Annotated in this window: 50 protein-coding genes and 2 pseudogenes; 25 read left to right on the top strand and 27 right to left on the bottom strand. The window is 61.6% G+C overall.

The genetic code is table 11. The annotated features are described in order from the left end of the window. Positions 1-17: 17 nt before the first annotated feature. The 3 genes from BZ163_RS21350 (at position 18) to BZ163_RS21340 (ending at position 3,072) form a co-directional block, all read left to right on the top strand. The gene (locus BZ163_RS21350; protein WP_128872495.1) at positions 18-1,010 is read left to right on the top strand and encodes a GlxA family transcriptional regulator; all 993 of its coding nucleotides are present in this window, start codon (positions 18-20) and stop codon (positions 1,008-1,010) included. A gap of 204 nt (positions 1,011-1,214) precedes the next feature. Further along, positions 1,215-2,324 carry a DUF3182 family protein gene (locus BZ163_RS21345; RefSeq protein WP_128872494.1) on the top strand — a complete coding sequence of 370 codons (1,110 nt, stop codon included), beginning with the start codon at positions 1,215-1,217 and terminating at the stop codon, positions 2,322-2,324. Further along, the gene (locus BZ163_RS21340; RefSeq protein ID WP_128872493.1) at positions 2,314-3,072 is read left to right on the top strand and encodes a S9 family peptidase; all 759 of its coding nucleotides are present in this window, start codon (positions 2,314-2,316) and stop codon (positions 3,070-3,072) included. The genes BZ163_RS21345 and BZ163_RS21340 overlap by 11 nt, the downstream gene beginning before the upstream one ends. A 101-nt stretch (positions 3,073-3,173) precedes the next feature. Here BZ163_RS21340 and BZ163_RS21335 read toward each other — a convergent pair whose 3' ends face one another. From BZ163_RS21335 to BZ163_RS21315, 5 genes and pseudogenes are all read right to left on the bottom strand, one after another. Beyond that, on the bottom strand, positions 3,174-4,160 hold the full coding sequence (locus BZ163_RS21335; RefSeq protein WP_128872492.1) for a lysylphosphatidylglycerol synthase domain-containing protein: 987 nt from the start codon (positions 4,158-4,160) through the stop codon (positions 3,174-3,176). Beyond that, positions 4,160-5,442, bottom strand: a pseudogene (gene clsB, locus BZ163_RS21330) (cardiolipin synthase ClsB). Before clsB ends, BZ163_RS21335 begins: the two are co-directional and overlap by 1 nt. After that, positions 5,439-6,236, bottom strand: a complete 798-nt coding sequence (locus tag BZ163_RS21325) for an endonuclease/exonuclease/phosphatase family protein (protein ID WP_128872491.1) — start codon at positions 6,234-6,236, stop codon at positions 5,439-5,441. Before BZ163_RS21325 ends, clsB begins: the two are co-directional and overlap by 4 nt. Beyond that, positions 6,233-7,159, bottom strand: coding sequence for a DUF72 domain-containing protein (locus tag BZ163_RS21320; RefSeq protein ID WP_128872490.1), 927 nt, complete (start codon positions 7,157-7,159; stop codon positions 6,233-6,235). Before BZ163_RS21320 ends, BZ163_RS21325 begins: the two co-directional genes overlap by 4 nt. A gap of 206 nt (positions 7,160-7,365) precedes the next feature. Next, positions 7,366-8,577, bottom strand: a complete 1,212-nt coding sequence (locus BZ163_RS21315; RefSeq protein ID WP_128872489.1) for an MFS transporter — start codon at positions 8,575-8,577, stop codon at positions 7,366-7,368. A gap of 286 nt (positions 8,578-8,863) precedes the next feature. On the opposite strand from BZ163_RS21315, the gene BZ163_RS21310 reads away from it, so the two are divergent. Next, positions 8,864-10,981 carry a mechanosensitive ion channel family protein gene (locus BZ163_RS21310; RefSeq protein WP_128872488.1) on the top strand — a complete coding sequence of 706 codons (2,118 nt, stop codon included), beginning with the start codon at positions 8,864-8,866 and terminating at the stop codon, positions 10,979-10,981. Between the two features lie 135 nt (positions 10,982-11,116). Here the strand turns inward: BZ163_RS21310 and BZ163_RS21305 are convergent, their stop codons facing one another. Next, positions 11,117-15,433, bottom strand: coding sequence for a DEAD/DEAH box helicase (locus tag BZ163_RS21305; RefSeq protein ID WP_128872487.1), 4,317 nt, complete (start codon positions 15,431-15,433; stop codon positions 11,117-11,119). 215 nt (positions 15,434-15,648) lie between these two features. Here BZ163_RS21305 and BZ163_RS21300 point away from each other — a divergent pair, with 215 nt between their 5' ends. Next, complete coding sequence (locus BZ163_RS21300) at positions 15,649-16,533, top strand: sugar nucleotide-binding protein (RefSeq protein WP_128872486.1); 885 nt, start codon at positions 15,649-15,651, stop codon at positions 16,531-16,533. After that, complete coding sequence (locus BZ163_RS21295) at positions 16,526-17,464, top strand: NAD-dependent epimerase/dehydratase family protein (RefSeq protein WP_128872485.1); 939 nt, start codon at positions 16,526-16,528, stop codon at positions 17,462-17,464. The genes BZ163_RS21300 and BZ163_RS21295 overlap by 8 nt, the downstream gene beginning before the upstream one ends. A 112-nt stretch (positions 17,465-17,576) precedes the next feature. On the opposite strand, the gene BZ163_RS21290 is transcribed toward BZ163_RS21295, so the two are convergent. From BZ163_RS21290 to BZ163_RS21270, 5 genes are all read right to left on the bottom strand, one after another. Continuing rightward, positions 17,577-18,275: an OmpW family protein gene (locus tag BZ163_RS21290; RefSeq protein WP_128872484.1), complete on the bottom strand. Its 699-nt coding sequence runs from the start codon at positions 18,273-18,275 to the stop codon at positions 17,577-17,579. Positions 18,276-18,496: 221 nt separating this feature from the next. After that, positions 18,497-19,015 carry a DUF3299 domain-containing protein gene (locus BZ163_RS21285; RefSeq protein ID WP_128872483.1) on the bottom strand — a complete coding sequence of 173 codons (519 nt, stop codon included), beginning with the start codon at positions 19,013-19,015 and terminating at the stop codon, positions 18,497-18,499. 11 nt (positions 19,016-19,026) lie between these two features. Further along, positions 19,027-20,292 (bottom strand): ABC transporter permease, encoded by a 1,266-nt coding sequence (locus BZ163_RS21280; RefSeq protein WP_128872482.1) that lies wholly within the window; start codon positions 20,290-20,292, stop codon positions 19,027-19,029. 1 nt (position 20,293) lies between these two features. Next, positions 20,294-21,004, bottom strand: coding sequence for an ABC transporter ATP-binding protein (locus tag BZ163_RS21275; RefSeq protein WP_128872481.1), 711 nt, complete (start codon positions 21,002-21,004; stop codon positions 20,294-20,296). Positions 21,005-21,149: 145 nt separating this feature from the next. Then, positions 21,150-21,734 carry a DUF2796 domain-containing protein gene (locus tag BZ163_RS21270; protein ID WP_128872480.1) on the bottom strand — a complete coding sequence of 195 codons (585 nt, stop codon included), beginning with the start codon at positions 21,732-21,734 and terminating at the stop codon, positions 21,150-21,152. Between the two features lie 134 nt (positions 21,735-21,868). Here BZ163_RS21270 and BZ163_RS21265 point away from each other — a divergent pair, with 134 nt between their 5' ends. Next, positions 21,869-22,213 carry a hypothetical protein gene (locus BZ163_RS21265; RefSeq protein WP_128872479.1) on the top strand — a complete coding sequence of 115 codons (345 nt, stop codon included), beginning with the start codon at positions 21,869-21,871 and terminating at the stop codon, positions 22,211-22,213. A 133-nt stretch (positions 22,214-22,346) separates the two neighbouring features. Here BZ163_RS21265 and trxA read toward each other — a convergent pair whose 3' ends face one another. The 3 genes from trxA to BZ163_RS21250 form a co-directional block, all read right to left on the bottom strand. Beyond that, the gene (trxA, locus tag BZ163_RS21260) at positions 22,347-23,219 is read right to left on the bottom strand and encodes a thioredoxin (protein ID WP_128872478.1); all 873 of its coding nucleotides are present in this window, start codon (positions 23,217-23,219) and stop codon (positions 22,347-22,349) included. Positions 23,220-23,404: 185 nt separating this feature from the next. Continuing rightward, a complete protein-coding gene (locus tag BZ163_RS21255) occupies positions 23,405-24,061 on the bottom strand; it encodes a methyltransferase (protein WP_128872477.1) in 657 nt (218 codons plus the stop codon). After that, positions 24,058-24,516 (bottom strand): YbaY family lipoprotein, encoded by a 459-nt coding sequence (locus BZ163_RS21250; RefSeq protein ID WP_128872476.1) that lies wholly within the window; start codon positions 24,514-24,516, stop codon positions 24,058-24,060. Before BZ163_RS21250 ends, BZ163_RS21255 begins: the two co-directional genes overlap by 4 nt. A gap of 128 nt (positions 24,517-24,644) precedes the next feature. Here BZ163_RS21250 and nrdR point away from each other — a divergent pair, with 128 nt between their 5' ends. The 12 genes from nrdR (at position 24,645) to BZ163_RS21190 (ending at position 33,464) form a co-directional block, all read left to right on the top strand. Then, on the top strand, positions 24,645-25,109 hold the full coding sequence (gene nrdR, locus BZ163_RS21245; RefSeq protein WP_003228656.1) for a transcriptional regulator NrdR: 465 nt from the start codon (positions 24,645-24,647) through the stop codon (positions 25,107-25,109). Further along, positions 25,106-26,239: a bifunctional diaminohydroxyphosphoribosylaminopyrimidine deaminase/5-amino-6-(5-phosphoribosylamino)uracil reductase RibD gene (gene ribD / locus BZ163_RS21240; RefSeq protein ID WP_128872475.1), complete on the top strand. Its 1,134-nt coding sequence runs from the start codon at positions 25,106-25,108 to the stop codon at positions 26,237-26,239. The genes nrdR and ribD overlap by 4 nt, the downstream gene beginning before the upstream one ends. A 46-nt stretch (positions 26,240-26,285) precedes the next feature. Continuing rightward, on the top strand, positions 26,286-26,951 hold the full coding sequence (locus BZ163_RS21235; protein WP_128872474.1) for a riboflavin synthase: 666 nt from the start codon (positions 26,286-26,288) through the stop codon (positions 26,949-26,951). 30 nt (positions 26,952-26,981) lie between these two features. After that, positions 26,982-28,073 (top strand): bifunctional 3,4-dihydroxy-2-butanone-4-phosphate synthase/GTP cyclohydrolase II, encoded by a 1,092-nt coding sequence (gene ribBA / locus BZ163_RS21230; RefSeq protein ID WP_064680021.1) that lies wholly within the window; start codon positions 26,982-26,984, stop codon positions 28,071-28,073. Positions 28,074-28,164: 91 nt separating this feature from the next. Then, positions 28,165-28,641 carry a 6,7-dimethyl-8-ribityllumazine synthase gene (gene ribE, locus BZ163_RS21225; RefSeq protein WP_128872473.1) on the top strand — a complete coding sequence of 159 codons (477 nt, stop codon included), beginning with the start codon at positions 28,165-28,167 and terminating at the stop codon, positions 28,639-28,641. Next, positions 28,638-29,138: a transcription antitermination factor NusB gene (nusB, locus tag BZ163_RS21220; RefSeq protein WP_008153530.1), complete on the top strand. Its 501-nt coding sequence runs from the start codon at positions 28,638-28,640 to the stop codon at positions 29,136-29,138. Before ribE ends, nusB begins: the two co-directional genes overlap by 4 nt. A gap of 18 nt (positions 29,139-29,156) precedes the next feature. Beyond that, positions 29,157-30,122 (top strand): thiamine-phosphate kinase, encoded by a 966-nt coding sequence (thiL, locus tag BZ163_RS21215; RefSeq protein WP_128872472.1) that lies wholly within the window; start codon positions 29,157-29,159, stop codon positions 30,120-30,122. Continuing rightward, the gene (locus BZ163_RS21210) at positions 30,119-30,622 is read left to right on the top strand and encodes a phosphatidylglycerophosphatase A (protein WP_128872471.1); all 504 of its coding nucleotides are present in this window, start codon (positions 30,119-30,121) and stop codon (positions 30,620-30,622) included. The genes thiL and BZ163_RS21210 overlap by 4 nt, the downstream gene beginning before the upstream one ends. 22 nt (positions 30,623-30,644) lie before the next feature. Further along, positions 30,645-31,373: an ABC transporter substrate-binding protein gene (locus BZ163_RS21205; protein ID WP_128872470.1), complete on the top strand. Its 729-nt coding sequence runs from the start codon at positions 30,645-30,647 to the stop codon at positions 31,371-31,373. Positions 31,374-31,630: 257 nt separating this feature from the next. Next, a complete protein-coding gene (gene ribA / locus BZ163_RS21200; RefSeq protein ID WP_128872469.1) occupies positions 31,631-32,248 on the top strand; it encodes a GTP cyclohydrolase II in 618 nt (205 codons plus the stop codon). After that, on the top strand, positions 32,245-32,664 hold the full coding sequence (locus BZ163_RS21195) for an MFS transporter (RefSeq protein ID WP_128872468.1): 420 nt from the start codon (positions 32,245-32,247) through the stop codon (positions 32,662-32,664). Before ribA ends, BZ163_RS21195 begins: the two co-directional genes overlap by 4 nt. Then, positions 32,664-33,464 carry a cobalamin-binding protein gene (locus tag BZ163_RS21190; RefSeq protein WP_128872467.1) on the top strand — a complete coding sequence of 267 codons (801 nt, stop codon included), beginning with the start codon at positions 32,664-32,666 and terminating at the stop codon, positions 33,462-33,464. Before BZ163_RS21195 ends, BZ163_RS21190 begins: the two co-directional genes overlap by 1 nt. A gap of 39 nt (positions 33,465-33,503) precedes the next feature. Here BZ163_RS21190 and BZ163_RS21185 read toward each other — a convergent pair whose 3' ends face one another. The 4 genes from BZ163_RS21185 to BZ163_RS21170 all read right to left on the bottom strand — a co-directional run bounded on the left by BZ163_RS21185 (position 33,504) and on the right by BZ163_RS21170 (position 38,627). After that, positions 33,504-35,387, bottom strand: coding sequence for a TonB-dependent receptor domain-containing protein (locus BZ163_RS21185; protein WP_128872466.1), 1,884 nt, complete (start codon positions 35,385-35,387; stop codon positions 33,504-33,506). Between the two features lie 122 nt (positions 35,388-35,509). Beyond that, a complete protein-coding gene (dxs, locus tag BZ163_RS21180; RefSeq protein WP_128872465.1) occupies positions 35,510-37,408 on the bottom strand; it encodes a 1-deoxy-D-xylulose-5-phosphate synthase in 1,899 nt (632 codons plus the stop codon). 92 nt (positions 37,409-37,500) lie between these two features. Then, a complete protein-coding gene (gene ispA / locus BZ163_RS21175) occupies positions 37,501-38,388 on the bottom strand; it encodes a (2E,6E)-farnesyl diphosphate synthase (RefSeq protein ID WP_128872464.1) in 888 nt (295 codons plus the stop codon). Continuing rightward, entirely contained in the window at positions 38,385-38,627 is a 243-nt protein-coding gene (locus BZ163_RS21170) for an exodeoxyribonuclease VII small subunit (RefSeq protein WP_064680011.1), read from the bottom strand. Before BZ163_RS21170 ends, ispA begins: the two co-directional genes overlap by 4 nt. Before the next feature lie 353 nt (positions 38,628-38,980). Here BZ163_RS21170 and BZ163_RS21165 point away from each other — a divergent pair, with 353 nt between their 5' ends. From BZ163_RS21165 to BZ163_RS21140, 6 genes and pseudogenes are all read left to right on the top strand, one after another. After that, positions 38,981-39,772 carry a YfaP family protein gene (locus BZ163_RS21165; protein WP_128872463.1) on the top strand — a complete coding sequence of 264 codons (792 nt, stop codon included), beginning with the start codon at positions 38,981-38,983 and terminating at the stop codon, positions 39,770-39,772. A 35-nt stretch (positions 39,773-39,807) separates the two neighbouring features. Then, positions 39,808-41,520 (top strand): DUF2138 domain-containing protein, encoded by a 1,713-nt coding sequence (locus BZ163_RS21160; protein ID WP_128872462.1) that lies wholly within the window; start codon positions 39,808-39,810, stop codon positions 41,518-41,520. Further along, on the top strand, positions 41,490-42,155 hold the full coding sequence (locus BZ163_RS21155) for a DUF1175 domain-containing protein (RefSeq protein WP_371916826.1): 666 nt from the start codon (positions 41,490-41,492) through the stop codon (positions 42,153-42,155). The genes BZ163_RS21160 and BZ163_RS21155 overlap by 31 nt, the downstream gene beginning before the upstream one ends. Further along, entirely contained in the window at positions 42,152-46,717 is a 4,566-nt protein-coding gene (locus tag BZ163_RS21150) for an alpha-2-macroglobulin (protein ID WP_128872460.1), read from the top strand. The genes BZ163_RS21155 and BZ163_RS21150 overlap by 4 nt, the downstream gene beginning before the upstream one ends. A 1-nt stretch (position 46,718) precedes the next feature. Further along, positions 46,719-48,337: pseudogene (locus BZ163_RS21145) on the top strand (DUF2300 domain-containing protein). A 3-nt stretch (positions 48,338-48,340) separates the two neighbouring features. Further along, a complete protein-coding gene (locus BZ163_RS21140; RefSeq protein ID WP_128872459.1) occupies positions 48,341-49,156 on the top strand; it encodes a YfaP family protein in 816 nt (271 codons plus the stop codon). A gap of 632 nt (positions 49,157-49,788) precedes the next feature. Here BZ163_RS21140 and BZ163_RS21135 read toward each other — a convergent pair. The 9 genes from BZ163_RS21135 to BZ163_RS21095 all read right to left on the bottom strand — a co-directional run. Then, entirely contained in the window at positions 49,789-50,535 is a 747-nt protein-coding gene (locus BZ163_RS21135; protein WP_128872458.1) for a S24 family peptidase, read from the bottom strand. Positions 50,536-50,763: 228 nt separating this feature from the next. Continuing rightward, on the bottom strand, positions 50,764-51,291 hold the full coding sequence (gene ppa, locus BZ163_RS21130) for an inorganic diphosphatase (protein WP_028620880.1): 528 nt from the start codon (positions 51,289-51,291) through the stop codon (positions 50,764-50,766). A gap of 113 nt (positions 51,292-51,404) precedes the next feature. Further along, positions 51,405-52,217: a zinc-dependent peptidase gene (locus BZ163_RS21125; protein ID WP_128872457.1), complete on the bottom strand. Its 813-nt coding sequence runs from the start codon at positions 52,215-52,217 to the stop codon at positions 51,405-51,407. Positions 52,218-52,223: 6 nt separating this feature from the next. Then, a complete protein-coding gene (locus BZ163_RS21120) occupies positions 52,224-52,880 on the bottom strand; it encodes a DedA family protein (protein WP_128872456.1) in 657 nt (218 codons plus the stop codon). A gap of 293 nt (positions 52,881-53,173) precedes the next feature. Then, positions 53,174-53,635, bottom strand: coding sequence for an N-acetyltransferase (locus tag BZ163_RS21115; protein WP_128872455.1), 462 nt, complete (start codon positions 53,633-53,635; stop codon positions 53,174-53,176). 112 nt (positions 53,636-53,747) lie between these two features. After that, the gene (eutC, locus tag BZ163_RS21110) at positions 53,748-54,584 is read right to left on the bottom strand and encodes an ethanolamine ammonia-lyase subunit EutC (protein WP_128872454.1); all 837 of its coding nucleotides are present in this window, start codon (positions 54,582-54,584) and stop codon (positions 53,748-53,750) included. Continuing rightward, positions 54,581-55,975 (bottom strand): ethanolamine ammonia-lyase subunit EutB, encoded by a 1,395-nt coding sequence (locus BZ163_RS21105; protein WP_128872453.1) that lies wholly within the window; start codon positions 55,973-55,975, stop codon positions 54,581-54,583. The genes eutC and BZ163_RS21105 overlap by 4 nt, the downstream gene beginning before the upstream one ends. A gap of 98 nt (positions 55,976-56,073) precedes the next feature. Further along, complete coding sequence (gene eutH, locus BZ163_RS21100) at positions 56,074-57,354, bottom strand: ethanolamine utilization protein EutH (RefSeq protein WP_128872452.1); 1,281 nt, start codon at positions 57,352-57,354, stop codon at positions 56,074-56,076. A gap of 188 nt (positions 57,355-57,542) precedes the next feature. Further along, positions 57,543-57,671 (bottom strand): aldehyde dehydrogenase family protein (locus tag BZ163_RS21095; protein ID WP_073664670.1); only part of this gene is annotated, 129 nt, incomplete at its 5' end.

The following is a 57,671-nucleotide window of genomic DNA, read 5'->3' as shown; positions in this document are numbered from 1 at the left end:
CAGGGGGAAAACTGACAATGGACGCAGAAAGGGCAATCGTCGAACTGGCGGTGCTGATCTATCCCGGCGCGCAGATGGCCGCGGTGCACGGGCTGACGGACTTGTTCGCCGTGGCGAACCGGATTGCCGCCGAGCACCAGAGCGCGCAGTTGCCGCAGTTGCGGGTCAGCCATTGGCAGGTCGATGGCGAGCAGGTCCCCGAGCGGGTCTATGACAGCCATCCCGTCCTCGACAGCGCATTGGTTGCGGTGTTGATACCGCCGTCGATCGCCGGTTTTTCCGAAGGCCAGGCACCCCGGGCGTTGATCCGCTGGCTTCGTCAGCAACATGCCAATGGCGCGATCCTGGGCGGCGTTTGCGTGGGCTCGATCCTGTTGGCCGAAAGCGGCCTGCTCGACGGTCGTAGCGCCACCACCCACTGGACCTCGGCCAAGACGTTCGCCGAGCGTTATCCGGCGATCAGACTCAAGGCCGATACGCCCATCGTCGATGACGGCGACTTGATTACGACCGCCGGCTTGATGGCCTGGTCCGAGCTGGGCTTGCGTCTTGTGAACCGCCTGCTCGGGCCGAGCATCGCCACCAGTACCGCGCGGTTCCTGGTGGTGGAACACAGCGACGCCGCGAGCGAATGCGGCAGCAATTTTTCACCAATTCTCAGCCATGGCGATGCGTCGATACTCAAGGTTCAGCATTGGCTGCAAAGCACTGGCGCGACCGATGTGTCGCTGACGGCGATGGCCGAGCGGGCAGGGTTGGAAGAGCGCACGTTCCTGCGCCGATTCCGCGCGGCGACGGGTTTGAAACCTACCGAGTACTGCCAGCATCTGCGGGTCGGCAAGGCCCGGGAAATGCTTGAGTTCACCAACGGCACTATCGATCATATCGCCTGGACCGTCGGGTATCAGGATCCTGGGGCGTTTCGGGCGATGTTCAAAAAAATTACCGGGCTGGCGCCGAGTGATTATCGGGCGCGGTTTGGGGTGACATCCAGTGCCGCAACCCGATAGACGCTTCACCCTGAATACTCTGTGGAAGCGTCAGTCGTGCAAAATGCAGGAGTCTTGAAAGGTTTCGTGCAGATTAAAACAGGCTTAGTGCCATCACTTTTCCCACAACTGGCTGATTTAAAAAACGTTCCGTGCCAGCCACCCTTGGCCTGATCTCTGCACCCCTGACACTACATTCATCACGTGCCGATCGAAGGGGGATGCATGACCCCAGCAAACCGCAAGAAACTGGTGGTCGCCCATTCGGTGCACCCCGACGCTCCACTGCACGAAGTCGAAACCAATCGCGCGCTGGCCCGTTGGCTGGCGCACATCCTCGGGCTCAAATTCGGTGGCAGTTACGAACTTGGATCACACCGCGGCCATGACCTTTACCTGTTGCCGACCCAGACCCTGGTCGGCGCCGCGGCCGCCCTGGCGTTGGGCGTGAAAGGGCCGGATGATTTGTGGGGAGGGTATGTCGACCATGACTTCATCTGCACTAAAGCCATCAGCCACGGATTGCGCAGTAAAAATGCCCACGCCCCGCAAGGGTGGTCGTCGCTGTTTTCCGAGCGCGTGCGCAGCGTTGTGCTGGATGGTCTCAGTGTGTTTTCTCTGGACGATGCGCGTCCCGCGGCAGAACACCTGCTCTACACCGGTCCCATTCGCCTCAAGCCCATCCATGCCTGCGCCGGACGCGGTCAGGAAGTGATCAAAAGCCTCGACCAGTTTGATGCGATTCTGGCCCGGCCCGATGCCAGAACGCTGTTCACCGATGGCGTGGTGCTCGAGCAGGATCTGGACAAAGTCATCACCCACAGCGTCGGCCAGAGTTTTATCGGCGGCAAAGTGTTGAGTTATTGCGGTGATCAATACTTGACCGAAGACGGTCAAGGCGAGCAGGTTTATGGAGGCTCCAATCTGCTCGTGGTGCAGGGTTATTACGAGGACTTGCTCGAGTTGGCGCTGCCCGACGATGTGCGTCTGGCGATCCGGCAAGCGCAGGTCTTCGACAGCGCCGCGGATGAATCTTATCCAGGCTTCTACGCCTCAAGGCGCAACTACGACATTGCCCAGGGGCTGGACAGTAACGGCAAGCCGCGCAGCGGTGTGCTGGAGCAATCCTGGCGCATGGGCGGTGCCAGCAGTGCCGAATTGGCGGCGTTGCAGAGCTTCGTCAACGATCCGGGGATGCGTGCGATTCGCGTGTCTTCGGTGGAAACCTACATCGATCAGCCCCTGCCCGCGGACGCCATCGAGGTCTACCGCGGGCCGGCGCAGGACAGTGATTTTCTACTCAAGTACGTAACGGTTAAATCCTATGACGGCTAGAAGCGAAACCATTCAGATCGACATCGATGATGAACAGATGACCGGGACCTTCCTCAGCCCCAAGTCAAAAGTCCCGGGCGTGTTGTTCGTGCATGGGTGGGGCGGCAGCCAGGAGCGCGACCTGGAACGGGCGAAAGGTATCGCCGGTTTGGGATGTGTGTGCCTGACGTTCGACTTGCGCGGGCACACCGGGGGCACCGGCATTCCACTGACACGGGTGACGCGTGAAGACAACCTGCGCGACCTGCTGGCGGCTTATGACCGGTTGCTGGCCCATCCGGCGCTCGACACCTCGGCGATTGCCGTCGTCGGCACCAGTTATGGGGGTTATCTGGCATCGATCCTGACGTCGTTGCGCCCTGTTCGCTGGTTGGCGCTGCGAGTGCCGGCGCTGTATCGCGACGATCAATGGAATACACCCAAGCGTGACCTGGACAAGCCCGACCTGCGTGACTACCGCAGCACGCTGGTTCGCGCCGACACTAATCGCGCGCTGCATGCCTGTTCGCAATTTACCGGGGATGTGCTGCTGGTCGAATCCGAGACCGATGACTATGTGCCGCACGCCACCATCATGAGTTACCGGGCGGCCTGTCAGCAGACGCATTCCCTGACGCACCGGATTATCGATGGGTCGGACCACGCCTTGAGCGACCCGGTTTCGCAACAGGCATACACCTCGATCCTGGTGGACTGGATCACGGAGATGGTGGTGGGTGAGCGGTTGAGCATCATTCAATCGACTTGAGATCGGCGGTGGGTTCTTCGCGGGCAAGCCTCGCTCCTACAAAGACCCAAATCCGTAGGAGAGAGGCTTGCCCGCGAAGGTGCCATGACAGACCCTGGCGATCACTTGGGTTTCTTCGCAATCCGCAATGACTTGGCCTTGGCCTCGACAACCAGATACATCACCACCGTAATCAACAGCGGCAAGATGAAATAGATCGCCCGATACGCCAGCAGCCCCGCCACCAGGCTCCCCCGTGAAGCCTCATGTTGCAGCAGCGCCACGAATACCGCTTCCAACACCCCAAGCCCGGCAGGAATATGCGTGATCACTCCAGCGATCGCGCTGATCAACAGCACCCCAAGCACCAGCGGATAGTCCAGTTTGCTCGGCAACAGGGTGAAGATCACGGCAGCCATCAGCGACCAGTTCAGCGCGCCCAGAGCCAATTGCAGGATCGCCATGCGCAGGGACGGCAGATTGATTTCCACCCCGCGGATCGACCATTCCCGGCGCCGGGAAAACTGACAGGCCACCAGGTATCCCGCGCTCACCAATAGCAACAACACGCCCACACCTTGCAACGCGCCGGTGCTCAGCTTCCAGCCTGGCGGCATCCGTACCAGCCCGCTGGTGAACACTGCGCCAGCAATGACCATGTAGCCGAACCAGTTGGTCGCCAGGCTCAGGCCGAGGATCTTCGCGATGTTGCCTTTACTCACCCCTAGACGCGAGTACAGGCGATACCGCATGGCAACGCCACCGACCCAGGCGCTCAGGTTGAGGTTGAAGGCGTAGCTGATGATCCCCACCGGCAGGATTTGCTTCCAGGTCAGGTCCTGGCGAATGTAGGTACGGCCGATCAGGTCGAAGCAGGCGTAAACCAGAAAGCTCACCACGGTCAGCCCGGACGCGATGATCAGCGTGCGGACCTTGAAATCGGCGAGGTTGTTGAACACTTCATCCCATTCGATGCGCTGGGCGAGCATCGTGAACAGTACGATCAGCGCCAGGAAAAACAGCATCGTCAGCGGTTTTTTCCAGCGGCTCCAGCGCGACTTGTGCGGGTGGTCGGCGTGGGTGGCCGGTTGTGTTTCAGAGTGGCTCATCAGGTGTCACTCCGGGCGGTGTGGGAAAAAGGTTTCAGGCGCGGCTTGTGCGCCGGCAGCCAACCGGCCCAGGCCGGGAAGTGGCGCAGGAAGTGGAACACCAGGAAGCCGACGGTCATGTGCCAGACCCGTCCGCGGGGTGATTTGTCCACGGACATGGCCTTGCAGTGATTGTCACTCAGGTCCTCGAGGCGTTCGGACAATATCCGGTTGAAGGCGCGATCGCGGATCAACACGTTGGCTTCAAGGTTCATGGACAGGCTCAACGGGTCCAGGTTGCTCGAACCCACCGTGCTCCAGTCCTCATCCACCAGCGCGACTTTGCCGTGCAGCGGGCGTTCGCAGTATTCATAAATCTGCACGCCGGATTTGAGCAGGTAGTCATAGGTCATGCGCGCGGCGAGTTTGGCCACCATCATGTCGGGCTGGCCTTGGAGGATCAGGCGCACATCGACGCCACGCCGGGCCGCGTTGCGGATTTCGCGCAGCAGGCGATAACCGGGAAAGAAGTAGGCGTTGGCGATCACCACGCGCCGTTGGGCACTGCGCAGCACCTGGCGGTATACCTCTTCGATATCGGTCGTGTGTTCGCCATTGTCGCGATAGACAAGTCGCACCTGGCCGTCGTGATCGGTGAAGGCCAGTTCCTGGCGCCGCTGGCGGCGACGTTGCCACCAGTATTTGGCCCGGGCCGCCGGCCGCTTTGCAGCAGTGCGAAGTGATGGATGTCGGCCACTGCCGGGCCTTGTACTTCCACCGAATAATCCTGTTTGGCCTCGGGACCGAAGTCGGCCAGGTGGTCGGCGGAAAAATTGATCCCGCCAATGAACGCAATCGTGCCATCTACGACCACTATCTTGCGGTGCAGGCGACGGAACCAGTTGGTACGAATGCCGAAGTGCTTGGGAGCGGGATCGAATATCTGGATACGCACGCCGGCCTCGCTCAGCGCCGCGAGAAAGGCGGTGCTCAGTTCGCCGCAGCCAAAACCGTCGAGACTGGCGGTGACCCGCACGCCGCGTTTGGCGGCATCGATCAGCACCTGTTGCAGTTCATTGCCCACCTTGTCCTCGAACACGATGAAGGTTTCCAGCAGGATCTCACTCTTGGCCTGGCGCATGACCTCGAACACTCGAGGGAAATACGCTTCGCCGTTTTCCAGCAGCTCCACCAGATTGTTGCCCTGCCAGCCGTACTCGACGTCGACCGTGCCAGGTGCATGGACAGGCGGGGTGGTGGATAAGTGTTCCACACTGGTCTTTTCCATCGACGGGCTACTCATAGCTCGATCTCCACCGACAACGGTGCGTGATCGGAAAGGTGGGACCAGGGGCGCGACGCCAACACTTGCGGACGGCTGGCCTTGAGGTTGCGCACGTAGATGCGGTCCAGGCGCAATGCAGGCAGGCGTGCAGGGAAACTGCGCGCCGGTTTGCCGTGGAGTTCGGCGAACACTTCTCGCAGACCGCAGGGCTTGAGCAGCGCGTCGGCGCGCTGGCGCCAGTCATTGAAGTCGCCGGCGACAATGACCGGGGCTTCTGCCGGCAACTCCGCAAGGCGGCTGGCCAATAGCTTCAGCTGTGCATTACGGTGGCTCTCGCGCAGGCCCAGGTGGACGCAAATGGCGTGCACTTCCTGGCCGTCGCCGGGCAAGCGCAGCACGCAATGCAGGATGCCGCGGTTCTCATGGCCGCTGATGGACACGTCGAGATTGTCATGGCGAATGATCTGGAATTTCGACAGCAGCGCATTGCCGTGATCCCCCGCCGGGTAGACCGCGTTGCGCCCATAGGCGAACTGCGGCCACAGGGTGTCGGCGAGGAATTCATACTGCGGCATCTGCGGCCAGTTGCTGTAACGCGCCGGATGGTGCTCGTGGGTGCCGTGAACCTCCTGCAAAAACACCACGTCGGCCGACACGCTACGCACCGCTTCGCGCAATTCGGGCAGGATGAAGCGCCGGTTCAAGGCGGTGAATCCCTTGTGGGTGTTGACCGTCAGGACGGTGAAACGGCGTACCGCGGCAATGGTGTGTGGCTGATCATCCGATACGCTGAGCTGCTCGGAACTATTCATGGCAGCACTCCTTCGGCAGCGGGCTCGCCGGGGGCAGTGGCGAGATTTGTGTCGAGATGCAAGCGCTGCAGAAGGCTGCGTGCATCGAAGGGCGCGCGGACTTTGATGTCATTGTCGAAATAGCAGAACACCTCGCGGGATTTGCGCACCTTGGGTTTTTGCTGCGGCGCGATCAACTGGGGGTCGCTCGGTTGCTTGCCCTGGTGCCAGGCCTCGATGCGGTCGCCCCAGCGTTTCAGCGCTTGTGGCGTATAGCCGCTGGCGTAAAGTTGCTCGGCACCGTGCAGGCGCAGATAGACGAAGTCGCTGGTGATGTCTTCGCGATATGGCCATTTACCCGCAGTATCGGCGATGACCAAGGCGGTGTTGTAGTGTTTGAGCAGACGGACGAAGGCGGGTTCGATAAAGCTTTCGTGGCGAATTTCCACGGCATGACGCACCGGCTTTTTCTTGTAAGCCTTCAGGCTGGCGTTGCCGTTCAGGTGCGAATCATGCTGCCGGGCGAGGGCGGCGGCCTGTTCGGTATCGTGGGGCAGTTGCTGCAAAAAGGTTTCGAACAGCTCGGCATTGAATCTGAAGTTGGGCGGGAACTGCCAGAGGATCGGACCGAGTTTGTCCTTGAGTTCCAGCACCCCGGAGGCGAAAAAATTGGCCAGGGGGGTGTGAATGTCACGCAGGCGCCTGATGTGGGTGATGAAGCGTGGCGCTTTGACACTGAACACGAAGCCCGTCGGCGTTTCGGCGTACCACTGGGCGTAACGTTCGGGCCGTTGCAGGGCGTAAAACGATCCATTGATTTCGATGCTGTTGACGGCCCGCGACGCGAATTGCAATTCGCGCTTCTGGGTCAGCCCCTTCGGGTAGAAATCCCCCCGCCAGGGCGTGTACCGCCAACCTGAAATGCCAATGTGAATCGCCGCCATATCGCCTCCCGTCTAATGGTCCTCGGACTGCCGCTATCTTTTGCTGACTGCGGGGCGAGGGATAAAGTTTCGACGGAACTACGGACGGTACAGACTGTGAAGAACACCAAAGCGCTAATGTGGCAGCTTGCTCGCGATAGCGGTCCATCAGTCACATCCCTGTTGAATGTGCCGCCATCATCGCGAGCAAGCTCCCACAGGGGCTGTCAGTGGCCAGCGATGACGCGGGCCGAGCCTTCAGCCGGTTCGGCATACACCGGACCCAACCGATCGAGACGACCACTCCAGGCAGTCAGCGCCAACGCCACCAGCACCACCAGGCCGCCAATCCACGCGGTATGGATCAAGCCCAGATGAGCGACGATCAATCCACCGCCCCAGGCGCCACCGGCAATGCCGAGGTTGAAGGCGGCGATGTTCAGGCCGGAAGCCACATCCACTGCATTTGGGGTGTAGTGTTCGGCCTGGCGCACTACATAAACCTGCAGGCCCGGTACGTTACCGAACGCGACTGCTCCCCAGACCAGCACGGTCGCCAGGGCCAGCCATGGGTTGCCCGCGGTAAAGGTCAGCACGAACAGGACTGCGGCGAGCAGGGCGAAAATGACTTTCAAGGCTTTGATCGGGCCATGTTTGTCTGCCAGTTTGCCGCCCCAGATATTACCGACCGCCACCGAGATCCCGTAAACCAGCAACACCAGGCTGACAGTGCTGGCGCTGAAGCCTGAAACGTCCTGGAGAATCGGTGCCAGGAAGGTAAACGCGGTGAATGAGCCGCCGTAGCCGACTGCGGTCATCGCATACACCAGCAACAAGCGGGGTTGCTTGAGTACCTGCAATTGTTCCAGCAGCGAGGCAGGTTTGCTGTGGGTGATGTTCTTCGGTACATAGAGCAGGCTGCCGATAAAGGCGATGACACCCAGCGTGGACACGGCGAGGAAGGTTTCACGCCAGCCGAAATGCTGACCGATGAAGGTCCCCAGCGGCACGCCAGTGACCAGCGCCACGGTCAGGCCGGTGAACATGATGGCGATCGCGCTGGCCGCTTTTTCCTTTGGCACCAGACTGGTGGCGATGGTCGAACCGATCGAGAAAAACACCCCGTGGGCCAGACCGGTGACGATCCGCGCAATGATCAGCGATTCGTAGCTCGGTGCTTGCCACGCCAGCAGGTTGCCGAGGGTGAACAGCACCATCAGCGACAACAGCAGCAATTTGCGCGGGACTTTACCGGTGAGGGCGGTCAAGACCGGGGCACCGATGGCGACACCCAGGGCATAGAGGCTGACCAGCAGCCCTGCAGATGGCAGGCTAACACCGAGGTCGGCGCCTATAGTGGGTAACAAGCCTACGATGACGAACTCTGTCGTCCCGATGGCGAAGGCGCTGAGGGTCAGCGCGAGCAAGGCAATGGGCATGGCTGCAACTCCGGTGGATTTGATTGATGGAGCGCAGTGTCGGGATTTCGGTTGTGCGGAAAAATAGAGGGATAGGCATTTGATATTTGAGCGCTGCGCAAAGATCCCCCCATCGGCATCACCCGGTCCCTTGTAGGAGCTGGCTTGCCAGCGAAGGCGGTCTCAACAACACCGCACCACTCAAGGGCCCCTTCGCCAGCAAGCCGGCTCCTACAAGGCGGTGTGTGAACTTGACCGTCATTTTTCAATCAGTTCCTAACAGACCCTTTTCAAGGAGCTCCGCGTTTTGCTCAAATTCAAGACCGCGATACTGCTGGGGGCGTTGCTGTTCTTAGGCAGCAACGAGCTGGAAGCCGCCACACTGCCGGGTGTTCCTGACGCCACGGAGGAAGCCGCAAAGCCCGAGCCACTGGTGCAGGGCGGTTTGCTCGGGGCCATCAGCTCCAGCATTGACGACGTTCAGGACAAGCTCGATCTCAACGAAAACCTGGTCGACGCCTGGCGCTTGCGGGCGGATCGGGCGGTGGATGAAGTGGACAAGCTGGTCAATCGGCCCTCGAGTCGTTCAGGCTGGAGCGAGGCGGGTGATTTTCTGATGTTGTCCGGGGTCTGGCTCGGTGTCTTTGCCTTGCTCACCGTACTCGGTGGCATTCTCGCCAAACGCCTGAACCAGGGGCACTGGCTGCGGACCCGCCAACGCAGCCAGGGTTTGCTCACCTACTTGCTGCCTTACACCTTGCCGGCCGTGATCTGCCTGCCCTTGACGCTCTATGTCAGCCACTTCCTGCCAGCCTCGGTGGGTCGCGCCCTGGCATTGTGCTTCGCCTACGCCACCAGCAGCGGCATTTTCTCCACCTCGATGCTGCTCTGCGTGATTGTCATGTTCAACACCGGACACAAGCGCACGGCGGTGCAGCTCATCCGCGATTACTGCCCCAGACCGCTGTTTCTGATCGGCTTCCTCGCAGCGCTCAGCGACGCCTTGACCAGCCCGCAAATCGCCCGGCAACTGGGCGCCAATATCACCAGCGGCATTGCGGTGTTTACCGGACTGTTCGCCTCGATCATCTTCGGTTTGCTGGTGATCCATCTGCGTCGTCCGGTGGCGCACCTGATTCGCAATCGACCGCTGGCCCAACGCCTCAAACAGCCTTCGTTGCAGGAATCGCTGCGAATTTTTTCCTGGCTCTGGTATTGGCCGATTCTGCTGATGGTCATGGTCTCGGTGATCAACCTGATCGGCGTCGGCGAGGACAATCAAAAGGCGCTGCGCTGTGCGCTGTTCACCACCATTTTGCTGATTGCCACGGTATTTCTCAGCACGATCTTCCAGCATATGTTCAAGTCGAGCCAGGCCGAAGCGCTCAAGCGCAGCAGCGCTTACAAGGAGCGGTTTCTCAGCCTGCTGCACGCCTTGTCGCGGATCGTCATGGCGGTGGCTTTCATTGAAGTCCTCGGGCGGATCTGGGGTGTGTCGCTATTCGAGTTTGCCGAGCGCAACTCGGTGGGCCGGGCCATCAGCGATTCGTTGAGCAGCATCGGGCTTATCTTTCTGGTCACCTGGCTGCTCTGGGTAGTGCTCGATACGGCGATCCAGGAAGCACTGAAACCGCCGGTCAACAAACGCGCGGCGCAACCCAGTACACGCGTCAAAACCATCCTGCCGCTGCTGCGCAACGCGATCAAAATCATCCTGGTGGTGATCTGTGCGATCACCACCATGGCCAACCTGGGCATCAACGTCGCACCGCTGCTGGCCGGCGCCGGGGTGGTCGGCCTGGCCATCGGTTTCGGCTCGCAGCAACTGGTGCAGGACGTCATCACCGGGCTGTTCATCATCATCGAAGACACCTTGTCGATCGGCGACTGGGTGGTGCTCGATTCCGGTCACGCCGGTACGGTCGAAGGCCTGACCATCCGCACGTTGCGCCTGCGTGACGGCAAGGGGTTCGTGCACTCGGTGCCGTTCGGGCAGATCAAGGCGGTGACCAACCAATCGCGACAATTCGCTTATGCGTTTTTCTCGGTGCAGTTCACCTATGACACTGACGTGGACAAGGCCATCGAACTGATCCGCGAGGCGGGTGATTCGATCCGTGACGATGCGTTCCTCAAGTACAACCTGCAAGGGCCGCTGGATGTGTTTGGCGTCGACAAGATGGACCTCAACGGCGTGGTGCTGACGGCGCAGTTTCGCACTGTGTCGGGCGGGCAATATGCGGTGAGCCGGGCGTTCAATCAGCGCTTGAAAAAGCTTGTGGATAACAGCCCGTGGGTGCATTTCGCGCAGACTTATCCACAGCAGGTGTTGATGCCTGGGCGCCGGGTGGAGGAGCCGGAAGAGGAGCAGGCGATGGTGGAGCATTCGTCGGTGTTGTTGCCGGATCAGCCGCGGACCCAGTAGCTTGTGTTGATGCTGATGGCCTCTTCGCGAGCAAGCCCGCTCCCACATTCGATCTGTGTTGGACCATGATTTTGTGATCGACACAAATCCCCTGTGGGAGCGGGCTTGCCCGCGAAGAGGCCAGGCCAGACAACATCAATGCCGGATCAGCTTGCTACGCACCTCAGCACTGGCTTGTTGATCCAGCTCCAGCCAGAAAACCTGCTTGCCGGCAATCTCCGCCGCCGCCGGCAATCCATCGCGATACACCAACCGATTACTCGCCAGCGCCGGCACTTTCGCGCCGGGCAACAGCGTACCCGCGAGGTTCAGCGGATCAACCCCGCACACGGCTACCAGACTCCCGTCATGGGGCCGGCGCCGAACTTCGCGCAGCAACGGAATCGCTTCAGGCAATGCGAACTGCTCGCCCGCCAGACCACTGACAAACCGCCCGCCGCGAATCTCACCCCGCGCCTCCAGCCGATGGAAGGTGCGCAGCAATTCCCGCCAACTTGGCAGCCAGTCCGCCTCGCGTTCCAGCAGACGCCAGAACACCACGCCATAGCGGCGCAGCAAGGTCATGGCGATATGTTCAAGGGTATCGCCCGGCGTCGGCGCCGGACGTTTGTTATCCACCACCGGCGCGGCAGCTGCGCGGCGCAGCAAGGCCCAGCGCCCGGCATCGTCCATCCCGCCGACAAACGCCCCGCGCCCGCGTCGGCTGCTGCGGGCCTGGCGTTTACTGGCGGGGGTGATCAGCGCTCGCAGGCCGGCGAAGCTGTCGGCGTTCACCAGTCCGGCGCCTACCAGCTCCTGCAAGGCGATTTCCAGCTCCGAGCGCAGCAGGTGCGCTTCGTGCATCAGCTCATCGAAAAACAGTGCGCCGTGTTGACTGAGGGCTTGGTGAACCTTTTGCGTTTTCGGCGACAGTTCGTCGACCGGGGTTTGCTCGGTCAGGCTGCTCCACAACCCGACCTGACTGCGCGGCAGCAGCAGAATCGGCGTGCTGCGCAACGCCATGCTGGCGCTCTTGTTGCGCGCAGTCAGGCGGGTCCAGACCAGCTTGCCGCTGCGACACAGATCATCCAGCCAGCTCGCCGAATACCCTTTGATCCGCGCCGGCAGAATGTCGCTGTCCCAGGCCGAAGCCGCGGCAGGGTAGCCTTCGAACTGAGCGACAATCGCCGGCAACACCGCGCTGCCCTGGCCTTGGGTCGCCGCGGACAGATGCTGCCAGTCAAACAGAAAGCGCATGAAGTCCTGCAGCGCTACCGGCTCGATTTCCCGCCGTAGACGCTTGACCGTATAGCGATGAATACGCGCCAGCAGATGCCGTTCGCACCACTCTTCCTGCGGGGCTCCGGGCGTGAACTGGCCGCGCAGCACATAGCCTTCGCGCTCCAGTTGGGCCAGCGCCTGGGTGACCTGAATCGTCGGTAGTCCCAAGGGGGCGGCAATCGCGTGCAGCGGCAACGGACCAAAGGCGCTGAGCCGCGCGCGAACCACCTCAAGTGCCGCAGCGTCCGTGTTCCAGACTTCATCGAAACCCGGCAACGCCTCCAGCGGCGGCGACAATGTGGCGTGTGGATAAATCGCCTGCACACAGGTCAGCCGCTCCAGCGCCAGCCACAGTGATTGCGCCGGGTTGATCTGCAAGCGACTGGCGCGGCCGCTGTCGGCCAAGGCGTTCAGCCATTCGCGCCAATGAGGGTTGGCCTGTGCCTCGGCATCGGTGATGCACGCCAGGCTCATCAACGTCTCATGCATTTCATCGATGCCCGTGGGCGCGGGCCAGGCTTCGTCGCGCACGGCTTGAATGGCCTCGGCATCCAGCGCCCCGAGGTCGTCGGTGGATTGCGGGTCGGTCCAGCGACGATTGAGCACGGCTTGCGTGCGACGCTCTTCCAGCGGCGCATCGTCGAGAAAGGTGTAGGGCCGGGCGCTGAGGATTTCTGCCGCCAGCGGCGAGGGGGCAGGCAGGTCGCGGCTGATCAGGCGCACGTCGCCACGCTCCATGCGGCGCAACAAGGCCAGCCAGCCTTCACAGTCCATGGCGTCGTGGAGGCAATCGTCCAGGGTTTGTTCCACCAGGGGATGCTCGGGAATCTCCCGTTCGCCGGCGAGGTTTTCCACGCAGGCAATCTGATCGGGAAACACGCTGGCGATCAGGTCTTCGCTTTTCATCCGCTGGATCTGCGGTGCGACTTTGCGTCCACCGGTATAACGCGGCAGCGCCAGCGCCACCCCGGCATTCCAGCGCCAGCGTACGCCGAACAGCGGCGCTTCGAGCACCGCTTGAGTCAGGATGTGCTCGGCGCGGTGGCTGTGCAGATACCGCCAGACCTCATCCAGCTCAAAGCTGTGGCTGCTGGACAGCGACAGCACAATGGCGTCCTCGCTGGCGGCCGCCTGCAGTTCAAAGTTGAAGGTGCGGCAGAAGCGCTTGCGCAGGGCCAGCCCCCAGGCGCGGTTGATACGGCTGCCAAACGGGGTGTGGATGATCAGTTGGGTGCCGCCGGACTCGTCGAAAAACCGCTCCATCACCAGCGTGTCTTGCGAGGGCAGGGCGCCGAGGGTCAGCCGTGCACGGGCCAGGTAATCCAGCAGTTGCTCGGCACTGGCCAGATTGAGGCCCAGGGTGTCGGTCAACCAGTCGAGCGCGGTCTGCAAGTCACCGGGCGTGGCGCCCAGCAGGTCATCGAGTTGCCCTTGCAGGCGTGCCACGGCAAACGACAGTTCATCGCTGCGACCGGGTGCTTCACCAAGCCAGAACGGGATGGTCGGCGGCTGACCCTGAGCGTCTTCGACCCGGACCTTGCCGGTTTCCACCCGCAGGATTCGATAAGAAGTGTTGCCTAGCTGGAAGACATCGCCAGCGATGCTTTCCACCGCGAAGTCTTCGTTGACGCTGCCGATGTTCAGCCCTTGAGGCTCCAGCAATACGCTGTAGTCGGCGTTGTCCGGGATGGTCCCGCCACTGGTCACGGCGGTCAGTTTGCTGCCCCGACGACCGCGCAACGTGCGGGTCACGGCGTCGCGGTGCAGGTAAGCGCTGCGGATGCCCTGACGCCCGTTGTAGCCGTCGGCGAGCATGTGCAGCAGCGCCTGATAATGCTGTTCGTCGAGTTCGGCATAAGGCGAGGCCCGGCGGAACAGCTCCAGCAGTGCCTGCTCCTGCCATTCCTGACAGCTGACTTCAGCGATGATCTGTTGCGCGAGTACGTCCAGCGGTGCCCGGGGAATCTGCAAGGTGTCGAGTTCGCCGCGACGCACGCAGTCGAGCAGGGCGATGCATTCGATCAAGTCATCGCGGGTGGTGGCAAACAACCGCCCCTTGGGCGTGCCGCCGACCTGGTGCCCGGAGCGGCCGACCCGTTGCAGAAACCCGGCAATCGAGCGCGGCGAGGCGATCTGGCAGACCAGGTCGACGTCGCCGATGTCGATCCCCAACTCCAGCGAGGCGGTCGCGATCAGCACTTGCAGGTCGCCGCGCTTGAGCCGTTGCTCGGCGTCGAGGCGAAACTCCTTGGCCAGGCTGCCGTGGTGGGCGGCGACCGCGTCCTTGCCCAGACGCTCGCTCAAGTGCCGACTCAGGCGTTCGGCCAGGCGCCGGGTGTTGACGAAGATCAGCGTGGTCCGGTGCTCGCGGGCGAGGGCGGCGAGGCGGTCATACACCAGTTCCCAGACATCGTTGGCCATCACCGCCGATAACGGCACGGGCGGCACTTCGATGTCCAGGTCGCGCGGCCGGGCGTGGCCGATATCGATGATGTCGCACGGACGGTCGCGACCGACCAGAAAACGCGAGACCGCGTCGATCGGCTTTTGCGTGGCAGACAGGCCGATGCGCATCAAGGGATGCGTGCACAGTGCCTGCAAGCGTTCCAGGCTCAGGGCCAGGTGGCTGCCGCGTTTGCTGGCGGCAACGGCGTGGATTTCGTCGACGATGACCGTGCGCGTGGTCTTGAGCATTTGCCGACCCGAGTCGGAGCCAAGCAGCACGTACAGCGATTCCGGCGTGGTCACCAGAATGTGCGGTGCTGTCCTGCGCATGGCCGAGCGGTCTTTTTGCGGCGTATCGCCGGTGCGCACGGCGGTCGTGATCTGCAGTTCGGGCAGGCCCATCAGGCGCAATTGCTCGGTAATGCCGGCCAAGGGGTTTTGCAGGTTGATCTGGATGTCGTTGGACAAGGCTTTCAGCGGCGAGACGTAGACCACCAGGGTTTCGTCGGGCAGGCCACCGGCGGTTTCCAGGCCGCGGTGGACCAGGTCATCGATCACCGCGAGAAACGCGGTGAGGGTCTTGCCGGACCCGGTGGGGGCGGCGATCAATGTTGAACGGTGCTGGCGAATCAACGGCCACGCCCGGGCCTGGGCGGCGGTGACCGTCGGGAACGTGTTGCCGAACCAGGCGCTGACGGCAGGGTGGAAGCCTGTCAGGGCGCTGTCTGCGGGGATGGGCAGGTTCATGGGGTAATTTATGCGGGTGGGGGTGTGAAGTTGCAAGTACCGCTCAAGCTCTCTATTGGCCAGTGGCAGCACCACAATTGCGGGAGATGTACACTTTACGGATGACGGTTGCGCTCTAAACCCGCAAAATGCAACGATTCCGGCACTATCGACGACATTGCCCGCGCGCAATGTCGATTAGCCATTGTTCCAATCAGACTGGGCCTGCTGACTCTATGCGAATGCGCCTTATGTTACTGGGCGGCGGAAATGCCCTTGGGCAGGCGCTGATTCGCCTCGGTGCGGAGGAAGACATCGGCTTCCTCGCCCCCCGCCCACCGCAAGACGGCTGGGATGCCGCGAGCCTGACGCAACTGCTCGACGACACCCGCCCGGACGCGCTGATCAACCTCGCCTACTACTTCGACTGGTTCCAGGCGGAGGTGGTCAGCGAGGAGCGTCTGGCCGGGCAGGAACGGGCGATCGAGCGTCTGGCCGAGCTGTGCCAGCATCACAACATCGTTCTGCTGCAACCGTCGAGCTATCGCGTGTTCGATGGCTCCCGGGCCACGGCCTACAGCGAAAAAGACGAGCCTGTGCCCCTGGGGCTGCGCGGTCAGGCCTTGTGGCGGATCGAGAAAAGTGTGCGCGCCACTTGTCCGCAACATGTGCTGCTGCGTTTCGGCTGGTTGCTCGATGACAGTCCCGACGGCAGCCTCGGGCGTTTTCTCGCTCGGGCAGAAACGCCTGAAGAACTGCTGATGGCCGACGACCGTCGAGGCAATCCGACGCCCGTGGATGACGCCGCACGGGTGATCATTTCGGTACTCAAGCAACTCGATTGTGCCGCGCCGCTGTGGGGCACCTATCATTACGCCGGGCATGAGGCGACCACGCCGCTGGCGCTGGGGCAGGCGATCCTGACCGAAGCCCGTGCCTTGCACCCGCTGGCCATCGAAGCACCGACCGCCCAGGCTCACGCCGCGCGTCCGGATGCCGCCGAAGAGCCGCAACACGCGGTGCTGGCCTGCAAGAAAATTCTGCACACGTTCGGCATCAAGCCCCGCGCCTGGCGCGCGGCACTCCCGGGCTTACTGGATAGGTTTTATCGCCATGGCTGACGGCCCTGTTTTCATCACCGGCGGTGCCGGTTTCATCGGTTCGCACTTGACGGATGCCTTGCTCGCCAAGGGCCATTCGGTGCGGATTCTCGATGACCTGTCCACCGGCAAACGCAGTAATCTGCCGTTGGATAACCCCAAGGTCGAACTGATTTTGGGCGATGTTGCCGACTCGGCACTGGTGGCGCGGGCGATGGTCGGCTGCAGCGCGGTCGCGCACCTGGCGGCGGTGGCTTCGGTGCAGGCGTCGGTGGACGATCCGGTGAAGACTCACCAGAGCAACTTCATCGGCTCGCTGAATGTCTGCGAAGCCATGCGCCAGGCCGGCGTCAAGCGGGTGCTGTTTGCATCCAGCGCAGCGGTCTACGGCAATAACGGCGAAGGTGAGTCGATCGATGAAGAGACGCCCAAGGCCCCGTTGACGCCGTACGCATCGGACAAATTGGCCAGCGAGCATTATTTCGATTTCTACCGTCGCCAACATGCTCTGGAACCGGTGATCTTCCGCTTCTTCAATATCTTCGGCCCGCGACAGGATCCGTCCTCGCCGTATTCCGGGGTCATCAGCATTTTCAGCGAGCGGGCGCAGAAAGGCCTGCCGATCACCGTGTTCGGTGATGGCGAGCAGACGCGCGATTTTGTCTACGTCGAAGACCTGGTCGACTTGCTGGTGCAAGCCATCGAGCAACCACAGGTCGAGGTTGGTGCAGTCAATGTTGGCTGGAACCAGGCCACCACCCTCAAGCAAATGCTTGAAGCGCTGGAGGCGGTGGTCGGTCAGTTGCCGCCCGTGAGCTACGGCCCGGCGCGCTCGGGTGACATTCGCCATTCACGGGCGAACAACCGGCGATTGCTGGAGCGCTTTACCTATCCGCAGCAAACCCCGCTGCGCGTTGGTCTGGCGCGGTTGCTGGGACTCCACTCATTGTAGGAGCGAGCTTGCTCGCGATGGACGTCAACGATAACGCGTTCTTTCTGAATAAAGGCGTCGTTCTTGAGACCATCGCTGGCAAGCCAGCTCCCACAGAGAGCTGGTGGCGGGCTTAGAATTTGTAACCAAGCCCAACCATGTAGATGAACGGATCCACGTCGACATCGACCTTGGCGCGGGTGCCCTGCGCCACGGCGTTATTCTCCACAGTCGCAGTGGTATCGATGTCGATGTAGCGCACCTGGGCGTTGATCATCACGTTGTCGGTCAGCATGTAGTCAGCGCCCACCTGAAACGCCATGCCCCAGGAGTTCTCCGCCTTGAAGTTGCTGAAACCGTTGGCGCTGGCTTCACTGCCGACGTGCTCGTCATAGATCCAGGTGTAGTTGATACCGGCACCGACATACGGCTGGAACACGGACTTCGCGTCCAGTGGGTAGTACACGACGCTCAAGGTTGGCGGCAGGTGTTTCAGGCTGCCGAGTTTACCGTTGGCCGCCCCCAGGGCGGTGCCCTTGAGCTTCACGTCATGTTCGAACGGCGAGGCCGCGAGCAGCTCGATCCCCCAATGGCTGTCGAGCATGTACGCGAAGTTCAGGCCCAGTTGCGTGTCGCTGCTCATGGTGGCCTTGCCGCCCAGGTCGGCACCCGCCAGCGGGCCTTGATCGACCTTGACGCTGGAGCTGTCGGCTTCCGGGTTGACGGTGATCGCACCGGCACGAACGATGATGTCGCCGGCGTCATGGGCATGGGCGAGCGGGGCTGCGAGCGCGAGGGCGAACAGCGAAGCGCTGAGCAAGGACTTGTGCATGGAGGCTCCAGAGGACGTTAAAAATGTTCGATGTCCAATGGTACGCAAGCGTCTGGTCCGGTCTTTTGATTCAGCTCAATGAAACAGTGATGGCCTTGGTTTTTGTAATGTTCTTGAGGGCCTCTTCGCGGGCAAGCCTCGCTCCTACGGGATTGGTGGTGTCCTTGTAGGAGCGAGGCTTGCCCGCGAAGGGGCCTTCCTTGAACACAAAATGGTCGGATTCACTCCGGCAGTTCATACGCGTAAATCTTGTCCGCCTCCATCTGATACCCCGCATCAGCCAACTCACTGCTCGATGCCTTGACCTGCAGCGCCCCCTCGATCCAGTACGGCTGATACAACTCATCGAGTTTCACACCGACTGCGCTTTTCACGTGCACGATCTGGTTCGATGGCGGTGGCGGCACATGAATGCAGGCGCCGAAATAAGGCACCAGCAAAAACTCCGTCGTGCGACCTTCTTCACTGACTTCCAGCGGCACGATGTAGCCAGGCAAGCGAATGTTCTGGCCATCGAGAGCTTTCACCACTGGCGCATCCGGCATGTCCTGCCTGGCCGCGGGCGCCGATTCAGCAGCCAGCGCGTCGCCCATTTGCGACAGGTCGTGCAGTGGCGTCATGTTCGGCACTTCCGGTGCGGCGTCAGGCGGGATCATTTCCGACCAGGTCAGGTCTTTCGGCGCGGCCGCCCACAGCGGCAGGGCGACCAGCATCAACAGCGCAAGCACAGCGCGGGGCATCTTCAGCGTCCTCATAGTCGGATCGACAGGCCATCAGCCAGGGATTGGCGATACGCGCGCCAGGCCGGCACGCTGCCCATCAGCAAGGCGGCGCACAGGATGCCACCGAGCAGCGTCCATTCATATTCGCTTGGCCAGGCAAGGGGCAGATACAAGCCGTAATTGGCCTGGACATAACCCTGGGCGGCGGCGATGCCCACATAGAGCAGCGCCACGCCGGCTATCACCCCCGACAGCGCCAACGCAAACGCTTCCAGCACCAGCAAGGTCGCAATGTGCCAAGGCCGGGCGCCCACCGAGCGCAGAATCGCCATCTCGCGCCGCCGTTCGTTGAGGCTGGTGAGAATGGCGGTGAGCATGCCGATCAACCCGGTCAACACCACGAACAGCGACACCACGAACAAGGCCTTTTCCGCCGTACTCATCAAACTCCACAGTTCTTGCAGCGCCACCCCCGGCAGGATCGCCAGCATCGGTTCGCCCCGGAACTCATTGATCTCGCGCTGCAGGGCAAAGGTCGAAATCTTGCTGTTGAGACCGAGCATGAACGCGGTGATCGCCTGCGGCGTCAGGTCCATGTTGCGGGCCTGATCGGCGCTGATCCGACCGTTGCCGCGGGCCGGCACGCCGTTGTGCCAATCGACATGGATCGCCTCCATGCCGCCGAGGCTGATGTGCAACGTGCGGTCTACCGGGGTGCCGGTGCGCTTGAGAATGCCGACCACGGTGAACGGTTTGTCGTCGTGCTTGACCAGGCTGATCACGGCCACGCCGTGGGCCAGCACCAGTTTTTCGCCCAACTTGTAGTGCAATGCGTCGGCGACTTCGGCGCCGAGCACCACTTCGAACGGGTCTGTGGCGAAGGCACGACCGGCGGCCAGCGCCAGGTGTTGTTGGCGGCCGTACTGGTAATGCGCGAAGTACGCCTCGGTGGTGCCCATCACCCGATATCCGCGATGGGAGTCACCGAGGGACATCGGGATCGCCCACTTCACTTTCGGGTTGTTGGCGAAGTGTTCGAAGCTGTCCCAGCGGATGTTGTTGGTGGCGTTGCCGATGCGGAACACCGAGTACAACAGCAAGTTCACCGAGCCGGAACGGGCGCCGACAATCAGGTCGGTGCCGCTGATGGTGCTGGCGAAACTGGCCTTGGCCTCGGTACGCACCCGTTCCACCGCCAGCAGCAGGCAGACCGACAGGGCGATGGCGAACGCGGTGAGGATCGCGGTAAAGCGGCGGTTAGCCAGGCTGGCCATGGCTAGACGGAACAAATACATCTCAGACCTCGAACGGGGTGGCGGCGCGATTGAGATCGGCCAGCGACAGATTGCGATCGAACAACGGCGCCAGGCTCTGGTCGTGACTGACGAACAACAGGCTCGATCCGGCTTCGCGGCATTCGGCGAACAGCAAGCGGATGAAATTCTCCCGGGCGTCGTAATCCAGGGCCGAAGTCGGTTCATCGGCGATCACCAGTTCCGGCTGGCCGATCAACGCCCGTGCGGCGGCGACCCGTTGCTGTTGGCCGATGGACAACGAATCGGCGCGACGGCCGAGCATGCTTTGATCCTTCAGGCCCAAATGCGCGAGCAAGGTGGCGGCGGCCTGATCGACACTGCCGTGGCGCTGGATCGCCCGTTCGGCGCGCAGTCTGGAGAAGTGGCAGGGCAACTCGACGTTCTCGCGCACCGAGAGAAACGGCAGCAGGTTGAATTGCTGAAAGATGTAGCCGGTGTGATCGACACGAAAACGATCACGCGCGCCCGCGCCGAGTTCGGTCAGTTCCTGGCCGAGCAGGCGGATGCTGCCGCGATCGGGTTTCTGCACCCCACCGAGCAGGCCGAGCAGGGTGGTCTTGCCGCTGCCGCTGGGGCCTTTGAGGAACAAGGTTTCACCCGGCTCCAGGCGAAACGCCGGGATATCCAGCAGTGGCGGGTGACCGGGCCAGCTGAAGCCCAGGTCGGTGAGTTCGATGAGTGCTTGGGTCATTTAACCGGCTTCATAGATGTTGATGACCCGTAGGAGCGAGCTTGCTCGCGATCAACCTGAGAGCGCCGCGGGGTGTCAGGCTTTCAGCGTTATCGTTGCCTACCATCGCGAGCAAGCTCGCTCCTACAGGGGATCGACGGTGAATTTAGAATTTCAGGGCAGCCGCCGTGGCCGTCACTTCGACCCCTTGCTGCCCGCTCGGGCCGATCAGTTGTACCTGAATCTTCCGGGTCGCCGGGAAGGTATTGAATATGTTCGCCAGGTCCAGGGTCTTCAGCGCGCCGGGGGCCGAGCAACTGAATTGGTAATGCGCGTGGATGTCGCTGTGGTCGTGGTGATGCTCGTCCTTGGCGTCATGGTCGTGATCATCGTCGGCATCCGGCTTGTCGCCAAACAACGGGCTTTCCAGTTCCTGGGTCGCCACCACGCAGCCGGCGGCTGTTGGCAGATTGAACAGCGCCAATGGTTTTTCCAGCTGCGCTCGGACGACGGCGACCTTGGCCTTGTCGGCGTCGGTGGTGGCGGCGTGTTCGAAACCCACCAGGTTCATCGCCGGGCTTTCCAGTTCCAGTTCCAGGGTCTGGCCGTCCAGCGCTGCATTCAAGCGACCGACCCCGTGTTCGTGGGCGCCAAGGCTGCCGTGCTCATGGTCATGGTCATGTTCGTCGCCAGCATGGGCGACGGCCAGCGGCAGCAAGGCAAACGGCAGAGCGAGAAGCAGACGGCGCATGACGAGTCTCCGGAAGTAAAATGAATATTTTGTTATGTGATCTTATAACATAAGTGAGCAGAGTTTGACCGCCCGCTTGGCGTTGCACAAGTCCCATGGGAGCATGTGAGTCAGAAATGTGCAGGAGCAGACTTATGTTGCGTATACGCGGAAGCATCGGTGACTGGCCGGTGGATTTGACGCTGGAGCTCGATGACGCCGACTGGGCACGGCTGGGTGCGCAGTTGCAGGTGAGCAAACCCGAGGCCGAGGCCGTTGTCGCCGCGGCCAAACCGGTGAATCAGGATGATGCCCTGTGGCAGATTGCCAAGGACCTGCTGCGCAAGGCCGGGCAATTGAGCGGGCCGGATCTGCTGGAGCAGCTTGAAGGGCTGACGGGCAGTGCGGCGTCGGGCAAGCGGCTGCTGGTGCGACTGCGGCATTGCCCGGACGTGAAGGTAGAGAGCGGCGGGGATACACCGCTGTACCGCTGGCTGTAGGCGCCGGCTTGCTGGCGAAAGCGGCGTGTCAGACAACATTAATGCTGGATGTGACGGCCTCTTCGCTGGCAAGCCAGCTCCTACCGGGCGCCGGCTTGCTGGCGATGAACGATGACGCGGTTTGCAGTGACCCTCAATACAGCGCAGCAAACAACTTGCGGCGATAGGTGGTCACCAGCGGGTGATCGTTGCCCAGCAGTTCGAACACCTGCAGCAACGTCTTGTGCGGCAAGCCTTCGCTGTAGCTGCGATTGCGGATGAACAGCTTGAGCAAGGCATCCAGCGCTGCGTCGTACTGCTGGCGGGCCAGCTGCTGGATCGCCAGCTGGTACACCGCTTCATCGTCCTGCGGGTTTTTCGCCAGGCGCGCTTTCAGGTCCGCCGCATCCGGCAGGTCCCTGGCCTGGCCGAGAAACTGGATCTGTGCCTTGGCACCGGCCAGGGCCGCCTTGTGTTCATCGCTCTTGACCGCGTCGAGCACGGTTTGCGCTTCGCCCAACTCGCCTCGTTCGGTGAGGCAGCGGGCGTAAAGAATCAGCGCCCCGGCGTTGGTGTTGTCTTCGCCCAGCAGCACTGTGAGGGCGGCTTCGGCGTCGGCAAAGCGGTTGTCATCGAACAGTGCCTGAGCCTGTTCGAATGGATCGGCCGCCGCGGGCGGCGGCATCTGCACATGGGGTTCAAGCATTGTGCGCACGGCGGATTCCGGTTGCGCACCGGCAAAACCGTCCACCGGCTGACCGTCCTTGAACAGCACGACCGTCGGCAGGCTGCGAATGCCGAAGCGCGAGACGATGTCCGGCTCGACGTCGCAATTGACCTTGGCCAGCAGCAACTCGCCCTGATAGCTCTCGGCGATGGTTTGCAGCATCGGCATCAGCGCCTTGCACGGCGCACACCATTCGGCCCAGAAATCCACCAGCACCGGTTTGTGGAAAGAGTTCTCGATCACCGATTGCTCGAAGTCGGCAGTGGTGGCGTCGAAGATGTACGGCATTTCCTGACTCATGGAGGATCTCGTAAAAGCGTGGATGGGGCAACTATACGGCTTGGCGGGGTGTGGCCGGAAGGGTGGGGCGTCGGGAGGTGTGTTGCCTGATCGGGCGCCTTCGCGAGCAAGCCCGCTCCCACAGGTTCAGCGTCGGTCTTGAGAGCACCGCTGAACTTGTGGGAGCGAGCTTGCTCGCGATGCTTTTAGCCGCGCCGCGCGTGATACAGGCTCACATGCCGGAACTCTTCAGGCTCGGCCAGATCGGGCAAGGTCATCGCCTCCAGCATCTCGATGCGCCGATACAGCGGATGACGAAAATCCCTCACCCGCGAATCCGCCACCAACGCTTCCCGGCCGCGGCTCAGGAACTCGTCGAGCAGCGGCAGATTCGCCCGGTCATACAGCACATCGGCCACCAGAATCAGATCGAACCGATCCGCCTCGGCAAAAAAATCCGTCGAGTAGCTGAGCTGTACCTCATTGAGTTCGGCATTCGCCCGACACGCAGCGATTGCCAGCGGATCCAGGTCGCACGCCACCACTTCCAGCGCCCCGGCCTTGACGGCGGCAATCCCCGCCACCCCGGAACCGGCGCCGAAATCCAGCACCCGCTTGCCTTTGACCCATTCAGGGAATTCAGTCAGATAGCGGGCCACCGCCAGCCCGCTGGCCCAGCAGAAACTCCAGTACGGCGGCTCATGCAGAATCCGCCGGGTTTCTTCCGGGCTGAAGGCGCGGTCCATCTTGTCGCCGTCGATCAGCCAAAGCTTCAGTTCGGTATCCGGCAAGGCACAAGCCACCAGCTGTGCATCACCGAGCAGTCCGGCCAACGCCTGTTGCAGGTCGAGCGGTGCAATCATGGTGCTTTGACGAACTGCAGTTGACCCATCGCCTGGGTCGTTGGCTGGGTGATGACTTGCGACGGCAGGTGCAAAATCAACTGACCGGACTGGCTGGCGCGGCCACGCAGTTCAACGCGGGCACCTGCCGGAAAGGATTCGGGGTTGAAACGCAGGCGAAATGGCAACACCTGGTTGGTGCCGATCAGGCTGGAGCTGGCGAGCAATTGTTGCGGGCGGTCCTGGTTGTCGATCACCAGCAGCGCCAGTTCGACTTCTGCGCCGGCCGGCACGCCTTGCAAGGTGCCGCTCAATTCACGTTGATACGCGGGCAACGGGCCGAGGTCGGCAGACTCCTTGGCTTTCTTTTGCGCCTGTTGCGGCGCTGGGCCGGGTGTCGGTGGCTGGGGCGCATCGCTGCTACAGGCCACCAGCAGGCTGAAAAGACTGAGCAAAATAAGCGGTCGTATGGACATTGGTGGCTCCAGCTGGGTGAAATCCATGGATCAAACGATATAACCCGTCTGTATACCGCAAAGCCTATGGCTTGTCTTGCCACCCGGATGCGCTACCATGGCCCTCCCTTTTTTTGTTGCCTGCCACCATGCACTGTCCATTCTGCGGTGCCAACGACACCAAGGTCATCGACTCGCGTCTGGTCGCCGAAGGCGAACAGGTGCGCCGCCGGCGCGAATGCCTGGCCTGCGGCGAGCGTTTCACGACGTTCGAGACGGCTGAACTGGTGTTGCCGCGCCTGATCAAAACCGACGGCAGCCGCCAGCCGTTCGACGAAGAAAAACTGCGTGCCGGCATGCAGCGTGCGCTGGAGAAGCGCCCGGTGAGTGTCGAGCGCCTCGAATCGTCGCTGGTGCACATCAAACATAAACTGCGCGCCACCGGCGAGCGCGAGGTCAAATCCCTCGTGGTCGGTGAACTGGTGATGGCCGAGCTGCAAAAGCTCGACGAAGTCGCCTACATTCGTTTCGCCTCCGTGTATCGGCGCTTCCAGGACCTCAACGAGTTCCGCGAAGAGATCGATCGCCTGGCCCGTGAGCCGGTGAAAGAATGACCATCTCCCCAGAACAAGCCATCCTCGACGCCCATTACATGGCCCGCGCGCTGGAACTGGCGCGCAAAGGTCATTACACGACACACCCCAACCCGCGGGTGGGCTGCGTGATCGTGCGTGACGGGCAAATCGTCGGCGAAGGCTGGCACGTACGCACCGGCGAACCCCATGCCGAAGTCCACGCCCTGCGCGCCGCTGGCGGCAAGGCTCGGGGCGCCACGGCCTACGTGACCCTCGAACCTTGCAGCCATCACGGCCACACGCCGCCCTGCGCCGATGCGTTGGTGAATGCCGGGCTGGCGCGGGTGGTGGCGGCGATGCAGGACCCGAATCCGGAAGTCGCCGGTCGCGGCCTGCAACGCCTGGCCCAGGCCGGCATCGCGACCGACAGCGGCGTGCTGGAAGGTGAGGCGCGCAAGCTCAACGAAGGCTTCCTCAAACGCATGGAACACGGCTTGCCGTTCGTGCGGGTCAAGTTGGCCATGAGCCTGGACGGTCGCACGGCGATGGACAGCGGCGAAAGCCAGTGGATCACCGGCACTGCAGCGCGTTCGGCGGTACAACGCCTGCGCGCCCAGGCCAGCGTGGTGCTGACCGGTGCCGACACGGTGCTGGCCGACAACGCCCGCTTGACCGTGCGTGCCGACGAGTTGGGCCTGGACGCGGAACAAACGGCGTTGGCGATGAGCCGTCCGCCGCTGCGCGTGCTGATCGACGGCCGCCTTGCGCGTGCCGCTGATGCGCCGTTCTTCAAGGCCGGCCCGGCGCTGGTTGCCACTTGCATGGCCGTCGAAGAGCAATACGCCAACGGTCCGGAATGCCTGATCGTGGCCGGTGAAGATGGCCTGGTCGACCTGCGCAAACTGCTGGTCGAGCTCGCCCATCGTGGCGTCAACGAAGTGTTGGTCGAAGCGGGTCCGCGTCTCGCCGGCGCCTTTGCCCGGCAGGGACTGGTCGACGAATTCCAGATTTTCATCGCCGGCAAGTTCCTTGGCTCCTCGGCACGGCCGTTGCTGGACTGGCCGCTGGCGCAGATGAAAGACGCACCCGAGCTCAAAATCACCGAAATCCGTGCGGTTGGCGATGATTGGCGAGTCATCGCCATTCCTGTGCCAGCGGCGAGCGTATAATTCCCGGCCTGCGCCACGCGACGGCCCTGTTCTCGAGGAGGACTCCATGTTTACCGGCATCATCGAATCCATCGGCAGTATTCGTGCATTGACCCCAAAAGGCGGAGATGTGCGGGTACACGTAGACACCGGCAAGCTCGATTTGAGCGACGTCAAACTGGGCGACAGCATTGCGGTCAATGGCGTATGCCTGACGGCGGTTGAATTGCCGGGTAACGGTTTTGCTGCAGACGTCAGCCGTGAAACCCTCGACTGCACCGCCATGAACGACCTGAAAAGCGGCAGCCCGGTCAACCTCGAAAAAGCCCTGACCCCGACCACACGTCTGGGCGGGCACCTGGTCAGCGGTCATGTCGATGGCGTGGGCGAAGTGGTTGCCCGCACCGAAAACGCGCGTGCCGTGGAATTCCGCATCCGCGCCCCCAAAGAACTGGCGAAGTACATCGCCCACAAAGGCTCGATCACCGTCGACGGCACCAGCCTGACCGTGAACGCGGTCGATGGCGCCGAGTTCCTGCTGACGATCATTCCGCATACCCTGAGCGAAACCATCATGGCGTCTTATCAGCCAGGTCGCCGGGTGAACCTGGAAGTGGACTTGCTGGCACGTTATCTGGAGCGCCTGTTGCTGGGCGACAAGGCCGCAGAGCCAACCTCCGGTGGCAACATTACCGAAAGCTTTCTGGCCGCCAACGGCTACCTCAAATCCTGAAACTCAATTTTGAAAGAAGGGGGGTGCCTTGTGGCGCTCAATAGCATCGAAGAGCTGGTTGAAGATATCCGCCAAGGCAAGATGGTCATCCTCATGGATGACGAAGACCGCGAGAACGAAGGCGACCTGATCATGGCCGCCGAGTGCTGCCAGCCCGAACACATCAACTTCATGGCCAAGCACGCCCGTGGCCTGATCTGCATGCCGATGAGCCGCGAGCGCTGCGAACTGCTGAAGCTGCCGTTGATGGCGCCGCGCAACGGTTCCGGTTTCGGCACCAAGTTCACCGTGTCCATCGAAGCGGCCACCGGCGTGACCACCGGCATCTCCGCGGCCGACCGTGCGCGCACCGTGCAGGCCGCCGCCGCGAAAGACGCCAAGGCTGAAGACATCGTCAGCCCCGGCCACATCTTCCCGCTGATGGCCCAGGCCGGCGGTACCCTGGCCCGTGCCGGCCACACCGAAGCGGCATGCGACCTGGCGCGCATGGCCGGTTTCGAGCCGAGCGGGGTGATCTGCGAAGTGATGAACGACGACGGCACCATGTCCCGTCGCGCCGAACTTGAGGCTTTTGCGGCCGAGCACAACATCAAGATCGGCACCATCGCCGACCTGATCCACTACCGGATGATCCACGAACGTACCGTTCAGCGGATTGCCGAGCAGCCACTGGACAGCGAACTGGGCCAATTCAACCTGGTGACCTATCGTGATTCCGTGGAAGGCGACGTGCACATGGCGTTGACCCTGGGCACCGTGTGCGGCGAAGAGCCGACCCTGGTCCGGGTGCACAACATGGACCCGCTGCGCGACTTGCTGATGGTCAAGCAGCCCGGCCGCTGGAGCCTGCGCGCCGCCATGGCCGCGGTTGCCGAGGCCGGCAGCGGCGTGGTGCTGTTGCTCGGTCACCCGCTCGATGGCGACGTGTTGCTGGCACACATCCGTGAAACCGCGGAGCACGTCCCGGCGAAAAAACCGACCACCTACAGCATCGTCGGTGCCGGTTCGCAGATCCTTCGGGACCTGGGCGTGCGCAAAATGCGCCTGATGAGTGCGCCGATGAAATTTAATGCGATATCCGGTTTCGATCTGGAAGTTGTAGAATACGTGCCCTCCGAATAATGACCGGCAGTTTGCGGGTCTGTATTCGCGGTTAACAAATCACTGAGGGATGCGTAGAAAACGCGTCCCGGCTCTTTAAGAGATCTAACGAATGACCCTGAAGACCATCGAAGGTACCTTCATCGCCCCTAAAGGCCGCTACGCTCTGGTAGTGGGCCGTTTCAACAGCTTCGTGGTTGAAAGCCTGGTCAGCGGTGCAGTTGATGCCCTGGTTCGCCATGGCGTGAGCGAAAGCGACATCACCATCATCCGTGCGCCTGGCGCCTTCGAAATCCCGCTGGTTGCGCAGAAAGTCGCTCAGAAAGGCGAGTTCGCAGCCATCATCGCCCTGGGTGCGGTCATTCGTGGCGGTACTCCGCACTTCGAATACGTGGCGGGCGAGTGCACCAAGGGCCTGGCCCAGGTGTCCATGGAGTTCGGTTTGCCGGTCGCTTTCGGCGTGCTGACCGTTGATTCCATCGAGCAAGCCATCGAACGTTCCGGCACCAAGGCCGGCAACAAAGGTGCTGAAGCTGCCCTGTCCGCCCTGGAAATGGTCAGCCTGCTGGCGCAGTTGGAGGCCAAGTGATTAGCGACGAAAGCGATCGTTTCAACCCGCGCGATCCAAAGCCTGCGGACGCCGGCAAGCCATCGAAAAGCGTCAAGCGTCGCGAAGCCCGTCAGCTCGCGACACAGGCGCTGTACCAATGGCACATGGCCAAGCAATCTTTGAACGAGATCGAAGCGCAGTTCCGGGTCGATAACGATTTCAGCGATGTCGATGCCGCTTACTTTCACGACATCCTGCACGGCGTTCCGGCTCACAAGCCTGAGATCGACGCTGCACTGACGCCGTGCCTGGACATCACCATCGAAGAACTGGACCCGGTTGAACTGGCCGTTCTGCGCCTGTCGACCTGGGAACTGCTCAAGCGCGTCGACGTGCCGTACCGCGTTGTGATCAACGAAGGTATCGAGCTGGCGAAAGTCTTCGGCTCCACCGACGGCCACAAGTTCGTCAACGGTGTGCTCGACAAACTGGCCCCGCGTCTGCGTGAAGCTGAAGTGAAGGCGTTCAAGCGCTGACAAGCGCTTGCAGCTGCCATGGGCGAATTTGAGCTGATCCGCAATTTCTTCGCCGCCGCGCCCTGTGCGCAGGGCGGCGAGGGCGTTGCTCTGGGGATCGGTGACGATTGCGCCTTGCTGGCTGTTTCCTCCGGGGAACAGTTGGCTGTTTCCACCGACACCCTCGTGGCCGGTGTGCATTTCGCAGACCCCTGCGACCCGTTTCTGCTCGGTCAGCGCTCGCTGGCCGTGGCCGTCAGCGACCTGGCTGCCATGGGCGCCACTCCTGTTGCCTTTACTCTTGCCTTGACCTTGCCGACGGTGACTGCCGATTGGCTGGAGGCCTACGCCCGTGGTTTGAACCTCATGGCGCAGGGCTGCGGTGTGGCACTGGTAGGCGGCGATACCACCCGTGGGCCATTGAGCCTGACCATGACCGTGTTCGGGCGTGTGCCCAGTGGTTTGGCGTTGACCCGTGGCGGCGCGAAGCCAGGCGATTTGTTGTGCGTAGGCGGTGACCTCGGTAAAGCCGCCGGCGCCTTGCCGCTGGTGCTCGGCCAGCGTACGGCTGAACCGGCTATCGCCGATCCGCTGCTGGCGCATTACTGGTCGCCACAACCGCAGCTGGGGCTGGGCATCGCGTTGCGGGGCAAGGCGACCTCGGCGCTGGACATCTCCGACGGCCTGCTCGCCGACTGTGGGCATATCGCCCTGGCATCGAAGGTCGGCATTCAAGTTGAACGGGACCGTTTGCCGCTGTCGAAGGCTTTAGTGGCCTTGCTCGGTCAGTCGGGCGCCGAATCGGCAGCGCTCAGCGGCGGTGACGATTACGTGCTGGCCTTCACCTTGCCGACCGTCGAGTTAGCGCCATTGCTGGCTGGCGGCTGGCCGATCCATGTGGTCGGACGAGTCATCGCGGGGCAGGGCGTGACATTGCTGGATGCCGACGGGCAAGACATCACCCCGCAAACCCGGGGTTATCAACATTTTCGGGAGACACCGTGACAGATCATCCCAATCAAGTCCCGGCGGAGTTCGTACCGCCCTCGGTCTGGCGCAATCCCTGGCATTTCATCGCGTTCGGCTTCGGCTCGGGCACCCTGCCAAAAGCGCCGGGTACCTGGGGTTCGTTAGTTGCGCTACCCTTTATTCCGTTGTGGCAGATGTTGCCCGACTGGGGTTACTGGCTGATGCTGGGCATCACCATGCTGTTCGGCTTCTGGCTGTGCGGCAAGGTGGCTGACGATTTGCGGGTACACGACCACGAAGGCATCGTCTGGGACGAAATGGTCGGGATGTGGATCACCCTGTGGCTGGTACCGGAAGGTTGGTATTGGTTGCTGGCAGGTTTTCTGATGTTCCGTTTCTTCGATATCCTCAAGCCGTGGCCGATTCACTGGATCGACCGGCATGTGCATGGTGGCGTCGGGATCATGCTCGACGATGTATTGGCCGGGGTGTTTGCGTGGTTGGCGATGCAGGGGCTGGTATGGATTTTCGCCTGAGTGGCGCAACAGGGGACTAGGGATGGCTCGACGCTGGCTGCTGGTCATGGTGTTCGCGATGCTGGGTGCCCTTGCCCAGGCGGCGGATGAACCGACGACCCCCTCCGTGATTCATCTGGCCAGCGAAGACTGGGAAGACTACACCGCCGCTGACGGTCACGGCTTGGGCTGGGACGTGTTGCGCGAGGTGTTCGAGCCGGCCGGGGTCAAGCTGGATATCCGTACCGAGCCCTACGTGCGCGCCATGGGGCTGGCCCAGCGGGGTGAAGTGGACGCTTGTGTCGGTTCCTATCGCGACGAGGCCAAGGATTTGCTCTATCCGCGCTGGCGCTTCGATACCGATCACATCTATGCCCTGGGCCTGTCCAGCAACCCGGCGCCGACCCTGGAAACCCTGGGCAGCTACCGATTGGCCTGGGTCCGCGGCTACGATTATCAGGACTACCTGCCCAACGTGCGTCGCTACAACGAAGTCTTGCGGCGTACTGGAATCCTGTCGATGCTGGTTCACAATCGCGCCGACTTTTACATCGATGCGCTGACCGAGGTCGACTACGTCGTCAAGCGGGCCAGGGATCCCTCGCAGTTCCGTCGCACCCATATAGCGGAATTGCCGCTGTACCTGTGCTTCGCCGATACGCCCAGGGCCCGTGCATTGATGGCGCTGTTCGACCAACGCATGGAGCAATTGGTGAAAAGCGGCCGGCTGAAACCGATTTTCGAGCGTTGGAAGCAGCCTTATCCGTTTTGATTCGAATTGAACCCGGCTCTTGAAACTGGCGATTAACCTACTGTAGGAGCGAGCTTGCTCGCGATGGAGTGTCAGTCGACACCTGCGTATCTGATACACCATCGCGAGCAAGCTTGCTCCTACAGGTCGTAATGCGGATTCAGTGATCAAACATTTTGATCGTTATGCCCCATAATTCAGCCTAAGCGTCAGTTGGAACCTGCTGTTACAATGCCGCGTCTGCGAATCTCCAGTACCTATAGATCAGGAGCACACCGGTGCCTGTCGTTTTTGTCGCCGCTTCCAAGCTGCCAACGCCTTTTGCGCAATTCACCATGCACGGCTTCCTCGATGAGGAAAACGGGCGCGAGCACGTCGTGCTGAGTCTGGGTGAGTTCGTCGACGGTGCCCCGGTACTCGGCCGGTTGCACTCCGAATGCCTGACGGGCGATGCCTTGTTCAGCCAGCGCTGCGATTGCGGCTCGCAGCTCGAAGCAGCCTTGCAGGCCATCGCCCGGGAAGGCCGTGGCGTATTGCTTTACTTGCGTCAGGAAGGCCGTGGCATTGGCTTGCTGAACAAGATTCGCGCCTATGAGTTGCAAGATGGCGGTGCCGACACCGTCGAAGCCAACGAGCGCCTGGGCTTTGCCGCCGACCAGCGCGATTACGCCATGTGCCTGCCGATGCTGCAGCACCTGGGCGTTGAATCCCTGCGTTTGATGACCAACAACCCACGCAAGGTCAAAGCTCTGACCGACATGGGTATCGTGGTCGCCGAGCGCGTACCGCTGCACACCGGCCACAATCCGCACAACAAACTGTACCTGGCCACCAAGGCCAGCAAGCTCGACCACATGATGGGCAACGAACACCAGGGCGAGGCAGACCGGGCGTGACCCGCGGTCAGGTGCGGCGGCGACTGTCCGTCAATTGGTGGCAATACCTGGCGCTGGCCCTGGCGCCACTGTTCGTGATCAACGGCGTGTTTGGCCAGGGCGAGGCGATCCTGCCAGTGCTGGCGATGCCATTGTTCATCGCCGGTGTGGCCTCGATGTTTATCAGCCTGAAATTCTTCGGTGGCTACAAACACGGGCTGATCGCCACCCAGAAAGCCCTCGACACCCCTGACGAACCCGCCGCCTGGATCGCCCTGGCCGCCAAGCGTCGTACCGCATTCCTCGCCGCCGCCCTGCCGGCGTGGATCGGTGCGTTGGCGGTGTTCGTCGGCCTTGAAGCGGTGCCGCTGATGCTGCTGGCGCTGTCGACCCTGGTGCTGTTCTACCTCTACCGTATTCCGCGTCAACTCGGTTGATGCGCTGCGTCTGGCTGGCAGTGTTGCTGCTGGCCGCCAGCGGCTCGGCGACTGCGGTCGAACGCGTGGTCAGCCTGGCGCCATCGCTCTCCGAAATCGTCGTCGAACTGGGTTCAGCCGATCTTCTGGTGGGTGTGCTGGATGCCGGTGAACGTCCTGCCGAACTCAAAGATATTCCTTCGGTTGGCCGCTATGGTCAGTTGGACATGGAGCAGCTGCTCAGCCTGAAACCCGACTTGCTGCTGCTCTGGCCCGGCAGCGTCGGCCCGGCCCAGCGTGAGCAGCTCAAGCGGCTGAACATACCGACCTACGTCGCCGAACCCCACAACCTCGAACAGCTCGCCGCGCAGATCGAGGCGATTGCCACGCAACTCGGCAGGCCGCAGCGTGGTGTTTCATTGGCGGGGAATTTGCGTCAGCAACTGGATGCGTTACGCCAGCGTTATCGTCGGGATGAGCCGTTGCGGGTGTTTTACCAGGTTTGGGATCGGCCGCTGTACACCGTTGGTGGCGGGCAGATCATCAGTGATGCGCTTGAGGTGTGCGGCGCGCGCAATGTGTTCGCCGACTTGGCATTGCCGGCGCCTCAAGTCAGTATCGAAGCGGTGCTGCAGCGCAATCCCGAGGTGATTCTGGCCGGTGATCAGGCGCAGCTCGATGCGTGGAAGGTGTGGCCGCAGGTGGCGGCGGTGGCGCAGGGGCAATTGCTGCTGGTGACGGATAAAGGCCTGGAGCGGCCGAGTGGGCAGATGATCGAGGCGACTGCCAAGCTGTGCCAGGTCATTGCGCCGGACCGGTGAGATCGCGATGAGGCCAGTCCAGACACTGCAAGCGTCAGGTCAGAGCCCCGGCGTCCAGGTCACCCCAAACATCCACGCCCGACCTTCCTCGCGATACCCATACTGACTACTGTCATGGCTGTACAGCGCCCGGCTGTAACCCTTGTCCAGCAGGTTATCCACCCTCAGCTCAAGATTGACCTCGCGATTCAGCTCCCAACTGCTGCGCAACCCCAGCAAGGCGTACCCACCCAACGGCTGCTGATTGTTCTCGTCGTCATAGCTGCTGCTCACTGCCTGCCAGCTCGCGCCTAAGCCCAGGCGGTCGAACTGCCGATCCAGATCCAGGCTCAAGGTCCGCCGCGCACGACGGGCTAGCGTGTGGCCACTGTCGCGGTCCCGCGGGTCCATGATTGCCACTGCGAGGTTACTCTGCCAGCCAAACAGCTCCTGCTTCAATGCCGCTTCAAACCCGTTGATCCGGGCCGAGGCAACGTTCTGCGGCCGTGAGTTGCTGCCGAAAATAATCGCGTCTTCCAGGTCCGTACGATACAGCGAAGCTTCCAGCCGGCTGGTTTCAGTCAGCTGACTGCGCCATTGCAGCTCGTAGCTTTTCGAAGTCTCGGGCTTGAGGTCCGGGTTGCCGAAGTCCGGGTAATACAGGTCATTGAACGTCGGTGCGCGGAAACCTTCGCTGTAGGTCAGCAACAGGTCGTTGTCCGGGGCCAGCGGCAGGGTGAAGGTGCCGCTCCAGCTGTTCTGGCCGCCGAACTGCTGGTTCTGGTCGCGGCGCAACCCCAACTCCGTGGAGAAGCTGTCCGCCTGATAGCGATGCTGGATGAACGCCGCGCGGTTCCAGCGGCTGTCTTCGTCGAAGGGTGTGCTGCTGTTGATGCGGTCTTCGTACCAGTCGCCGCCGAGGATCAGGCTGTTGCGGTCGCTCAGGGTCAGATCGTTCTGCCAGTTCACCGAGTCGCGATAAGTGTTGAATACGCTGCGTTCCGCGCTGAGCTTGTCGAGTGTCTTCTCGCGGTTTTCACTGTGGCCGACTTCGACGCGGGTTTTCCACACCTCGTTGATCTTCGCGTCGAGGTAACTGCTGGCGCCACTGACCGTGAATTCGTTGTAGGGCTGTTCCTGAACCGATTCGAACGTGGTCATGTCGAAGCGGCCGAACGGATTGTCGAATGCGCTTTTGCCGCGGTTATCGAGCAGGTTGGCGCCGATTTCGATGTCATCGGTGAGAGCGTGACTCAGGCTCAAACTGAGCGACTTGTTGCGGTACTCATCGTGATCGCCATCGCTCGGATAAGACGCGTGGGTGCGATTGATCCCGGCCGTTTCATCGAGGCTGGCGCCAAGGTTGAAGCGGGTTTGCTCATCACCTCCGGATAGCCCGAGGCTGCGTTCCCAGGTCTGGTTGCTGCCAAAGCCCACGTGCAGGCGCGGATGCAGGCCTTGTTCGCCGCCACGACGGGTAAATATTTGAATCACCCCGCCAATCGCATCGCTGCCGTAAATCACCGAACGCGAGCCACGCAGCACTTCCACGCGCTCGACCTGCTCGATATTGATGTGTTGCAGGTTGCTGTCGCCGGAGGTGGAGTTGCCGATGCGTTGACCGTCCACCAGCACCAGGCTCTGCGCCGACTTGGTTCCGCGTATGTACACCCCCGGCAGGCTGCCGCGCCCGCCGGTTTGCCCGATCTGCACCCCCGGTACCCGACGCAGCAAATCCGTGACGCTGCCCGGTTGCAGGCGATCGATGTCTTCGCGGGTGAACACGGTATTGGCGGCGCTGCTGTCGTTGCGGGCTTCGACCTGGCGGTTGGCACTGATCAGAACATCGGGCAGTTTCAGGGCCTGGTCGCGTTCGAAGGTGTCGGCCAGGAGTGGGCCGGACGGCAGAAGGGTCAGCGTCAGGGCGAGGCGGGAGAGATTCATGGATTATTCGTAGAAATCGAAGAAAACTCGGTCCCCTGTAGGAGCTGGCTTGCCAGCGAAGCTTTTGGCGTCCTTGAGGACGCCTTCGCCAGCAAGCCGGCTCCTACAGGAGGCGATTGGGTTTACAAATTGAGCAATTGCAGGCGCTGACGAATCGATGCCTCGATTCCAGCCTCATCCAATCCGCACTCCGCCAGCATCTGCGCAGGCTTGGCGTGCTCGACGTAGCTGTCCGGCAAGCCCAGATGCAGCATCGACTTGAGGATGTTTTCCCGGGCGAGGAACTCGCTGACCGCGCCGCCGGCACCGCCCATGATCGCGTTCTCTTCGACGGTCACCAACAGCTCGTGGCTGCCGGCGATCTCGCGCACCAGTGCCTCATCCAACGGCTTGACGAAGCGCATGTCGACCACGGTCGCATCCAGCGTCTGGGCCACTTTCAACGCCTCTGCCAGCTGCACGCCGAACACCAGCAGGGCGACCTTGCTGCCCTGGCGGCGAACGACACCCTTGCCGATTTCGATCGGCTCGAGGTCTTTCTCGATCGTCGCGTTCGGGCCGGAGCCGCGCGGATAACGCACCGCCGCCGGGCCGTCGAACAGGTGGCCGGTGGTGAGCATTTTACGCAGTTCGTTTTCATCGCTCGGGGTCATCACCAACATGCCGGGGATGCAGCGCAGGAACGACAGGTCGAAGCTGCCCGCGTGCGTCGGGCCGTCTTCGCCCACCAGGCCTGCGCGGTCGATGGCAAACAGCACATCGAGGTTTTGCACGGCCACGTCATGCACCAGCTGGTCGTAACCCCGTTGCAGGAACGTCGAATAGATCGCCACCACCGGTTTCGCGCCTTCGCACGCCATGCCGGCGGCGAAGGTCACGGCGTGTTGCTCGGCAATCGCCACGTCGAAGTAACGCTGCGGGAAACGCTCGCTGAACGCCACCAGGTCCGAGCCTTCTTTCATCGCCGGGGTAATGCCCACCAACCGCGGGTCGGCAGCGGCCATGTCGCACAGCCATTCGCCGAACACGCCGGAATACTTCGGCCCGCTGGCTTTTTTCGGCGCAGCGGCCGGCGCGTCCACCGGTTCGAGCTTGGTGATGGCGTGGTAACCGATCGGGTCGACTTCCGCCGGGGCGAAGCCTTTGCCTTTCTTGGTCACCACGTGCAGGAATTGCGGGCCTTTCAGGTCGCGCATGTTGCGCAGGGTGGCGATCAGGGTCGGCAGGTCGTGGCCGTCGATCGGGCCGATGTAGTTCCAGCCCAGCTCTTCGAACAACGTGCCGGGCACCAGCATGCCTTTGGCGTATTCTTCGGTGCGACGGGCGATTTCCCAGGCACCGGGCAGGCGCGACAGGACCTTTTTGCTGCCTTCGCGCATGCTCGCGTAAGTGCGGCTGGAAAGAATCTTCGCCAGGTAGTTCGACAGCCCGCCAACGTTGCGCGAGATCGACATGTCGTTGTCGTTGAGGATCACCAGCATGTTGGCGTTCACTTCCGGCGCATGGTTCAGCGCCTCGAACGCCATGCCGGCAGTCAACGCACCGTCGCCGATCACCGCGATTGCCTTGCGATCACTGTTCTGCAGGCGGGCGGCGATGGCCATGCCCAGCGCTGCGCTGATCGAGGTGCTGGAGTGGCCGACGCCAAAGGTGTCGTACTCGCTCTCGGAGCGCCGCGGGAAAGCGGCGACGCCGTCTTTCTGGCGCAGGGTGCCCATGCGCTCGCGACGGCCCGTGAGGATTTTGTGCGGATAGGCCTGATGACCCACATCCCACACCAGCCGGTCGTCCGGGGTGTCGAAGACGTAATGCAACGCGATGGTCAGCTCGATGACGCCCAGGCCGGCACCGAAATGCCCGCCGGTCTGACCGACCGTGTAGAGCAATTCCAGGCGCAACTCATCGGCCAGGGTTTCCAGCTCGGCTTCGCCCAACCGGCGCAGGCCGTCCGGCGTGTTGGCACGGTCGAGCAGGGGCGTGGTCGGGCGCTTGCGGGGAATCTCATGAAACGTCGTGGGCATCAGGCGAATCGTTATAGGTATAAAAGATGCGGCAGTTTACCTGATGCATCGCCCCCTGCCCACGCGTAGGTCTCAAGTTGGCGGATACGCCGTCAGCTGCGCCGGCCGACGATATAGCGGGCCAGGTCGCGCAACGGTTCGGCGGCCGCGTCAAACGGTCGCAGTGCATGCAAGGCCTGATCGCGCAGTTCCAGGGCGTAGGCCTTGGCTGCGTCGAGGCCGAGCAGGGCCGGATAGGTCGGCTTGTCCCGCGCGATGTCGGCACCCTGGCGTTTGCCGAGGGTTGCGGTATCGCTTTCGACGTCGAGAATGTCGTCCTGCACCTGAAACGCCAGGCCGATGGCTTGGGCATAAGCCTGCAGCGACTTCAATTGGTCTTTCTCGGCACGGCCGCTGGCCAGGGCGCCGAGTTGGACGCTGGCCTCGATCAGCGCACCGGTCTTGTGCCGATGCATGTACTCAAGGGCTTTCTGATCGAGCTTCAGGCCGACCGAACCGAGGTCGATGGCTTGGCCGCCGACCATGCCGGCCGGGCCTGCCGCCAACGCCAGGGCGCTGACCATTTGCAGGCGGATCTCGGCATCCACAGCGCTCAGGCGCGGGTCCAGCAGGGCGCTGAAGGCCAGGCTCTGCAAACCGTCGCCCGCCAGGATCGCGCAGGCTTCGTCGAATTTCTTGTGCGTGGTCGGCTGGCCACGACGCAGGTCGTCGTCATCCATGGCCGGCAAATCGTCGTGCACCAGGGAGTAGGCGTGGATCAGCTCCACGGCACACGCTGCGCCGTTGGCGTGCTCAGCCTTGCCGCCCAGCGCTTCGCAGGCGGCGTAGGCCAGCAACGGACGCACCCGTTTACCGCCATTCATCACGCTGTAACGCATGGCTTCGTAAAGACGTGCAAGCTCGGGGCCTGGCGCGATGAACAGGCTTTCCAGTGCCGCATTGACACGGTCCTGGCTGGTGGCCGAATACGCTGCAATCATTCTGGCAAATCCGCGTCGAAGGGTTCCTCGGCCAACTCGCCATCACGCTCGAGCAGCACTTGAACCTTTTGTTCGGCCTGGGCCAGCGCCGCCTGGCAATCGCGGGTCAGGCCGATGCCTTGCTCGAAAGCCGTCAGCGAGTCTTCCAGCGACAATTCGCCATTCTCCAGACGCTCGACCAGCGTTTGCAGTTCAGCGAGCGATTGTTCGAAATCCAGTGCAGCTTTTTTGCGGGCCATGGCGGCTATTTCCGGTTGACGTTAAACCGGCGCGACACTAGCAGACATGGGGGGTATGGGCAAATGAGCGGGGTATTGGGAGTTGCAGTTTGCGGCGCCTCCAAGAGTGATTTTGGTTATTCGGCTCATTTTGTGAGCCGAATAAGCGCGCTATTCGGCTCACGCCCGGCAAATCCCATAATTCCTACAGCAAATAGAGAGCTGTCTGATTGTTAAAAAACCGCTGAATGGCTAATCTTCGGGTCTTCTACAACCCCACGGTCACGGGGCTTTCAGACGAAACGCAGGGCTTGGATCTGTAACGCGCCGAGGATCAGGCGCAAGGTTTCGTCAGGCATGGCAGGAGGCGTCACATGCGTTCATTGCTGCTGTTGCTGATGGGGCTGGTCTGCGCCACCGCTGCCAGGGCCGAACCCACGGCCGAACTGTCGGAACCGGTAGGCGGCTGGCGCTACCATGGCCTGCTGGACCGCAGTGAACAGCCTCAGGTTGCCTATCCCACGCCGCCCATCGACCGCGGCGTGCAGCGCAATCGCACGATGATCGAAGGCCAGCTCAAGGCCATAGGCACCCAACGCGGGCCCCATACCCTGGCGGTCAACGGCAATCCCCTCAACCTGTACACCGACGACCAGGGACGTTTCGCCCGGCCGTATGCCTTTGGCGCCGGTTCCAACAGCGTCGAAGTGCGCAGTGCCGAAGGCCAATCGCTCAAGCGCGTTCAATTCTATGAAGCCAACAACCTGCGCACGCCGGCGCGGATTCGCCTGGTGCTGGGTTGGGACGATCCGAAGGCCGAGCTCGACCTGCATATCATTACCCCCGACGGCCAGCATGCGTTCTGGGCGCGCCCGGCGATGAACAACGGCGGTGGCCTGGACCCGGATGGCGTCGACGGCCCCGGCCCGGAAATGTTCACCATGACCGCGCCGATGCATGGCACTTATCTGGTTTATGTGAACTATTGGGGCAACTTCGGCAGTGGCGGCTATAACTTCGATGAGCGCGGCAACCAGAACGAGGTGATCACCTCGCAAATCAACCTGGTACTGAACGAAAACACTGTCGACGAGAAACGTGAGACCTTCATCGTGCCCCTGCGCGCGATCGGTGACCTGCTGCTGGTCAAGACTTTCAACTATTGAACATCCCGCACCACGGATGAATTGGGTGTTGTGAAATGAGCGATAACACTGTGACGCCGGCCGCCACCGCACCTGCCGCCAAACCTACCCGGCGCTGGCCGGTGCTGTTGGGCGGACTGTGCCTGGTGGCTGGCGCGGCTGGCGGATTGGGCTGGTTCATGCACCAGTCCAAGGCGCCGCCGGCGCAATTGGCCAGCGACAAATTAGGCATGAGCCGGCCGGACGGTCTGCTCGAAACCCATTCCTTGAGCCAATTGCCCAAGGACTTGCTGGCGGTGCCGTTTCTCAAGGAAACCCTCACCGAAGATTTCGTCTTCTATTACCAAACCCATGCCGATCGTCTCGGGCTGATCGGCAGTCTGCGGCGGATCATTTACGAGCATGACCTGAAACTGCAGGACAGCCTGATCGAACAGCTGTTCGATCAGCCGGCGGACGTGGCGCTGTGGCGCGGGGCGGATGGCCGGCTCAAGGATTTCCTGTTGGTGATGGATCGCGGTGGCCTGGCCAAGGTATTGGAACCGCTGGCCAAAGTGGCGCTGGATGATACGCAGCTGAGCAGGCTTGGCGAGGTGAAAGTCGGCGCCGACGACGTGGCGCTTTATCAGCTCAACTACAACGCCAGCAAGGCCATGGTGTTCGCCTCCCATGGCGACAAGCTGGTGGTGCTGTCGAATCCGTCCAGGCTCTACGATCCAGGCAGCGGCACACCTGAAGCACCGGGCAGCGTCTCGACCCAGGCCATCGCCGCATTGCTCAACGGTGACCAATTGTTCCCCGAAGCCTTCGGCCTGCAACCTCGCGCGCCTGAGGTGAAACAACGTTTGTCAGTCAATGCCAGCGTCCTGGCCATGGGTTATCAGCGTTTTATCCCCAACTTCGCCGGCCTGCGTTTCGACATGGACGACAAGGGCTGGCACAGCTTTCTCGCCATGGATGAACTGGAAAACCAGCCGGACTTCGATTTCAAGCCCATCTGGCAAGCCATGCCCATGGGGGCCAGCGCTTGTGTGGCCTTGCCCTTGGCCGCCGAGCAACAGCAACCATTGCTGGTAAAACTCGGCGCTGACGATGCGGTTGCACAGGCCCTGACCGAACACATGGCAGGTGCCGCCGGCTTGTGCTGGTATGCCGATTCGCGGCTGTATACGCCATTGTTGGTGGTCAGCCTGAACGACGATGACAGCGCAAAGCTCGACGGCGATCTGGGTAATTTGTTCGGCTCCATGGTCGGTGCTTACGAAGGCAAGGTCGACGCGCATATATTCCCGGTGGTCGAGAAGCAGGTAGGTGACAGCCATCAGTGGCAGCGCCAGGTCAGCTCCAACTTCGGCCCCTATAAAGCCCGGGATGCCGAGCAACCGGACGCGATTACTGGCAAGGCATTCATGCGCGTGAGCCTGGCGCGCCACGGTTCGACGCTACTGTTCTCCCTCGACGACAAGCTGGTGGATAAAGCCCTCGGCACCCTCGACAAACGCTTCCCGCCCATGGCCGACGTCTTACCCAAAGACCTGCTGATGCCGGTCTACTTCGGCCCGGATTCCATGGCGCAACTGATGCAGCGGGAAACCCTCGACAGCCTGCCGCAGGACATGGCGCCGGTGTTCTACAACGCCGCGCAAACTTACCTGATCCCGAAACTGCGCAAGCTCGGCGGCTACGGCAAGTATGCCCTGACCTTGCCCGAAGGCAGCGAGCCCGACGGCCACTGGCAATGGTTGCCGCTGGAGTGGAAAGCCCTGTGAGCGCATTCATCCGAGGCCTCGGCCTGCTGGCGATGCTGCTGGGCAGTCGCGTCTTTGCCAACGAAGCTGCAGCGCTCGACCCGCAGCAATCCCAGGTATTCCGCGCCTGGTTCGTGCGCATCGCCCAGGAACAACTGACCCAGGGGCCGAGCCCGCGCTGGTACCAGCAGGACTGCGCCGGCCTGGTGCGGTTTGCCGCCAACGAAGCGCTGAAAGTCCATGACGATAAATGGCTGCGCAGCAATGGCCTGTCCAACCGCTACCTGCCACCGGAAATGCTACTGAGCGATACGCAACGAAGCCTCGCCCGGCAATGGCAGCAGGGCGGCGGCAAGGTCGGGCCTTACGTCAACGCGATCAAGCTGATCCAGTTCAACAGCCATCTGGTCGGCCGCGACATAGCGCAGGCCCGGCCCGGCGACCTGATGTTTTTCGATCAGGGCGACGACCAGCACCTGATGATCTGGATGGGCCGCTACATCGCCTATCACACCGGCACCACCACCCCTACAGACAACGGCATGCGTTCCGCGAGCCTGCAGCAACTCATGACATGGAAGGACACCCGATGGATTCCCGACGCAGCCAACCCCAACTTCATCGGCGTCTATCGACTGAATTTTCTCTCCCAATGAGCGGTGCCCGCATGCTGCGTCTTTTGTCTCTGCTGTTGGTATGGGTCCTGCCTTTTTCGGTGGTCAACGCCGAAGACACCGTCGAGCCAAGCGGCTACAAGCCAGTGGCCGGTGAAAGCTTTTTCCTGTTGGCCGACAGCCGCTTTGCCAGCGATGAACAGGCAATGGTGCGCCTCGAAGCGCCGGGCCGCGACTATCGCCGATTTCGCATGGAGCCTTACGGCGGCGCCGACATTCGCGTGTATCGGATCGACAAGCCGCTGGATTTCCTCAAGCGTCAGAAGAACCTGCACCGGGTGGTCAGTGATGGTCAATTCAAAGGCGAAGGCCTGTCGAATACCCTCGCCTACCTGTGGGACAACTGGTGCCGAAAATCCCGTCGAGTGATGCAACGGGCGTTTTCCTACGAGTCGCGTAAACAAGTCACCGAAGAAGTGCCGGAATTGAAGATGGGTACGGCCATCGCCGCGCCAACGCCCTACGACGCGCAGCCGCAATTTGCGCTGATTCCAGGTTTGCCGGTGATCAGCCAATTCCGTTATCCGCTGTGGCAAGCCAAACCGATCCAGCCGCCAGCCGGGGTGAACCTGGCCGGCTCTTCCAGCGAATTCGTCAGTGTTGCACCGGGCAACGTCTACATCCCCTTGGGCAACCTGAAGCCGGGTCTATATCTGGTGGAAGCACTGATCGGCAAGTACCGCGCGACCACCATGGTCTTCGTCTCCAACACCGTGGCGGTGAGCAAGATCGCCGGTGACGAGTTGCTGGTCTGGGCCGCGCGCAAACACCAAGGCAGTTCGGTGCCGAAGGTCAATGTGCTGTGGACCGATGGTCTGGGCGTGATGAGCAGTGGCGCCACCGATGCCGATGGGTTGCTACGGTTGAAACACGTCAGCCCGGAGCGTTCGTTCGTGATTGGCGAGGACGAAGAGGGTGGGGTGTTCGTCTCCGAAAATTTCTACTACGACAGCGAAATCTACGACACCAAACTCTATGCCTTTACCGACCGGCCGCTGTATCGGCCGGGGGATTGGGTGTCGCTGAAAATCGTCGGTCGCGAGTTCAAGAATGCTCGTGACTCGGTGCAGCCGACCGCCGCCGACGTCAACGTCACCGTGCTCGATGCAACCGGCACCGCATTGCAATCCCTGGCGCTGAAGCTCGATTCCAAGGCTGGGACCCAAGGTCGCTTCCAATTGCCGGACAACGCCGTGGCCGGCGGTTATGAATTGCGTTTCAGCTACAAGGACCAGGCCTACAGCAGTGCCTTTCGCGTCGCCGAATACATCAAGCCGCACTTTGAAATCTCGCTCAACCTGGCCAAGCAGGATTACCGCACCGGTGAACCGGTCAAAGGTAGCCTGGTGCTGCTGTACCCGGACGGCAAACCCGTGGCCAATGCCAAATTGAGCCTCAGCCTGCGCGCCCAGCAACTGTCGATGGTCGACAACGAACTGCAGTACCTCGGGCAATTCCCGGTGGAGCTGACCAGTACCGAACTGACGACCGATGCCAAAGGCAACGCGACCCTCGACCTGCCGGCAGCGGAGAAACCGAGCCGCTATATGCTCACCGTGTTTGCCAGCGATGGCGCGGCGTATCGGGTCAAGACCACCAAGGAAATCCTCATCGACCGCGGCGCCGCGAGTTTCAGTCTAAGCGCGCCCCAGCGTTTCAGTGCGGTGGGCGACAAGGTCGCGTTCAGTTATCTGAATGTAGGTGGCAGCGAGCAGGGCAAAGCCGTCACGCCGAGCAGTTATGGCTGGGTGCGTCTGGAAGACCAGAGCACCGGCGAGGGCCAGCTGGTGGCCACCGACAAAGGCTTCACGCTGGCGTTCGAGCGTGCGGGCACTTACAACCTGACCTTGAAGGATGATCAGGGCCGAGTCATCGGCGCCACGGGCCATTCGGTCACCGGCGAGGGCGTCAAGGCCGTGCCCGGTACCGTTGAGATCGTCCTCGATAAACCGCAGTACAAGGCCGGCGATGAAGCGCTGGCCTTGATCACTTTCCCTGAGCCGGTCAGCGATGCATTGCTGTCGCTGGAGCGGGACAAAGTCGAGGCCACGGCGCTGCTGTCCAAGGGCGACGATTGGCTGCAAGTGGAAAAACTCAGCGAGACGCAATACCGCGCGCGGATTCCGGTGAAAGACAGCTTCGCGCCAAACCTGACCTTCTCCGTGCTCTACACCAAGAGTGGTCAATACAGCTTCCAGAACGCTGGCATCAAGGTGATTGCCCCGCAGATCGACGTCGCCATCGCCACCGATAAAGAGTCGTATCAGCCGGGCGATACCGTGTCGGTTGACCTCACCACCGAGTTCGACGGCAAGCCGATTCCGGCGCACCTGACGGTCAGTGTGGTGGACGAAATGGTCTACGCGCTGCAACCGGAAGTCGCGCCGAGCATCGACCAATTCTTCTATCACCCGCGCCGCAACAACGTGCGCACCAGCGCCAGCCTGTCGTTCATCAGCTATGACGTGGCATTGCCGGGCAGCCCAGGCGCGCCGGGCAAGGCCAACCGCAGCGAGCGCGGGGTGAAAGTGCTGGAGCGCCCGCGTCGCGAAGACGTCGACACCGCCGCCTGGCAACCGGAACTACTGACCGATGCCAACGGCAAAACCCGCTTCACGTTCAAGATGCCGGACTCCTTGACCCGCTGGCGCATCACCGCCCGGGCCATCGCCGATGACGGTCAGGTCGGGCAGAAAAAGCAGTTCGTGCGCTCGGAAAAGCCGCTGTACTTGAAGTGGAGCGGGCCGAGCCGATTCCGGCGCGGCGATAAACCGGATCTCGGTGTGTTCGCCTTCAGCCAGGGCGAGCAACCGGTGGCGGCTGAACTGGTGATTCATTACGGCGGCACCGAACAGCGTGTCCCGGTGACGTTGAATAACGGTATCAATTACGTCGCGCTACCAGCGTTCGAATTGGCCAATGGCGAGTGGGCCGCTGAGCTGGTGCAAGACGGCAAAACCGCTGACGCCCTGGCCGTGCGCCTGACCACGACCGGTGAAGGTTGGCAGGTGATCCAGAGCCAAAGCCTGGACGTCGCCAGCGGTGATACGCCGCTGGCTTTGCCCGCGGACGCGACGGATATTCGCCTGCGCCTGGATGACAGTGCGCAAGCGCTGTTCCGTTCGGCGCTGGACGATTTGCTGAGTTATCCGTACGGCGGCGTTGAACAGACCGCCAGCCGTTTGCTGCCATTGAGCATTGCCTATCCGACGCTGTCATCGAACCCGCGGATCCGCGATCGCTTGCGTCTGATCATGCAGAACAGCCGTCTACGCCTGGTGCAAATGGCCGGGCCGTCGGCGAGCTTCACCTGGTGGGGCATGGATGGCGAGCCGGATGCGTTTCTCACCGCTTACGCCTATTACGCCGACTGGCACGCCAGCAAGGCGCTGGCGCTGAGCCTGCCGCCGGAGCATTGGCAGCGAGTGCTGGAGGTCTATGCGAAACAGGCGAAGAACACGCCGCTGTTGCAGCGGGCGCTGATTGTGTCCTTCGCCAAACAGATGCAACTGCCGGTGAACACCTTGCTCAGTGGATTGATGGATGACCTGGCGAACGCCGGCGAGGGCCATGCCGCAAACCTGATGGAAGATGGCGAGGACAGCATCGTCATGAGCGATCCGGATTCGGCGCTTGGGTTGGCCAGTGCTCGTGTGCTGACCGCGTCTTTGGCGCGCCAGGCGAAGGTCGATATGCCGCAGGCGTTCACTCGGCAACTGGCGGATGCGCAGCAGCGCCTGGACGTCAGTTCCCAGCCGTTTGCCGAAGCGTTGAATCTATCGCTGAAGACCTTCGACCAGGCTCACGCTCACGCGTTGTTGCAGCGTTTGCTCCCCCGGCAATCGACGCTGGAACGCGCACTGGCGCTGACCTGGTTGCAGCACAGTATCGAGCAGGCGTCGCCCGCCGTCGCGCTCAAACCGGGTGACGGCTGGAAGCCGGAGCAGGGGGCGACCGGTGAAGTTTACTGGACGTGGCAGGGTGCTTCGTCCGTGCCTGCGCTGCTGTCCCTGGACGGGGCGCAAGAGCGTCCGGTGCGGGCCGCGTTGAGTTATCAGACCCTGCAACCTCCGGTCGAACCGTCGGCCGTGACCATCACCCGTCGCCTGTCCCGTCTGGTGCCGGGTGACGAAGCGTTCAACTTCAAACTGGAAGCGGTCGGCAACAAGCCGTTGTCCAGCGACAGCCTCTACCTGGACGAAGTGATCATCACCAGCAAAGCCGCGCAGCCGCTGCGCTACGGCATGCTCGAAGTGCCGCTGCCACCGGGTGCGGACGTCGAGCGCACGACGTGGGGCATCAAGCTCATCGGCAAGGCTGGCACTGAGCCGACCGCGTTGGAAAAAGCGCGTTTCGAGCCGGGGCAAATGGCTTATGCGATTCCGGTTGATGCGTTGAGCGGCGAACTGCGCCTGCGTCACTTGGTGCGCTTCTCGCAAAAAGGTCAGTTCAACCTGCCGCCGGTTCGCTTCACCCAGGTCTATGCGCCACAGCATCAGGCCCAGGAACAAAAGCCGGCACTGGGCCAGGTCACGGTCCACTGACATGGCCCGGTCCATGGTCTGGTTGCTGCTGTGCTTGATCCCTGCGCTGGCCACTGCACAGGATGAGTCGCTGCGCCTGGGCTTCAAGGGGCAATTGCTGTCCTTGAACCAGACCCGGTTGATCTCCCGGGAACCATTGCCTTCCGGGCTGGAGACTCCGCTGGGCAGTGTATGGAAGTTGTTTGTTTATGGCTGGCTGGTGGACACCGGCGCGCGTGAACCGGCTTATGAATGTCGCGGGCAGTCGACAGAGGAGGTTTATTGCTGCGCGGCGGGCGGCAAGATCGAGCGTGATCAAGCGCTGGTAAAGTCCTGCGGGTTGTATTTTGACCCTGAGCGTTTGCGCATTACTGGCGTTGAGTGGCGCCAGTACTGGCAGGCGCGCCAGGCGCCGGAGTGGTTGCTGGACTTGCCGTCGTTGCAGCCTGCCACTCGGGTTTCAGTGACTGAGTTATTGCAGGCGCTGAGCATGATGCCAGCGCAGGATCAGGCACGGCGGGTGCTACTCGATTTGGTTTTGCACGCCGCCGACGGCAATGTCGTGGGCGAGCTTGGCGGCCGGTTGCGAGTGAAAACCTGGAGTTGGCTGGACGATCAGGATCCTGGGTCGCGCCAGGGTGGGTTTGCCGGGTGGTTGGCGGATGGAACGCCGATCTGGGCCGGTGGCCGAGGAACCAGTCAGAGGGTGTTGCGCGATTACGGCGAAGCACTGTCTTCGGTGCTGCCTGTTGAGTGGCCAGCAGACGCGGGGCGTTGCGTCGAAGTCGGGCTGTTTTCCCGCTATCCGATCGGACGCGTTCTCGCCGGGGATCGGGTGGTTGAATCCGGGCCCATGCAGGGCGACTACCGGGTCGAATTCGCCAACGGCAACCAACTCGATATCCACAGCGACGGCGAACTCTTTCTGCTCAAGGACAAGCTGGTCGCGCGCCTGGACCGTGAAGAATACGTCGCCCGCGTCCTGCAGCGCGAAGCCAGGGCCGAACCCGCCGAAGCCGCCAAAGCCCTGGCCGTCGCCATCCGCACCTATCTCCTGCAAAACGCCAGCCGCAACGGCGACTGCCTGCGCATCGACGACAGCAGCAATCGTCAGCGTGTCGCCCCACGACCGGCCACCGCCGAGTCGCGCAACATCGCCGCCTGGACCAGCGACCTGGTCTCGCCGGCAGCGCCATCACCTACCACTCCGACCAACCCGGTCCGGACCAGCTCTCCTGGCAACAAGCCGTCGAACAAGCCAGCGCCGGCCAACGCTACGACGCCATCCTGCTGCACGCCTATCCACGCGCCAGCCTCAGTCGCTGGGACAATCCCGTGGCCTCCTGCGAAGCACTCCCAGCCGCCCAAAACTGGCTACAACAACAGCGCCGCGGCTGGCGCCAACGCCTGGCAAGCGAAACCGGCTACAACGAAGTCAACACCTTCGCCGTCTGCCGCCTGACCTTCGGCCGCCCCTACGTCGACCGCGAACGCCAGCGCATCTACGTGCGCGGCGTGCTGTCGCTGCAAGACCGTCTCGACCTGACCCACGAATACCTGCACCTGGCCTTCGAAGCACACCCCAACGGCCAGGATGAAACCTACATCGAAGGGCTCGCCCGCCACCTCTTGCTGGAATAGACCATGAAACTCCGTTATCCACAGGGCTTGCTGTTCCTTTACGCCTGTTGCGTATTGCCGATGACGATGGCCGCCGACGCCGCCGTCAAACTCGACACGCCAATGGGCGGCTGGCGTACCGGTGCCCCCGAAGGTGAAGGCGAAACCTTCCGCCAGGTCATCAACTACCCCGCGTCCTCGGTGAACACCCCGGTCGGGCAGGCCAACACCGCACGCATCACTGGTCAGATCAAAGCTACGCCCAAGACCGATGAACCCGGCCGGCTGATCATCAATGGCGTCAGCATGCCGCTGAAGATCGACCCCGCTGGCCGTTTTGATCGGCCGTTCTCATTCCCCAACGGCAGCAACAGCGTCGAAGTGCGCAGCCCCGATGGCCAGCAACGCCACCGCACGCAGTTCCTCAACACCAGTGGCGGTGCTACACCGGCCAAGTTGCGGGTGTTGCTGGCATGGGACAGCGATGGCACGGATCTGGACCTGCACCTGATAACCCCGGATGGCGCGCACATCTGGTACGGCGATCGCGCAGTTCCCAATGGTGCGGCGCTCGATGTCGATGTGACGACAGGCTACGGCCCGGAGATCTTCGCCATGCCGGCACCGATCAAGGGGCAGTATCTGGTGTATGTGAATTACTTTGGGGGCGGGTATCGGAGTGATGAGTCGGGGCAAGAGGAGGCGGTTCAGGCACTGACCACGGCGCAAGTGACGGTGATTACGGAGGAAGGGACGCCTGACGAAAAGATGGAGACGTTCCTGGTGCCAATGCGAGCGGTGGGGGAGTTGACGTTGGTTAAGGGGTTTAGTTATCCGTGAGTAGAGATTTTCCAGCATGCTGTCGGAGAAGTGAATCAGGCCGAGGCTTGCTGCCCCAGTTAACGCATGATCATTCGTCGTCAAATGTGTCTAGCTCGTCCAGACTTACTTTGACTCGCTGAGGCGCTACGAGCCGGTCTTTAACCGTCGTTACGAGCGCGTCTTCCACTTTGCCATACTAGCCCTCGGCCATTGAATGCTGTCTTGAGTCTTTGTCGGCAGGGTGCATGGTGAGGGGCATAAAAGAAATACCTCTGATAACGTCTTTTTTCCGGACATTAAAAAGCCGGCTTGTGGCCGGCTTCTCGGGGACTGGCTTGGTTTATTTTTGGTAAACCGCGCTAGCCTTCAAAACGTACACCCGGATCTTGCGTCCGGCTGTGGGACTCGGCGAGAAAGTGATCTGCCGGGTCGGTGCGATCTGAGCCTTGGGAAGGGTCGATGCGCAAATGTGGGGCGCAGCATACTGATTTTTTTGGGAAATTCCCAGTGTGGTGTGCGCAATAGAGCACTGGTTGCTTTGGGCTGAATGCAATCACAGCTTCGATGGTGACTGTTCCATCGCCTTCGCGGGCAAGCTCTGCTCCTACAAGGTTGTGCTGTCCTTGAGGGTGGCTTGCCCATGAAAAAAGCTATAAGAACGGCACCGGCGGCCTGCGTTTGTTGAGGGTCGACCACCAGAAGACCCAGCCCAATACCCTGATATTTTGCTCTTCGATTTGCGAAGCCCTGAAGATTTCATCCGGGTATTCGGCGCTGTTGTGGCTGCGCATGCGTAATGCGTTGCCCGGGATCCGATGCAGATATTTGATTCGCAACATGCCGTCGTGCTCGATGGCGTAGATCTCGCCATCGATAATTTGCGTGAGCCCGCGGTCGATGGCGAGGAGAGAGCCGTCTTCAATCTTTTCGGCCATGCTGTTGCCGATCATGCGCGCGCAGATGGCGTCGGCGTGGTTGATTTCCAGGGAGTCGAGATCGACGCGAGGCAGGCGGATGGATTGGCTGGGGTCCTTCACGACCTGGGTTTTGTGGGTGCCGGGCGTGATGGTTGTTTCTTTGTAGAAAGGCAGCTCGACATCGGTCGGTTCGATGACCCGGTAGGTGCCGCGGATCGCCTGGGCGTCGAAGGTGTTGCCGGACTCGTCGAGCAGACGCAGTTCCTTGGGGTCTTTCGGGCCTTCGCTGGTTTTCAGCCACTGACTGTTCACGGACAGTTTTCTGGCGACTTCTTCCATGCAGTGGGCGGGCACACCGCGGGTGTACCAGTTGTGGACGTTTTGCGGCGCCGTATCCAGGAATTCGGCGAATCCTGTTGTCGTAATGTTCGCCGCTTCGAGGAGCGCTTTAAACCGTGGACCGCTAGTGTTCTTTTTCATGAAAGCGAGTCTACTGGCGCCGGGTGGGGCTTTGAATAAACGAACTGTTCAATTTACGAGGGAAATTTCGACCGGATGTAAGACGCGTTTGGGGGAAATTAAACAACAAAACTCATGTTCACAGACTCCTATACGGCGTGTTTAAAGAAGGTTTTTCAGGCGCCCACAAAAAACCCCGGATCAACCGGGGTTTTCTTGCAGCTTGCAGACAAACGCTGACAGCTGGCTTTAGCCTTTGTAGGCGGCAACCGACTTCATGATCTCGGTGCGAGCGGCTTCTGCGTCGCCCCAGCCTTCGATCTTCACCCATTTGCCTTTTTCGAGGTCTTTGTAGTTCTCGAAGAAGTGCTTGATCTGTTCCAGCAGCAGCGGCGGCAGATCGGTGTATTCCTTCACGTCGACGTACAGCTGGGACAGCTTGTCGTGTGGGACTGCGATGACTTTGGCATCGCCGCCGCCGTCGTCGGTCATGTGCAGGATGCCGACCGGACGAGCGCGGATGACCGAGCCTGGAGCAACCGGGTACGGGGTCACGACCAGCACGTCGAGGGGGTCACCGTCGTCGGCCAGGGTGTTCGGGATGAAACCGTAGTTGGCCGGGTAGAACATCGGGGTGGCCATGAAACGGTCAACGAACAGGCAATCGCTGTCTTTGTCGATTTCGTATTTGATCGGCGCGTGGTTGGCCGGGATCTCGATCGCGACGTAGATGTCGTTCGGCAGGTCTTTGCCAGCCGGAATCTTGCTGTAGCTCATTGGGCGGTGCCCCCGTTAGTTGACCAAAAACACTTGGCCGGATTGACCAAAAAGTGGCGGCGATTATAGGCATATTCCGCCACCGTTGCTATGGACCAGAGGTCGTGTAGACCTTAGTCGTGTGCCTGATAGACCGGGTCTTCGGCCAGAAGTTGCCGCAACCGGGCCAGTGGGTCCTGCCGGTAAAACAGCTTCAGCTGCTGATAGACCTCAGGATACGCCTCGTGCAGCAAATCCGGGGCGCTGAAGAAGTATTCGCTGGTGACCGCGAAAAACTCGGCGGCGTTTTCCGCTGCGTACGGGTCGATGGCGGTTTCGGCGTCGGGATTGCGCTCCAGTTGGCGGTCGAGGTCGTCGTAGGCCTCTTGCATGACCTTGGCCCAGTCGCTGACTCGCATGTCCGCGTGCAGCGGCGGCAGGCCGTTGGCGTCGCCGTTGAGCATGTCGAGTTTGTGCGCGAGTTCGTGGATCACCAGGTTGTAGCCTTCCCAGCCGCCGCTGGCCATCACGCCGGGCCAGGCGAGGATGATCGGGCCTTGTTGCCAGGCCTCGCCGCTGTGCTCGCCATCCCACTCGTGCTCGACGCCGCTGGCGTCACGATGGCGTTGGGGGCTGAGGAAGTCGTCGGGGTACAGAACGATTTCGTGGAACCCCTGATACCAGTTCAGATTACCCAGATGCAGCAGCGGCAGTTGCGCCTGGGCGGCAAGCAGCAGACGTTGCTCCTGGTGAAGTTCGACACCGGGCAGGGAGGTCAGGTGTTTGTCGTCGAGAAACAGCACGCAGGCTTCGCGCAGCCATTGGTCTTCGGCGGCGCTGATGCCATCGAGGAAACTCAGGTGATGGCGCACCCGCTGCCACATGTCGTCGGCAATCGGGTGCTTGCCCAGTATGCGCCGGCGACGCCAGGCGCTAAGCGACCACATGCCGGATCAGCGCGGGTGGGCTTTGGACGCGGCGTTGCCGAAGCGGCTGCGGACGACGCCGATGATCATCGGTACCAGCGACAGCAGGATGATGCCGACCACCAGCAACGACAGGTTTTGCTTGATGAAGGGTACGTTACCGAAGAAGTACCCGAGCGTAACCAGGCCACCGACCCACAGGATGGTGCCGAGGACGCTGAAGCCAAAGAAACGCGGGTACGGCATTCTCGCCACACCGGCGACGAACGGGGCAAAGGTGCGGATGATCGGCAGGAATCGCGCCAGGGTCACGGTTTTGCCGCCGTGCTTGTCGTAGAAATCATGGGTTTGTTGCAGGTAATCGCGACGGAAGATCTTCGAGTTCGGGTTACTGAAGAGCTTTTCGCCCGCCGTTCGTCCGATCACATAGTTGGTGCTGTCGCCGAGGATCGCCGCCAGCATCAGCAAACCGCCCAGCAGCACCGGGTCCATGCCGCCACCGGCTGCGACGGCGCCCGCGATGAAGAGCAGGGAATCGCCCGGCAAAAAGGGCATTACCACCAGGCCGGTCTCGCAGAAGATCACCAGAAACAGGATGGCGTAGATCCATGGCCCGTAGTTGTTCACCAGCAAGTCGAGGTAAACATCGAGATGCAGGATAAGGTCGAGCGGGTTGAAATCCATGGAGGGCACCTGTGGTGTCGGCCCGACTCGGCAGGCCTGTGCGGATGACTTCGCGAAAGCCTACGGATGGGGGTAGTTTTTCTTACAAGCCGGAAAGGTCAGCATTATACGGGCTGGAGGGTGAAAAGCGCGTCGAGTTTGTAGCGGGGGATTTCGCACAGGACAGCGGGGATTGGCGCGTTTTTTTTGTAGGAGCAAGCTTGCTCGCGATGACGGTGTGTCATTCAACACATGTATCGCAAGCCAGACGGCTATCGCGAGCAAGCTTGCTCCTACAACAAATGTGCGGCGAATCAGAGCTCGTCGCTGATCGGCAACACATAGTTCTTGAACTCGGTGTCTTCCTTGAATCCTATGGATTCGTAGGTTTTCTGCGCCACTTCGTTGTTGCTGCTGGTGGATACACGCATGCGCACGGCATTGGTTTCCTTGGCCATTTTCTTCGCCGTGCGGATCAGGTTGTCAGCCACCAGCTGGCGGCGGGCATCTTCGGCGACGTAGATGTCGTTGAGAATCCACACGCGTTTGAGCGAAAGCGACGAAAAGCTCGGGTACAACTGACAGAACCCCATCACTCGCTGGGTGTCGTCATCGGCCAGGGCCAGGTAGATCACCGACTCCTTGCGACGCAAGCGTTTCTCGAGGAACGCCCGGGACGAGTCCGGATACGGCAACGAGCCATAAAACTCGCGATATTTGACGAATAATGGGGTCAACAGGTCCAGGTGTTCGAGGGTCGCTTGAATAATCCGCATGGTAGGTCTCGTCTTCAAGTGGCTGTCTTACGTCGTGACGGCGATGGGAAACCCTGGCGGCCGTGCATCGATCCTGCCTGAAACTGGAATGGAAACGCAATGCGGAAACGGTTCAGGCATGCGGCGGGTCGAGGAGGAAATTACCTTTTGTATCTGCACCAGTGTCCGACTCCAGCGTCTGAACCTGGGCCTCGTCCTTGAGATTGACCCCCGATAACTGCCGCCGACAGGCTTCGCGCATCAGATACAGCAAACGATGGGCCGCCATGCCGTAACTCAGGCCTTCGAGTCGCACATTGGAGATGCAATTGCGATAAGCATCCGTCAGGCCGATCTTTGGATTGTAGGTGAAATATAACCCCAGGCTGTCTGGCGAGCTGAGGCCAGGGCGTTCACCGATCAGGATGACGACCATCCTGGCGCCCAGCAACTCGCCGATCTCGTCGGCCACGGCAACGCGGCCTTGCTCAACCAGCACCACAGGTGAAACAGACCAGCCCTCAGCCTCGATCTGTTGTTCCATCCGTGTCAGAAATGGCACGGTATGGCGATGAACGGCCAGGGCCGACAAGCCGTCGGCGACGACGATGGCCAGATCGACACCGCCGGGATTGGTCGCTGCGAGATCGCGCAGGGTCTGCGCCGATGCATCACTCAGTTTTCGCCCCAGGTCGGGGCGCTGCAAGTAACTGTTACGGTCCGTTGCCGCGCTGTGCAGCAACAGGCTTTCCCGTCCGCGCGCCGCCAGTTGCGCACCGAGCGCGGCATGGTCGAACGGCAAGTGCACCGCATCCCGGGCCTGGGCGTGGGCGTATTGGAAATCCAGCTGCGCATGGGTGGGCATGCTGGTGCCGGTGCGGCCCAGGGCGATCCGCGCGGGCGTCAGGCGGCGCAGCTCCAGCAACGGGTTTTGCTGATCAACAGGTGGTTTATCCATTACAACACTCATCCCAGTTGCGCCATGGCCTGACGGAAGGCCGGCGGCAGGCTGTCGCCGAAGTGAATTTTGCCGTCCGCCTGCGTGAAGATGCCCATTTTCGCCAGCCATTGTTCGAACTCCGGCGCCGGTTTCAGCCCCAGGGTCTGGCGAGCGTAGAGCGCATCGTGGAACGAAGTGGTCTGGTAGTTGAGCATGATGTCGTCGGAACCGGGGATGCCCATGATGAAGTTGATCCCGGCCACACCCAACAGGGTCAGCAGGGTGTCCATGTCATCCTGATCGGCTTCGGCGTGGTTGGTGTAGCAGATGTCGCAGCCCATCGGTACGCCCAGAAGCTTGCCGCAGAAGTGGTCTTCGAGGCCGGCGCGGATGATTTGTTTACCGTTGTAGAGGTATTCCGGGCCGATGAAACCGACGACGGTGTTCACCAGGAATGGCTTGAAATGTCGCGCCACGGCGTAGGCACGCGTCTCACAGGTCTGCTGATCGATGCCGTGGTGCGCATTGGCCGACAGGGCGCTGCCCTGGCCGGTCTCGAAATACATCAGATTCTGGCCCAGGGTGCCGCGATTCAGGCTCAGGCCGGCGTCGTAGCCTTCCTGCAAGACGTTGAGGTTGATGCCGAAACTGGCGTTGGCCGCTTCGGTGCCGGCGATTGACTGGAACACCAGGTCCAGTGGAACACCGCGATTGATGGCTTCAATCGAGGTGGTGACGTGGGTCAGCACGCAGGCTTGGGTGGGAATCTCGTAGCGCTGGATGATGGCATCGAGCATTTCCAGCATGGCGCAAATCGAGCTGATGCTGTCGGTGGCCGGGTTGATGCCGATCATCGCATCGCCATTGCCGTACAACAGGCCGTCGAGAATGCTCGCGGCGATGCCGGCGGGCTCGTCGGTGGGGTGGTTCGGCTGCAGGCGCGTGGATAACCGGCCGCGCAAGCCCAGGGTGCCGCGGAAGTGGGTGATCACGCGGATTTTCTGCGCCACCAGCACCAGGTCCTGCACGCGCATGATTTTCGACACGGCGGCGGCCATTTCCGGAGTCAGGCCGGGGGCGAGGGCGCGCAGGCTGTGTTCGTCGGCGGCATCGCTGAGCAGCCAGTCGCGAAAACCGCCGACCGTGAGGTGGCTGACTGCCGCAAACGCCTGTTTATCGTGAGTGTCGATGATCAGCCGGGTGACTTCATCGGACTCGTAGGGAATCAGTACTTCCTGCAGGAAGTGGGCGAGCGGGATATTCGCCAGCGCCATCTGCGCGGCCACCCGCTCGCCATCGTTGAGTGCCGCGACACCCGCCAGAAAGTCCCCGGAGCGCGCCGGACTGGCCTTGGCCATGACTTCCTTCAGATCGTCGAAGCAGTAGACCTGGGCGCCGACGGTATGGGAAAAACGTGCCATTTCTGTCTCCGTTTCAAATAGGAAGGTGCGCTGCCCAGTGCTGGCGATTCCTCAGAATGCCACGCACTGTGTCATCAACGCACCTCAATGCAGCTGACTCAGGCCGTCGCCTTGATGCCGTTCGGCGCAAGGGACTCGGGCAGGGGCAGGCCGAGGTATTCGCCCTCGGCAATGATCCCGGCGGCGCGATCCTGAGCTTCAAGTTGCAAGGCCTTGGGCACCGACAGCCAATACGCCAGGCCCACGGCAATGAAACCTGCACTTATCTTGCCAATCAGCACCGGCAGGATGATGGTGGGCTGGAAGTTCGCAGTGAACGACAGGTGATCGCCCAGCAGGAACGCGGCACAAACGCCGAAGGCGATGTTGATCACTTTGTCCTTGGGTGGCATGAAGCGCACCAGGCGGAACATGGCCAGGATGTTAGCGATAGTTGCCAGCATGCCGGCACTGCCGACGGCGCTCAGTCCGATCTTGCTGCCCAGGCTTTCCAGCGGCTTACCCAGGTATTTGCGCAGCAAGTAAACCATCGGGAACGCACCCGCCAGCATAATGCCGATGTAGCCGGCCGTTTCCAGGGCGCGGGTCTGGTCTTCGGCGTCCGCGATGATCGGGTGAAAGCCCCAGCTGCCGAACACCAGTGTGAACACGCCGGTGAAGTACTCGACGATGGAGAACACCAGTACCAGTTTGATGGCAGCGTCCATCGTACGGCCAAAGATGATGAAGCCCTTGATCATCAGGTCGGGCAAGAACCGTAGCCCCAGGGCCAGGCCCACGACGAAGATCAGGATCGGCAACAGGTTGGCGAAGATGCTGCCCAGGCCCAAGGCCAATTGATAGGTGGCTTCACCGTTGGTGGACACCAGGTCCCGTACCAGCGGGTTACTGAACGCGAGGATGACGCTGGCGATCAGTACGCCCAGCGGGATGGTCAAAATGCCCGACATGATGCCCAGGGCCATGTATTTGTGGTCGCGCTTGTCGAGCATCGCCAGACCCATGGGGATCGAGAACACGATGGTCGCACCGCCCATGAAACCGGTGATCAGCGCCATCACCAGCGCTTCTTTGCTAGCCGCCAGCGCCGAGGCCAGGTGATAGCCGCCCATGTCCGAGGCGATGATCATGGTCGCCGCCAGGGCCGGGTCGGCGCCCAGGGAACTGAAGAACGGACCAAAGGCTTTTTCGATGACCACAGTCAGGTAGGGGATGGAAGCCATGATGCCCGCCGCCGGCACGAAGATGTGGCCAGTGGCGTGGATGCCTTCCATGAATTCTTTACCAAGCCCTTCATCGCTGTTGTAGATCGCCGCGAAGGCGCCGAGTACGGCGCAGAGCATGATGAGATAGAGCACGTAATTGCCGATCTGATCCATGCGTGGTGCTTCCTTATTGTTGTTTTTTTATGCGCGGACGCTGCGTGCACGACTGGCGCAGTGCCGTTTGGGGATTTGCGGTTGTTGCATTGCATTCAGCTGCTGATAAGCGCCGAATCCAATGCGAGAAAAAGTAGGGGGCTGATAGTAAAGCGCCTCCCGGCGACCGAAGTCGCCGGGAGGAACGATCAGAAGAAGCCCAGCGGATTGATGTCGTAGCTCACCAGCAGGTTTTTGGTCTGCTGATAGTGATCAAGCATCATCTTGTGGGTTTCACGGCCGACGCCGGACTTCTTGTAGCCACCGAACGCGGCATG

This window comes from Pseudomonas sp. VI4.1 (assembly GCF_002029345.1).
Lineage (GTDB): Bacteria > Pseudomonadota > Gammaproteobacteria > Pseudomonadales > Pseudomonadaceae > Aquipseudomonas.
Note: the sequence above shows the minus strand (reverse complement) of the source record. Positions and strands in the feature narration are given on the sequence as shown.

Coding starts and splice junctions, on each gene's coding strand:
- BZ163_RS21350 (WP_128872495.1), top strand. CDS start 18: ATGGACGCAGAAAGGGCAATCGTCGAACTGGCGGTGCTGATCTATCCC.
- BZ163_RS21345 (WP_128872494.1), top strand. CDS start 1,215: ATGACCCCAGCAAACCGCAAGAAACTGGTGGTCGCCCATTCGGTGCAC.
- BZ163_RS21340 (WP_128872493.1), top strand. CDS start 2,314: ATGACGGCTAGAAGCGAAACCATTCAGATCGACATCGATGATGAACAG.
- BZ163_RS21335 (WP_128872492.1), bottom strand. CDS start 4,160: ATGAGCCACTCTGAAACACAACCGGCCACCCACGCCGACCACCCGCAC.
- BZ163_RS21325 (WP_128872491.1), bottom strand. CDS start 6,236: ATGAATAGTTCCGAGCAGCTCAGCGTATCGGATGATCAGCCACACACC.
- BZ163_RS21320 (WP_128872490.1), bottom strand. CDS start 7,159: ATGGCGGCGATTCACATTGGCATTTCAGGTTGGCGGTACACGCCCTGG.
- BZ163_RS21315 (WP_128872489.1), bottom strand. CDS start 8,577: ATGCCCATTGCCTTGCTCGCGCTGACCCTCAGCGCCTTCGCCATCGGG.
- BZ163_RS21305 (WP_128872487.1), bottom strand. CDS start 15,433: ATGAACCTGCCCATCCCCGCAGACAGCGCCCTGACAGGCTTCCACCCT.
- BZ163_RS21300 (WP_128872486.1), top strand. CDS start 15,649: ATGCGAATGCGCCTTATGTTACTGGGCGGCGGAAATGCCCTTGGGCAG.
- BZ163_RS21295 (WP_128872485.1), top strand. CDS start 16,526: ATGGCTGACGGCCCTGTTTTCATCACCGGCGGTGCCGGTTTCATCGGT.
- BZ163_RS21290 (WP_128872484.1), bottom strand. CDS start 18,275: ATGCACAAGTCCTTGCTCAGCGCTTCGCTGTTCGCCCTCGCGCTCGCA.
- BZ163_RS21285 (WP_128872483.1), bottom strand. CDS start 19,015: ATGCCCCGCGCTGTGCTTGCGCTGTTGATGCTGGTCGCCCTGCCGCTG.
- BZ163_RS21280 (WP_128872482.1), bottom strand. CDS start 20,292: ATGTATTTGTTCCGTCTAGCCATGGCCAGCCTGGCTAACCGCCGCTTT.
- BZ163_RS21275 (WP_128872481.1), bottom strand. CDS start 21,004: ATGACCCAAGCACTCATCGAACTCACCGACCTGGGCTTCAGCTGGCCC.
- BZ163_RS21270 (WP_128872480.1), bottom strand. CDS start 21,734: ATGCGCCGTCTGCTTCTCGCTCTGCCGTTTGCCTTGCTGCCGCTGGCC.
- BZ163_RS21265 (WP_128872479.1), top strand. CDS start 21,869: ATGTTGCGTATACGCGGAAGCATCGGTGACTGGCCGGTGGATTTGACG.
- trxA (WP_128872478.1), bottom strand. CDS start 23,219: ATGAGTCAGGAAATGCCGTACATCTTCGACGCCACCACTGCCGACTTC.
- BZ163_RS21255 (WP_128872477.1), bottom strand. CDS start 24,061: ATGATTGCACCGCTCGACCTGCAACAGGCGTTGGCCGGACTGCTCGGT.
- BZ163_RS21250 (WP_128872476.1), bottom strand. CDS start 24,516: ATGTCCATACGACCGCTTATTTTGCTCAGTCTTTTCAGCCTGCTGGTG.
- nrdR (WP_003228656.1), top strand. CDS start 24,645: ATGCACTGTCCATTCTGCGGTGCCAACGACACCAAGGTCATCGACTCG.
- ribD (WP_128872475.1), top strand. CDS start 25,106: ATGACCATCTCCCCAGAACAAGCCATCCTCGACGCCCATTACATGGCC.
- BZ163_RS21235 (WP_128872474.1), top strand. CDS start 26,286: ATGTTTACCGGCATCATCGAATCCATCGGCAGTATTCGTGCATTGACC.
- ribE (WP_128872473.1), top strand. CDS start 28,165: ATGACCCTGAAGACCATCGAAGGTACCTTCATCGCCCCTAAAGGCCGC.
- thiL (WP_128872472.1), top strand. CDS start 29,157: ATGGGCGAATTTGAGCTGATCCGCAATTTCTTCGCCGCCGCGCCCTGT.
- BZ163_RS21205 (WP_128872470.1), top strand. CDS start 30,645: ATGGCTCGACGCTGGCTGCTGGTCATGGTGTTCGCGATGCTGGGTGCC.
- BZ163_RS21190 (WP_128872467.1), top strand. CDS start 32,664: ATGCGCTGCGTCTGGCTGGCAGTGTTGCTGCTGGCCGCCAGCGGCTCG.
- BZ163_RS21185 (WP_128872466.1), bottom strand. CDS start 35,387: ATGAATCTCTCCCGCCTCGCCCTGACGCTGACCCTTCTGCCGTCCGGC.
- dxs (WP_128872465.1), bottom strand. CDS start 37,408: ATGCCCACGACGTTTCATGAGATTCCCCGCAAGCGCCCGACCACGCCC.
- ispA (WP_128872464.1), bottom strand. CDS start 38,388: ATGATTGCAGCGTATTCGGCCACCAGCCAGGACCGTGTCAATGCGGCA.
- BZ163_RS21170 (WP_064680011.1), bottom strand. CDS start 38,627: ATGGCCCGCAAAAAAGCTGCACTGGATTTCGAACAATCGCTCGCTGAA.
- BZ163_RS21165 (WP_128872463.1), top strand. CDS start 38,981: ATGCGTTCATTGCTGCTGTTGCTGATGGGGCTGGTCTGCGCCACCGCT.
- BZ163_RS21160 (WP_128872462.1), top strand. CDS start 39,808: ATGAGCGATAACACTGTGACGCCGGCCGCCACCGCACCTGCCGCCAAA.
- BZ163_RS21155 (WP_371916826.1), top strand. CDS start 41,490: ATGGTTGCCGCTGGAGTGGAAAGCCCTGTGAGCGCATTCATCCGAGGC.
- BZ163_RS21150 (WP_128872460.1), top strand. CDS start 42,152: ATGAGCGGTGCCCGCATGCTGCGTCTTTTGTCTCTGCTGTTGGTATGG.
- BZ163_RS21140 (WP_128872459.1), top strand. CDS start 48,341: ATGAAACTCCGTTATCCACAGGGCTTGCTGTTCCTTTACGCCTGTTGC.
- BZ163_RS21135 (WP_128872458.1), bottom strand. CDS start 50,535: ATGAAAAAGAACACTAGCGGTCCACGGTTTAAAGCGCTCCTCGAAGCG.
- ppa (WP_028620880.1), bottom strand. CDS start 51,291: ATGAGCTACAGCAAGATTCCGGCTGGCAAAGACCTGCCGAACGACATC.
- BZ163_RS21125 (WP_128872457.1), bottom strand. CDS start 52,217: ATGTGGTCGCTTAGCGCCTGGCGTCGCCGGCGCATACTGGGCAAGCAC.
- BZ163_RS21120 (WP_128872456.1), bottom strand. CDS start 52,880: ATGGATTTCAACCCGCTCGACCTTATCCTGCATCTCGATGTTTACCTC.
- BZ163_RS21115 (WP_128872455.1), bottom strand. CDS start 53,635: ATGCGGATTATTCAAGCGACCCTCGAACACCTGGACCTGTTGACCCCA.
- eutC (WP_128872454.1), bottom strand. CDS start 54,584: ATGAGTGTTGTAATGGATAAACCACCTGTTGATCAGCAAAACCCGTTG.
- BZ163_RS21105 (WP_128872453.1), bottom strand. CDS start 55,975: ATGGCACGTTTTTCCCATACCGTCGGCGCCCAGGTCTACTGCTTCGAC.
- eutH (WP_128872452.1), bottom strand. CDS start 57,354: ATGGATCAGATCGGCAATTACGTGCTCTATCTCATCATGCTCTGCGCC.